The organism is Alcaligenes sp. SORT26 (assembly GCF_017377875.1).
Lineage (GTDB): Bacteria > Pseudomonadota > Gammaproteobacteria > Burkholderiales > Burkholderiaceae_B > Alcaligenes > Alcaligenes parafaecalis.
The window spans coordinates 1,431,214-1,488,884 of the sequence record NZ_CP070975.1; the positions used below are offsets into that span (position 1 = coordinate 1,431,214).

A 57,671-nucleotide genomic window follows, 5' to 3' on the forward strand; every position below is an offset into this window, starting at 1 on the left:
GCCAGTAAAAATGGCGTGCCTCAAAGCCGCAGGAACTGCAGGAATAACGATCCAGACGCTGGGTGTGTCGATGAATCAAAGAGCGCAGCAGGCTTAGATCGGCCCCTGCAATAATCTGGTCTACGCCGACGGCATCCACACCCTCGACACCCTCTTTGTTTTGCCCTTGATCCTGAAGTTCGACCTCCAGCATCTTGTCCAGACCCAACAAGGAAGGATGAGCGCGCAGGGCATCACGCGCAAACGCCCAGGCCTGCAAATGGCCTTCCTGTTCACGCAGAACACGGAACAGCACATTGAAAATATCCAGGCTGGGGTGCTGCTGATAATGGCTGCGCAACATGGCAACGCCTTCTTCAGCACGACCCAGCTTGCGGTAGCTGTCCAGCAGCTCCGTGGCGTACAGGCCCACATATTCTGGAGCACTGCTCAAAATGGAGACCAGGTAAGCACGCTCTTGCTCGCTCTGCCCTTGCATCCGGGCCACGCGAGCACGCAAACCGGCGACCCGAGCCTGAGATGCGTACATACCTTGACCAGTCCCCAGTTTGCGAATGGCATTATCAGCCTCATCCAGCGCTTTGGCGGCGCGATCAAAATCCGGCTGCTTGCCCTGCAAGGCCCCTTCGGCCTGCTCACACTGGTAATGCACCAGTTGCGGCACGGGTTCGTCGACCAAGGCGCGCAAGCGGCGCACCGCTTCAATGGCACGTGGCCAATCGTGCTCGGACTCGTAAATACGGATCAGGGCGCGCATGGCAGGAATGGCAAAACGGGTTTCGCGCACTGCCTCAAAAGCGGCCTCCGCCCGATCCAGCATGCCTGCTTTCAAAAAGTCCTGGGCGATCTGGAACTGGGCGTTTTCACGGTCAGCAACGGGCAAGTCTGCCCGCGACAACAAACTTTGGTGCACACGAATGGCACGTTCCATTTCGCCACGACGACGAAACAGGCTGCCCAGCGCAAAGTGCAGCTCGGTGGTTTCAGGGTCCAGCTTGGCCACTTCCACAAAGGCGTCAATGGCACGATCCGGCTCTTCGTTGAGCAGGAAGTTCAAACCCTTGAAGTAGGAATCCGGCAAGGTACGGGTTTCGGACATCATTTGCCGAAAGTCCACCCGCGCCGCGACCCAGCCCAAGGCAAATAGAATTGGTACAAAAACCAACCACCAGGTTTCAAAATCCACTGCTTACTCCAACGGCTTACAAAGGCGCCAAGGGGGCGACGGTCTCGGGCGCAACGGCTGCCGTATTCACGGGCGCTTGCTGCATTTGCTCCAGCCTGTCTTGCAGACGGTCCATTTCGCGACGCAAGCGGTTGACCTCGCGACGACGACGCATCACAGCACCGACCATCAGAAGCAGTCCCAACACCAAGCCTAAAATGAACGCAGCCAGCATCACGACGATCAGTGGAACGTCTTGAATAATATGCTCGGCAAAAAAGCTGACCTGCACGGGCTCCGTGTTCTTGAGTGCAAACAGCAGCACGATCACAAAAACGAGCAGACGCAATACCCAGACTAGATAGCGCATTATTAGGGCTCCAACAGTGTTTTTATAATGTCTGATTGTACGTGCAAGCGGAATTTAGCGCACACGCAAAACAGGCCCTAAAAAGGGCCTGTGTAATCAGTGTGCAAGTAGGTCTTAACCGTGACGGACTCTTGCATTGAGCTGCTCGAAGGCAGACGACTGGTCGTCTGCTTCGATTTGCTCTTGCTCAAGAAAGACAGAATCAACTCGCTCGCGCAATTCTTTACCGGCTTTGAAGTGCGGCACCTGTTTACCAGGCACCATCACTTTCTCACCCGACTTGGGATTGCGCCCTACCCGCGGCGAGCGGGTAGAGAGCGAAAAACTGCCAAACCCGCGGATTTCGATCCGTTGACCACTGGCCAAGGCCTGGGTCATTGAATCCAAAACCGTTTTCACGGCGAAATCCATGTCGCGCAGAGCCAGCTGCGGATAGCGGCTGGCCAACAGCGCGATCAGCTCAGACTTTGTCACGCTGATTAACCGTCGTCACGTTGCTGCTGGTCCAGCTTGGCACGCAGCAGAGCACCCAGGTTGGTCGTACCGGACGAAGCGCTAGCTTCGGTCAGACGGGCCATGGATTGAGCGGTTTCGGCGGTATCACGTGCCTTGATGGACAACTGAATCGAACGGGTCTTGCGATCCACGCTCAAGATCATGGTGTCGATTTCCTGACCTTCTTTCAGTGCGGTCGTAGCGTCTTCCACACGGCCCGAGGAGATCTCGGAAGCACGCAGGTAGCCTTCAACGTCCAGCGACAGCGTTACAACAGCACCCTTAGGCTCAACCGACTTGACGACGCCGTTTACCACAGCACCCTTGTCGTAGGTGGCTACGAAGTTGTTGAACGGATCGCCTTCCAGTTGCTTGATGCCCAGGGAAATGCGCTCTTTGTCGGTGTCGATACCCAGAACCACGGCGTCAACTTCGTCGCCCTTCTTGAAGTTGCGAACGGCTTCTTCGCCAGTCTCGGACCAGGACAGGTCGGACAGGTGAACCAGACCGTCGATGCCGCCAGGCAGACCAACAAACACGCCGAAGTCGGTGATGGACTTGATGCCACCGCGAACCTTGTCGCCGCGCTTGAAGTTGATGGCGAAATCTTCCCATGGGTTGGCACGGCACTGCTTCATGCCCAAGGAGATACGACGACGATCTTCGTCGATTTCCAGAACCATGACTTCGACTTCTTCACCCAAGGTCACAACCTTGCGTGGGTCGACGTTCTTGTTGGTCCAATCCATTTCGGATACGTGAACCAGGCCTTCGATACCGTCTTCCACTTCAACAAATGCACCGTAGTCGGTCAGGTTGGTAACCTTGCCGAACAAACGGGTGTTTTGTGGGTAGCGACGTGCCAGGCCGATCCATGGATCTTCGCCCAACTGTTTGACGCCCAGGGAGACACGGCTCTTTTCTTGATCGAACTTGAGAACCTTGGCTTCGATTTCCTGACCCACCTGCAGAACTTCGGATGGGTGACGAACACGGCGCCAGGCCATGTCGGTGATGTGCAGCAGACCGTCGATGCCGCCCAGATCCACGAACGCACCGTAATCGGTGATGTTCTTGACGATACCTTTGACGATAGCGCCTTCGGACAGGGTTTCCAGCAGTTTCTGACGCTCTTCGCCCATGGAGGCTTCCAGCACAGCGCGACGCGACAACACGACGTTGTTACGCTTGCGATCGAGCTTGATAACCTTGAATTCCAGGGTCTTGCCTTCGTATGGCGTGGTGTCCTTGACAGGACGCAGATCAACCAGCGAACCAGGCAAGAAGGCACGGATGCCGTTGGTCATGACAGTCAGACCGCCCTTGACCTTACCGGTGATGGTACCGTTGACCAGCTCGCCGGACTCAAGCGCTTGCTCGAGGGACAACCAGGCCGACAGACGCTTGGCGCGGTCGCGGGACAGGATGGTGTCGCCGTAGCCGTTTTCAAAGGCATCGATTGCCACGGAAACAAAGTCACCAGCTTGAACTTCCAGTTCGCCCTGATCGTTCAGGAACTCTTCCAGAGGGATCAGTGCTTCGGACTTCAGGCCAGCATTGACCAGCACGTAGTTGTGGTCAATACGCAGAACCTCGGCGGAGATAACTTCGCCGCTTTTCAGGTCTTGGTTTTTAATGCTTTCTGCAAACAAATCGGCAAAACTTTCGCCGCCCGTTGCGTCTGTGTGAAGGTTAGTGGACATTAAATCAATCCGTTAGCCAAAATGGCCATAAAAAACACACCAGGCAGAACCCGGTGGAGTGAACAAAGCCCGATCAGCACGGGATTAGGCTGTCGGGACCGCAATACCCGACCAAAGGTCGAGCACCTTATTTACAACTTCCTGGATGCTGAGCTGGGAAGAATCCACAATGTGGGCACCCTGCGCAGGCACGAGCGGGGCATGGGTTCGAGAACGATCACGTTCGTCGCGCGCACGCAAGTCCGCCAAAAGACTCGTAAGATTAGCAGAAATACCCTTTTCGCTCAACTGTTTACAGCGTCTTTGGGCTCGCACTTCGGCATCTGCCAGCAAAAATATCTTTAAAGGCGCATCCGGGAACACAACTGTGCCCATATCGCGCCCATCGCCCACCAAACCGGGTGCAACGCGAAAATCCCGCTGCCGTTGCAAAAGTGCCTCACGCACCAGCGGCAAGGCGGCTACTTGCGAAGCCAGATTGCCCACCTCTTCCTGGCGGATGGCATCGCTGACATCATCGCCATCCATGTAGATATGGGGGTAGTCAAAACGCACATTCAGGTTCTGGGCAGCGTGCTGGACCTGAGCCTCGTCCTGCACATCAACGCCATGACGCAAGCAGGACAAGGCTGTCAGGCGATACAAGGCCCCGCTATCGAGCGTATGCCAACCCAGTTTCTGCGCCACCAGCGAGGCAATGGTGCCTTTACCGGAAGCGGTCGGACCATCAATGGTAATGACGGGAATGGTTTGTTCGGTCATGCCTGCACCAATTGTTCAAAAACAGAAAAATACTCGGGGAAGGTCTTGCTGACGCAGGCGGGGTCCAGAATAGTAATCGGCACCGGGCCAAAACTGGCTAATGAAAAGCACATGGCAATGCGGTGGTCATCATAGGTCTCAATGCTGGCCGAACGCCATTGATCAGCAACAATAGGATGGACTGTCAGCCAGTCCGGGCCAGACTCCACGGTCGCACCCAGCTTGCGCAACTCGGCCTGCATGGCATCAATACGATCCGTTTCCTTGACCCGCCAGCTCGCGATATTACGCAAGGTGCAAGGACCATCGGCGAACATGGCCATGGCAGCGGCAGTCATGGCGGCATCAGGGATGTGATTGAAGTCCAGATCAAAGGCTTTCAGCTTGTCGCCCTGCGCCACACACAGGCCCGAGACGATCAGCTCATTGGCATGGCGCTCGATACGAGCCCCCATGGCCTCGGCCACATCGGCAAACTGGATATCGCCTTGCAGGCTTTCTGTTCCCACGCCCTGAATACGCAGTGGGCCACCGCCAATCGCTCCCAGCGCAATGAAGTAAGAGGCAGAGGAAGCATCGCCTTCCACCACATACAAACCGGGGCTGACATAGGCGGCATCAGCCGCTACGGTAAAACTGCTCCACCCATCCCGATCCACCTGCACGCCAAAGCGCGCCATCATGGCCAGGGTGATTTCAATATAGGGTTGGGAGATCAGCTCCCCTTCCACCTCGATGCGCAAGGGCTGTCCGGTACGGGCGGTCAATAAGGGGGCGGCCATTAACAAGGCCGTCAGGAACTGACTGGACACCGAGCCTTTTACCGAAACCCGACCTTGATCTGCCTGAGCCAACTCACCAATCGCCAAGGGCGGATAGCCTTCCGCACCCAGATACTGGACATCGGCACCCAGACTGCGCAAGGCATCTACCAGATCACCGATAGGACGCTCGTGCATACGGGTAATGCCACTCAGATTGAAGCGGCCACCCATCAGAGCCAAGGCGGCAGTCAGAGAACGAAAGGCCGTACCCGCATTACCCAAGAACAGATCCGCATCGCGATGTGCAAAGGGGGCACCGCCGTCAATCACGACCGTACCCTGCCCCAGATCCTGTACCGCCACGCCCATTTGCTGCAAAGCAGCCATCATGACACGCGTGTCATCAGAGTGCAGCAAGCCCTCCAGACGCGTTTGCCCTTGAGCCAAGGCGGCTAACAACAGGGCTCGATTGGAAATACTTTTGGACCCTGGCAAGGACAGTTGTCCGCTGGCACGACTGACGGGATTCAAAACAAGACTGTCGCTCTGGCTCATTGCAAACCACTCCTACTTGCCCAAAAACGGCGCGCCAAAGCAGCGCGCTCCAAGAATTCGTATAAAGCCTGGCCGTCCTGATTCTGCAGAGCCTGCTCTGCCTGATCCAAAGCCTGACGTACTTCCTGTAACTGACCTAATACGGCCTCGCGATTGCTCAGGAAAATATCACGCCACACCTCCGGCGAACCGGCAGCAATACGGGTGAAATCCCGAAAGCCCGTCCCCGCCAAGGCGAAGCGTTGATCCGAGTTCGCACTGGAGGCCACCTGCCACATAAAGACCGAGGATAGAAAATGCGGCACATGGCTGACCGAGGCCAGCACTTCATCGTGGGTCGCCGGGTCCATCAACATGACCCGCGCCCCGCAGGCTTCCCACACGGCAATCAAGCGTTCGCGCGCGCTGGCGCTGTTTTCTTCCAGGGGAGTCAAAATGACATTGCGGCCATCATAGAGATCGGCACGCGCCGCTTCTGGCCCTACTGTTTCCGCACCCGCAATGGGGTGGCCGGGAACAAACTGGCCGATACGATCACCCAGCGCGTCACGCGCCACACTGACCACATCCACTTTAGTGCTGCCGGCATCGCTGATCAGAGTGTCGTCGCGCAGATGGGGACGTAAAGTTTTCAGTGCCGAAGCCATTGCGCCAATAGGCGTAGCCAGCACAATCAGGTCTGCTTGTTGGGCAGCTTGTTCAAGCGTGGCGACCTCGTCGATCAGGCCCAGCTCCTGGGCGCGTCGCAGGCTTTTTAGCTGGCGACCTACACCCAGCACTTTCCCTACAGCCCCAAAGCGCTTGAGCGCCAAAGCCAAAGAGCCGCCAATCAAACCGACTCCGACGACCGCCAGCACCGGAACCAAAGGCGGCGGCGCCATAGTTTCTGATGACGCTATCATGATTAATTCCGTTCCCTCTCAGGCCGTCCATGCTTGGCGTATTGCGTGAAATATCGCTAGCAAAACCGGGATATTGATGCAGACTTTGCCTTGCTGTCGCGTGAACTCAGGCAAAAGGCCTTGAGGGGGAAAAGCGAAACCTTCCCCACTCAGGCCTTTCTTGTTTCTGATGCTTAAAAGTCGTTTACGGGGTAAGAACCCAGAATCTTGAAAAAGGCGACTTGTTTCTTCAACTCGCTCAAGGCGGCTGCCATGGCAGGCTCGTCACGATGACCGATCAGGTCAACGTAGAAATAATATTCCCACTGCCCGGTACGGGCTGGACGGGATTCCAGACGAGTCATGGACACACCATGCACCGCCAGGGGAGACAGCATGTCATAGACTGCACCGGCCCGGTTGGGCACGGCCAGAATAATGCTGGTTTTGTCATTGCCGCTAGGCAGGGACTCGACATTGCCGATGGCCAAGAAACGGGTGCGGTTATGCGGATCGTCCTGAATACCGGCTTCCACCACGCCCAGATTCCAGGCAGTGATGGCGGTATTGCCAGCAATCGCCGCCACGCTAGGATCAGAGGCCGCCAGGCGGGCCGCTTCCGCATTGCTGGAAGCCGCTTCACGCGAAAGCTGAGGGTAATGCTTTTGCAGCCAGTTCTGACACTGCGCCAAAGCTTGAGGATGGGCCATCACACGGGTGATGCCTTCCATCGTGCCGGACTGGGTCAGCAGATTGTGGTGTACGCGGATGGATCGCTCACCCAAAACGCGCAAGGGCGAGTTCAGCAGCAAATCCAGCGTGCGGTTCACAGCACCTTCAGTCGAGTTTTCGACCGGCACCATGCCGACCTCAGCCTGACCCACTTCAACGCTGCGAAAAACCTCGTCAAAGGAATCGCATTGCAGGCCATCCAGAGCATGGCCGAAATGCTCGTACGCGGCCTGCTCGGAGAAAGAGCCTTGTGGGCCCAGGTAAGCCACGCGCAACACGCTTTCCAAACCGCGGCAGGCAGAAATAATCTGACCCCAGACGGCTTCCACCGCTGCCGGAGTAAACGGGCCATCATTTTCAGACTGCAAACGACGCACAATACGTGCCTCGCGCTCGGGCTTGAGGATGACTTCCTCGGTATTGAAGTCCTGCTTGATCTTGCCTACTTCCAAAGCCGCACGAGCACGCTCGTTGAGCAGCTCCAGTATCTGGCGATCCAGCTCATCAATACGATTGCGCCAAGGGAGCAGGCGCTCAGTTAAGGTATTAGCCATTCCGTCGTTCAAAATCAGTCATGAAATCGATAAGTGCCTGCACACCCTCCAGCGGCATGGCGTTATAGATCGAAGCGCGCATACCGCCCACGCTCTTGTGCCCTTTCAGGGAGGTCAAACCTGCTGCCGTGGCCTGTTCCAGGAACAAGGCATCCAAGGACTGGTCACGCAAGAGGAACGGTACGTTCATGCGCGAGCGGTAGGCCGGGTGCACGGTATTGGTGTAGAACTCCGAGGAATCCAGATAGCCGTACAAGGCCTGCGCCTTGGCCGCATCACGCGCCTGCATTGCCGCCACACCACCTTGACGCTCCAGCCACTTGAACATCAGGCCAGCCATGTAGATCGAGTAGGTCGGCGGCGTGTTGAACATGGACTGCTGCTTTTCAATGTTGGCGTAGTTGAACGCCGACGGGCACAAGTCCATAGCGTGCCCCAGCAAGTCCTTGCGGATCATCATCAAGGCGATACCGGACATGCCTGCGTTCTTCTGCGCCCCAGCGTAAGCCACGGACACACGCGAGAAATCAATCGGGCAGGACAGGATGTTGGAGGATACGTCCGCAACCACGGGAACATCCAGCTTGGGAATATCGTTGAACTCTACGCCGCCAATCGTTTCATTGGTGCAGACATGCAGGTAAGCCGCATCCGGGCGCACATCCCATTGGGAGGGCTCGGGAAACCAGGTCCAGGGCGCCCACTCTTTGCCCTGATCCTGCCAAGCCTGACCACTGGTACCGGCGACGTGAATGTCGCCGTAGCGCTGAGCCTCTTCGCAGGACTTGACCGACCAACTGCCCGAAAGCACGTAGTCGGCCTTGCCGCTGCCATTGCGCTGAATCAGGTTCAAAGGCAGCAGGCCGTTCTGGCCCTGTGCCCCACCCTGAACAAACAGCACGGCAAAGTCGTCCGGCACAGACAGCAGGCTGCGCAAATCGGCTTCCGCCTCATCACGCACACCCATATAGTCTTTGCTACGGTGGCTCATTTCCATGATGGACATGCCAGTGCCGTGCCAATTGGTCATTTCAGCAGCGGCTTGTTCCAGCACTTCCAACGGCAGCATCGACGGGCCTGCCGAAAAATTCCATACACGCATTACTCGTTTTCCTCGCCGGAAGGGTCCGCCTGGTCTTGGGCGGAATCAGTTTGATTGTCCTGCTCAAGACTTTCTGGCGCTTGACCGTCTTCGGCCAGCTCGGCATCGACCTCGTCGTCGGTCTCTACCACGCGGTACACACCAGAGAGTTCGCTGTCGTCATCCACGCTGATCAAGGTAACGCCTTGCGTTGCACGGCCCATCTCGCGGATTTCAGCCACGCGAGTACGGACCAGCACACCGGCATTGGTGATCAGCATGATTTCGTCGGTTTCACGGACCAGCACAGCCCCCACCACCTTGCCGTTACGGGCAGAGGTCTGGATGGCAATCATGCCCTTGGTACCGCGACCGTGACGCGTGTATTCGCCAATCGGGGTACGTTTGCCGAAACCGTTCTCGGTCGCGGTCAGCACGGATTGGGTTTCGTCTTCAGCCACCAGCAAGGCGATCACGGACTGACCATCTTCAAGCGTCATGCCACGCACACCACGGGCTGCACGGCCCATTGGACGTACATCACCTTCGTCAAAGCGCACGGCCTTGCCCGCATCCGAGAACAACATGACGTCGTGCACACCATCGGTTAGCTGAGCACCGATCAGGTAGTCGCCCTCGTCCAGGCCCACGGCGATAATGCCGGCCTTGCGGGGGTTGGAGAAGTCGGACAGCGGGGTCTTTTTAACCGTACCGCGCGAGGTCGCCATGAACACGAACTGATCTTCGCTGAATTCCTTGACGGACAGCACCACGTTGATCTTCTCGCCATCTTCCAGAGGGAACATATTGACGATAGGACGGCCACGCGAGTTGCGCGAGCCTTGTGGCACTTCCCAGACCTTGAGCCAGTACACACGGCCACGGTTCGAGAAGCACAGCAGGTAATCGTGCGTGTTGGCAATGAACAGCTTGTCGATCCAGTCGTCCTCTTTCATGGCGGTGGCTTGTTTGCCACGGCCACCACGACGCTGGGCACGGTACTCGGACAGCGGCTGGCTCTTGATGTAGCCGGTATGCGAGAGCGTCACCACCATATCCATGGGGGTGATCAAGTCTTCAGTATCCAGCTCGGTAGCGTTGTGCTCGATTTGCGAGCGACGCAGATCCTTGCCTGTGGCCGAGAATTCGTCGCGCACAGCGATCAGTTCATCACCAATAATGGCGGATACACGCGACGGACTGGACAGAATGTCCAGCAAGTCAGCAATCTTGTCCATGACCTCGCGGTACTCCTGAACAATCTTGTCCTGCTCCAGGCCAGTCAAGCGCTGCAAGCGCATGTTCAGGATTTCCTGAGCCTGCACTTCGCTCAAACGGTACAGACCTTCCGAGCTCATGCCGAACTCGGAGCCCAGATCATCAGGACGGTATGCGTCGCGCCCACCCACAATGGCGCTGGTGTCAGCACGAGCCAACATCTCGCGCACCAGACCGGAATCCCAGGAACGAGCCATCAGCTCGACGCGGGCAACCGGTGGAGTAGGAGCGGCTTTGATGATTTCGATGAACTCATCAATATTGGCCAGGGCTACAGCCAGACCTTCCAGCACATGACCACGCTCGCGCGCTTTACGCAGTTGGAATACGGTACGGCGTGTCACCACTTCGCGGCGGTGGCTCAGGAAGTAATCCACCAACTGTTTCAGGTTGAGCAAACGGGGCTGGCCATCGACCAGTGCCACCATGTTCATCCCGAAGGTTTCTTGCAGTTGCGTGTTCTTGTAGAGGTTGTTCAGAACAACTTCAGGCACTTCGCCGCGCTTCAGTTCAATGACCAAACGCATGCCGTCCTTGTCGGACTCGTCGCGGATATCGGAGATACCCTCGATGCGCTTTTCGTTGACCAGCTCGGCAATACGCTCTTGCAGCGACTTCTTGTTGACCTGGTAAGGAATGGCGTCGACCACGATGGCCTGACGATTGCCCTTTTCCATGTCCTCAAAGTGCGTACTGGCGCGCATGATGACGCGACCACGACCCGTACGATAGCCTTCGCGCACACCGGACATGCCGTAAATAATGGCGCCGGTCGGAAAGTCAGGGGCCGGGATGTATTCAATCAGTTCATCAACCGTGCACTCGGGGTGGCTCAGGCAGTACAGACAGCCGTTGACCACTTCAGCCAGGTTATGCGGCGGAATATTGGTTGCCATACCCACGGCAATACCCGAGCTGCCGTTGACCAGCAGGTTAGGCAGGCGCGAGGGCAACAGGGCCGGTTCTTTTTCGCTGCCATCATAGTTAGGCACGAAATCCACGGTTTCCTGGTCGATATCGGCCAGCAACTCGTGGGCGATCTTGGCCAGACGGATTTCGGTGTAACGCATGGCAGCGGCGTTATCCCCGTCGATGGAACCAAAGTTACCTTGTCCGTCGACCAGGGTGTAGCGCATGGAAAAGTCCTGCGCCAGACGCACGATGGTGTCGTAGACGGCAGAGTCACCATGAGGGTGGTACTTACCGATCACATCACCGACGATACGAGCCGACTTCTTATAGGCACGATTCCAGTCGTTATTGAGTTCATGCATGGCGAACAAGACACGGCGATGCACGGGCTTCAAACCATCTCGCACGTCGGGAAGAGCACGGCCCACAATCACGCTCATGGCGTAATCGAGGTAGCTGCGGCGCATCTCCTCTTCAAGCGAAACGGGAAGCGTCTCCTTGGCAAAGGAATCCATAGGTCAATTCTTTATAGATATGGGTTAAGCAGTAAGCCAGCCGTAAACGGACAAGAGGAAATTCTAGCACTTTCACATAGAGGGACGCAGCGTCGGGCAACGACAAGGCGGACGATGTGCAAGTGAAACAGCAGATTCACCAAAAATCTGTCGTCCACTAATCGTATCGATCATCGATCCAGTAAGCTGCCCCACCCTCAGCCTGTTGTCTAAAACCAACAATAAAAGGAAAGAACAAGGCTAATTCCACGCATCTTCACGAATCGTTCCCCGTCCCCCTCACGCATGTGGCCGAAATGTCTTAAGATTCGACCTAACACGCATGAAACCCAGCGCAAGCAGTCTTTAATCCGTTCAAGGGATTGCTATACTGGTTCCGTTAATCAGCGGCAGGGGTTCGCTGCGGTCACTTAACAGCATCAGCTCAACGAGGAGAAATATGAACAAACCCTCCAAAATCGCACTTGTACTCGCCATTGCCGCCGCATCGGCCACCAGTGCAGTTTCCGCACAAGAGTCCGGCGAAGTTAACAACTGGCGCAATCCGTTTGGCGACGTTTGGAAAAACGGCACCAACGAACTGTGCTGGCGTAACAACTTCTGGACACCTGCTACAGGTATTCCAGGTTGTGACGGCGTGCCCGTTGCTCAAGCCCCCGAAGCTCCTGTCGTCGCTCCTACTGTCACTAAAGTGACTTTGAACGCTGACACTTTCTTCGACTTCGACAAAGCCACCATCAAGCCAGAAGGCCGCCAGGTTCTGGATCAAGTAGCTGACACTGTTCAGTCTATCGATCTGGAAACTCTGATCGCTACCGGTCACACTGACTCGATCGGCGCTGAAGCTTACAACCAGAAGCTGTCCGAGCGTCGCGCCAATGCTGTTAAAGCATACTTGGTCAACAAGGGCGTATCCGCTGACCGTATCTACACCGAAGGCAAGGGCGAAGCTCAGCCAGTGGCGTCCAACAAGACCCGCGAAGGCCGTGCCCAGAACCGTCGCGTAGAAATCGAAATCGTGGGCAACCGCAAGTAATTCTTGCCGCATCACGTATTTCTGTAGCTAAGGCTACAATTAAGGCTCCGCTTTTGCGGGGCCTTAATTTTTTTGGATGAGCCATGACTGCTTCCACCGCCACTAACGTCAATGTCGATCCTGCAGAGATCGATAAATTCAGCGCACTGGCTTCCCGCTGGTGGGACCCAGACAGCGAATTCAAACCGCTGCACGCTATCAACCCTTTGCGTCTGGACTGGATTCTGTCCTACACCGGCTCCCTGGCGGGCAAGCAGGTACTGGACGTAGGTTGTGGTGGCGGGATTTTGTCGGAAAGCCTGGCTCAAGCGGGTGCTGAAGTCACTGGCATTGATCTGGCTGAGCGCTCCTTGAAAATTGCCCGTTTGCACAGCCTGGAGTCGGGCGTGCCGGTCAAATACGAGATGGTCAGCGCCGAAGACATGGCCGATCAGCATCCTGGCCGTTTTGATGTGGTCACTTGCATGGAAATGCTGGAACACGTCCCGGACCCGGGCTCCATCATTCAAGCCTGCTCCAAACTGGTTAAACCCGGTGGCTGGGTCTTTTTCTCGACCCTGAACCGCAATCCCAAATCTTTCTTGTTTGCCATTGTCGGTGCCGAGTATCTCTTGCGCCTGATCCCCAAGGGCACGCACAGCTATGAAGGCTTCATCAAACCCAGCGAGCTGATTTCCTCAGCCCGTCGCAGTGGTCTGGATGCACTGGCTTTGAAAGGCCTGGAATACAACCCGATTACCGAGCACTATCGCCTGTCCGGCGACACCTCCGTCAACTACCTGCTGGCCAGCCGCCGCCAAAGCTAAGCCCTCATGAATAAACTGGTTCTATTCGATTTTGACGGCACTCTGGCCGACTCCGCCCCGGATCTGGCCGCTACCGCCAATCGCATGCGTCAGGCCCGTGGCCTGCCCGATCTGCCCTACGAAGCCTTGCGTCCTTACGCCTCTCATGGTGCTCGGGGCCTGATCAAGGTGGCCTTGGATATCAACACCGACCACCCCGAATACGCACAACTGCGCACGCATTTCCTGCAGGACTACAACGATCACATGACCGAGTTGACCCATTTGTTTGAAGGCGTGGCTCCCATGCTCAAACAACTGGAACAAGCAGGCTATACCTGGGGCATTGTGACCAACAAGTTGGAATATCTGGCTCTGCCACTGATTCGTCACCTGGGTCTGGAAGCGGGCTGTGCCGTCACGGTGGGCGGCGATACGACGCCTCATACCAAGCCTCACCCGGCGCCCCTGCTGCATGCGGCCCAGCAAACAGGTTTTGATCCTAAGGATTGCCTGTACGTCGGTGACGACCTGCGTGATATTCAGGCAGGCCAGGCAGCCGGTATGGCCACCATGATTGCCGCCTACGGCTATTGTGCACAAGACGATAGCCTGAGCACGTGGCAGGCTGACCTGACCGTGCACCACGCCGATGATATCTGGGAAGGCGTACAGCGCTGGGCGAACGACCAACTGTCCCGCCCTTCCCCACTGGCCTGCTAAATCGGCTTAAGGCAGCAGCTCCGACAGGCGCTGCTGCATCCACACCGCCGCCGGGGGCAAAGACTGCCCCTGCCGCCACAGCATACGCACGGGCAAAGGTGGCAACACCATCTCCTGGCAATGCAACTGCGCCAGCTTATTGCGCAAGTTTTCATACTCCGCAATATTCAGCGGCAAAATTGCCCAGCCCATACCATCAGCCACCATATCGGCAATTACATAAAAACTATCTGAGCGCCACACACTGGGGCTGACGACGGTTTGCTCCATCCCCTCGATATGAATCAGCAACTGCCTGTGCGCGGTCAACTCCTTACGGCTGACTTGATCCTGGCTGGCCAGTAGATGCGTACGCGCAACACAAATCGCCTGAGGCACGGCACCGATATAGCTTTGCGCAAACGAAGTCGTATCAGCACCCCGATCAAACTGAAAAGCCACATCCGAGCGACCATCGCTGACGTAATCCATCACCTCGGATGCCGTTCCATTCCAGATCGTCAATTCCAGAGCAGGCCAGCGTAGAGCCAGTTCTTTGAGCAGCAGACGTAGCGGCTCTTGGGGCAGGGCCTCATCCAGACTGATTTCCAATCGCGCCGACTGCCCCTGCGACAGATCCAATGCCCGGCGATTGAGCACATCCACCTGACGCAATAAAGCCTTGGCCTCCAGCAGCATGATTTCTCCCGATACTGTCAGACTCAAGCTGCGACGCGAGCGATCAAACAGCTCCAGGTTCAGGTCGGCTTCCAATAAGGCAATAGAGGTGCTGACCGCAGACTGCACCTTGCCCAGATCTTTGGCAGCCTGAGTCATGGTGCCGGTTTCCGCCACGGCCACGAAATGTCGAATACGTTCTAGTGTCCAATCCATACATCTATTTTAGAGATGCTAATTAACTTTGTCTGTTGATATTATTGATAGATCATAAGGGCTTTTCCCTACCCCTCTGGTTTTATATGCTGCACAGCTCGATTACCCATCAAGCCCAAACTCCCCCGCTGTCCTCAAGCCGTCGCTGGTTGATCCTGGCGATTGTATCGGCAGCACTCTTGTTGATCGTGGTGGACATGACGGTGCTCTATACCGCCCTGCCACGCTTGACGCATGATCTGCAAGCTTCGGCCTCGGACAAGCTGTGGATCATCAACAGCTATGCCCTGGTCGTCTCCGGACTGCTCCTGGGCATGGGTACTCTGGGTGACCGCCTGGGGCATAAACGTCTGTTTCTGTCCGGTTTGGCCCTGTTTGGGCTAGCCTCGATAGCGGCTGCCTACTCGCCCAATCCGACCGCCCTGATTGCCGCTCGCGCCTTTCTGGGCGTCGCCGCGGCCATGATGATGCCCGCCACCCTGTCGCTGATTCGCATCACTTTCCATGATGAGCGTGAACGCGCAGTCGCCTTTGGTGTGTGGGCCTCGATCGCTTCCGGTGGCGCAGCCTTCGGCCCCGTGGTGGGCGGTTTTCTGCTGGAGCATTTCTGGTGGGGCTCAGTCTTCCTGATCAACGTCCCTATCGTGCTGATTGCACTGCCTGTAGGCTGGGTGCTGGTACCACGCTCGACTCCCGATGCTTCCCGCCCCTGGGACATAAAAGGTTCTTTGCTGATTATGGTGGGGCTGGTCGCCAGCACCCTGGCCATAAAAGAAATGGGCAAGCTGCACACCAACTGGAGCCTGACGGCTGCCGCCTTGATCATTGGCATTGCCTTTCTAAGCTGGTTTGTCCGTCAGCAGAACCGCAGCCGCTTTCCCTTGCTGGACTTTGCCCTGTTCAAAGATGCGACGCTTAGCACCGCAGTCTTGTCTGCACTGACAGCCTCGGCTGCCTTGATTGGCATGGAACTGGTCTTTAGCCAACGTCTGCAACTGGTACTGGGTTTCTCGCCTCTGGAAGCGGGCCTGGCCATTATTCCTTTGCCACTGGCCGCCTTTATTGCGGGCCCCCTGGCCGGTCGCCTGCTGACGGTGATTGGCAGCAAGCACTTGCTGATTGGCTCCTTGAGTCTGGCCGGAGCCGGGATGGCCGCTTACCTGGCCTGGCATAACAGCGCACAAGGGCTACAAATCCTGGGGCTGGTGATGTTGGGCCTGGGTGTCGGCGCTGCCATGACAGCGGCCTCCAGCACCATCATGCAAAGCGTGCCGCCCTCACGGGCCGGGATGGCCGCCTCGGTAGAGGAAATGTCGTACGAGCTGGGAGGCGCCCTGGGCGTCACCATCATGGGTAGCCTGCTGTCCTTCGTGTACAGCGCCAGCTTGATCTTGCCCAAAGAGTTGGGCGAGCGCTCCCTGGCCTATGACAGCCTGGATCAAGCCTTATTGATGGCCGAAACCATGCCACAAAATTTGGCACTGAACCTTAGCGAATTGGCTCGCGATTCTTTTGACAAAGGCTATGTTGCCGTGCTGGCCAGTTGTACCGCCCTGCTACTGATGGCAGCTGTGGCAGTCTGGTATTTCCAGCGTATGACTCGCCACCCTCAGGCCCATTAATCCCGCTGTAGCAGCGCCAACTTGCCGGTCTGAGTCGCCCAGTGTTCATGATCCGGCAAGGGCGCTTTTTGCTGGCTGATTCGCTTCCAGGCCGGGTCCTCGCTCAAGGTCCGATTCAATTCCACATAGATCTGCTGCTCTGGCGTCACATCCTGATCGCTTACAATCGCTCCCACCGGACATTCCGCTACGCAAATGGAGCAATCAATACATTCGTCAGGATGGATGACCAGAAAATTCGGACCTTCAAAAAAACAGTCCATCGGGCACACCGTGACGCAATCGGTGTACTTGCACTGGATGCAAGCTTCCGTCACTACATAGGTCATGAGACAGCTACTTCAACAAATAAAGACGGGACATAGCATAACAGCCCAACATGAAAACCATGTGTTCGCTGTCGGCCATGTCCCGATTAGCTCGCCTGACCTCAGGCTTGCCCCGGACGGCTTACACCGCTGCCACGCTTAAATAGCAGGTGGCTTCACGGGCAAGAAGTGGAAAGGCTTGGAGGGTTTGAAGTGCTCCAGCACCTCGCCCATATAAACCGTGCTTTGCTCTGGTCCCAGCTCCAGCTTCATGACCTTGCCCGTTTCAGCCGAAAAATCGACCTTCTTCATATCCAGCCAGAAAGCGCCGGGCGACAGAACCGAGTCAAAGTAGTACAGGCTACGCTGATGGTCGAACACGGTACGCCAGCGGGTCGAGGAGTTGTTAGGCTGATCCGGCACGGTCATGCCGTAAGGTGTCGAGGCATTGCGAATCACGCTCAACACACTGGCCACTGCCTTGTCATCACTAAGATTGCGCGGCACCGCATTGATGTAGAAAGAAGCGCGGGCAAAACGGTCTGCCGCACGGCTCGTGCCTGGCAACATATTCAATCCGCCCACATCCTGCCAGTAGTCCTTGATGGCCAACTGCTGATCGTAGGTGGGCGAGTTCGTCATCACCTGATATTTGCGGTTGTGGTGGATGTGCTGCTTGCCATCGATGTACTCGATAATGGCGCTGTCGCCGGACGCATCCGACATGGCCATATGCAGCGTTGCCAGACGCTCCTCATCCGGCATCTTGTCTGTCAGCACGACAAAGGGGTTCTTTTCCAGCGCCTCTACCGCTTCAGCCACTGTTGCGAAATTGTCCAGTACGTACTGCCCCCACAAGGACAGACTCATGGTCTTGTCACCTTTTTTCGGGGTGGGAAACTGCGACTCGGGCAACCACAAAAGGTTGACGTTCAAGCCCTTTTCATTCGCGCCATCGGTTGATGCAATGTCATAGCCCGAGGCAATGACGCTGCCATACTTCGAGGTCCACTCCAGCGCGGTAGGACCTGTTTCACCATTCCGTTTTTCGCCACGCGGAAAAATCCAGAGATTCGTTTCGACATCCCTTTTCCAGTCCATGGAACGACCGGTAATGACCTGCCCGTTATCACCCAGAAAAACTGCTCGGGTACACGCCTGAGAGGCCGCAGGCACTAAAGCCAGCCCGACTGCGCATGCCAGCAAAGTACGACGACATTTTTTTAGCAACATCTTTCTCTCCAGAGACGGCTAGCCGCCCAATTAATCAAATAAAAAAACAGACTGTTTGCACAGTCGATACATTGGACACGGGTGTAACAAAAACAGGATTAAATCGGCTCGTCAAGCGAGGTGCCTAATTGTGGCGCAAGACCGACAAAACGGGATGCAGGAATCCCTTGTTTTGAGAATAAAAACATTTGGTAACTCATGGTCCAGCGCAATATTACTTTTCCGTTCTGATCGCTTTCACATTCGTTTTCACTACTTTTCATAAAGGCTTTATGCCAGAAATATCGACGACAAACCTAATACTGAATGAGTGCACTTATTCAATAAAAAACGGCCCATGAAGGGCCGATTTTTATTCTGCAGTTTAAAACTCCAGACATTCAAAAAAGCCTGGCAAACGCACGTAGTGATTCATTAACTCTTCAATCAGATATGTGCTGTCACGGGTTTCCAGCGCCAGCAGATTCTCCCGATAATCCTCATCTGCCAGCCCTACCGCCCAACGCCCTGGATCGACACGGGCACCGGCCAAAAGCTCGGACAACTTGGGATCTTGCAAAGCCTCCAAGGCCGTACGCAGGGCCAGCTCCTGATCCGTGAAACCAATCTGTCCATCACGATCAGCTTGTAACGCCGCTTGCACTAGGGGCAACAAATTATCAATATCTTGCTTGCTAAGGTAAAACACATGCATGACACCTTCTCCACGGTTGGTGATCGGCTGTTCCAGCATACCGAAAGAAACAAGACTGGCGCCAGTACGCCATCATTTACAGAATTAGAAAGGGGGTCCATGACAATGATGCGTCAACTCAAGCATTACCGCTGGCTATTGCTGGGACTCTTGCCGCTAGCCAGTCTGGCTCAAGCCCAAGTCAGTGCGCCAAATGCTGCCCCCTTGCCTGACACGGACACGGTCGTTTCGTCGCCTTACACCTTGCAGATCACCCCCTACGCCTGGATCACCGGCCTGTCCGGGGAGTCCTCCCCCTTCAAACGCGCACCCTCTCTGGATATTGAGAAGTCCTTTTCAGATGTGCTGCACGATCTGCGTGCGGCTGCCTTTCTAAATGTCTGGGCGCGACGCGACCGCTATGTGCTCAATGGCGACCTGCTCTACGTGAACACGCGGGAAAGTGAAGTGGTCGGTGGCCTGCCCTTGGTGGGAGCCGCAGAAGGAACAGTGGACACGCGTCTTTTCATGGCAACGCTGCAAGGGGGATACCGTGTCTATGACTCCGAACAAGCCAGCGTGGATGCACTGGCCGGTTTTTCATTTTGGGATATCCGTACCCGTGCTCACCTGAGCACAGCAGGCCGAACCCGGCACCATCAGGAAAGCTTTAGCTGGGTTGACCCCACTATCGGGCTGCGTGCCTTTTATCGCTTTACCCCTGAACTTTCCACTCAGGCCCAGGTCCATCTGGGGGGCTTTGATGTGGGCTCACGCCTCAGCTATCAAGCCACCCTGACCCTGAACTACGACCTGTCGGACAATTTCTCTGTGGCTGCCGGGTACAAGATGTTGAATGTGAACTATCGCCGCTCTGGCCATATTTTTGACACGCGCATGTCCGGGCCGGTAATCGGTCTGACCTGGCGTTACTGATCCCGCCCCAGACTCACGCCCCATCGCGTGACCCTGCTATTTTTTGGATGATTTTGTGTTTCAAGTCGCTGCCCTTGTTTTTGCCCTGTATGTCGCCTGGCGACTGATCAAACCCCTGAAGATCAAACCCTGGATCAAGTGGCTGCTCAGTGCCTTGGCTGTTGCCGCCACCTTGCATCACTACACGGTTGCCCTGTTCTGGGGCACCCGCGCCTCTCCGGAAGTTCCTGCTCAAGTCATCATGGTTCTGGGCTGGGCCTTTGGTGCCGTCTTGCTGGCGGCCTGCTTCACCTTGCTGACCGATCTGACGGGCCTGGTGATGCGCGTTCTGTACAAGCCCGCCGGACTGATTCTGCTGCGCTCTCCTGCCTTGCGGGGAGTGCTGGGTGTGGCGGCAATCAGCCTGTCGGCGCTGGGCGTCTGGCAGGCGGTGAAAGTACCCGAGATCAAATCCATTGAGGTACAGCTAAAGGGCTTGCCTGCCAGCCTGGATGGTTTCAAGCTGGTTCAACTGACAGACCTGCACGCCAGCCGTTTGCTGCAAGGCCCCTGGATTCAGGCCATCGTGGACAAGACCCAAGCCCTGAACCCTGATCTGATCGTGATTACCGGCGACCTGGTCGATGGCACCGTCGCCGCGCGCCGTAACGATGTCGCCCCTTTGCAGGCGCTCTCCGCTCCACAAGGCGTCTATGTGATTGCGGGCAATCACGAGTACTACACCCAATATCAGCCCTGGATAGAACACTTCAACAGCCTGGGCCTGCGCTTGCTGCTGAATAAGCACAGCATCATCCAACAGGGCGATGCGGCTTTTGCCTTGGCCGGTATTACGGACAAATCAGCCGCAACACATGGTCAGCCTCTGCCCGATATCGCCGCTGCGGTAGCAGGAATTCCGTCAGGCATGCCCATCATCATGCTGGCCCACCGCCCGGACACCGCCAAAGAAAGTGCCGCGGCTGGAGCAGCCTTGCAGCTTTCCGGTCATACCCACGGCGGTCATATTGTGGGCATGCACAAGATTGTGCAGATGGCCAACGACGGCTATGTGGGTGGGCTATATCAAGTAGGTGATATGAAGCTGTATGTCAGCTACGGAGCAGGCTTGTGGGCGGGCTTCCCGCTGCGTCTGGGACGCGCCTCAGAAATCACCTTGATTACCTTGCGAGCTTCCTGAAGTCCATCTCTCAAGGCCTGAACGCCCCCATCATGACACGCTGCGCAGCGCCCTTCGACACAGGCGCTGTACAGCGGCACTCTCCGGCGACTGCGCCAGCCACTGAGCACATAGATCACGCACCCACTGCGGCTGATCCTTGGCGGCATCGTTCAAATAATTGGCCACGGAATCCTGCACATACACACTGCTATCACGGTACAGAGCATCCAGAATCGGCAACATGCGTTCAGGCTCCTTTTTCAGAATAGCGATATGTGCGCACCACACTCCCCGAGGGCGCAGAGCTTCACACGCAAAGCGACGCAGATACTCCGAGTCTGAACGCGCCCACTGCTGCAAGTTCTGAATCGACACATCCAGCTCAGCCACCAAGTGCGGGCGTACCGCCATCCAGGCCCATTCACGCACACCAAAATGCGGATCATCAGCCAAGGGACGCAGTGTCTCCAGGCGCTGGGACACGCTTAATGATTCGCGCGCTCCCACCATAAAGCAGGCCCAGCCACGCACCACATCAGCCGGGTGCGCGAGGCAACTTGTCCAGGCCATCTCGCCATAGGTTTCCAGCAAGTACTCTCCTATGGCTTTCATGCGCTTGAGAATACCCAGTTCGGCCACGGTGGCGATGTGATGCACGCCCTGCTCATCCATGTCGGGGAAAACTGTTGCCACCAGCACACGCTGATCAATGGCCAAGGACTCGGTCAACGTAGCGCCCTGGATTTCCCCCTTGGACAGGGCCAGCAAAATATCAGCCGGGATGTCCGCAACCCTGGCATAAGCCTTGCGGTTTTCTGTACTCATGATGCCTGCTCTCCATGGGCGGCTTTGTTTAACAGGGCGCTTAGCTGCGTGCATTCGGTCTCGGACAAATGCTGGAACAATTGGCCTATCCACCGGGCGTGGGTTCCTACCAGCGTCTTGGCCAACTCCGCCCCCTGAGGACTGAGTTTCACCATGACGGAACGCCGGTCCGTCTCGGCTGCAAAGCGCTGCACCAAGCCCGCTTTCAGCAGCCCATCAACCAGAGTTGTGACGGTTGCTCGCGTAACGCCTGCCCGTTCAGCCAGGATGTGGGAGGGCATGCCGTCTGGTGCCTCTTCCAGCAGGAATAAAAGCACAAAACGGGCTTCGCTCAAGCCATGGGGGGCCAACAAGGCGGCGCAGTCTTTATCGATACGAGCAGACAAGGACAGAAGTTGAAAACACAGAGACATGCCCTGCACGTTGACGCCCTTCTGCTGCTCGGCATGCGAGAGCAAAGCCTGATATTTCGCTTCCAGTTTCATAGTTCGATATCAAATGATTTGATGTCGAATCTTAATATCGAACCCCATCAAAAACAAGAAAAATAAAGGGAGTCTCCTGGTAAAAATGAATGTGGGCGAATTTCGCATCATGCCAACTCAATTCACAAAGCGGAATATGCCCAGGTAGTAATGAGCCCATCAGCAAAGACAGCCGATTTTTTGACTAAAGAGTGTCGCCAAAATTCGACAATGCCAAATTTTAAGCTTGATGCTTACGAGAGAGGCTCACGCATGCGGTAAGGTATAAGGCTGGCCGGGCAACAGGCCCGCCACCGATTATCAGCAGCACACATGGAATCCGATTACCAGCATCATGAATAGCATCAAGAAATCGAGCAAATTGGCGAATGTTTTGTACGATATTCGCGGCCCCATCATGGACCGGGCCAAGCAGATGGAAGACGAGGGCCAACAACTGATCAAGCTGAATATCGGCAACTTGGCGGTATTTGGTTTCGACGCCCCGGAAGAAATTCAGCTCGACATGATCCGCAACTTGCCCAACTCCTCGGGCTACTCGGACAGCAAAGGTATTTTTGCAGCGCGTAAAGCTGTCATGCACTACACCCAGGAACAAGGGATCAAGGGCGTGACGCTGGAAGACGTGTACTTGGGTAATGGCGCATCGGAACTGATCGCCATGGCCACCAACGCCTTGCTGGACGATGGTGACGAACTGCTTTTGCCCATGCCCGACTACCCGCTCTGGACCGCAGTGACCAGCTTGTCAGGCGGCACCCCCGTGCATTATCTGTGCGATGAAGCCAATGGCTGGATTCCCGACCTGGACGATATACGCGCCAAGATCACACCACGCACCAAGGGTCTGGTCGTGATCAACCCGAATAACCCCACAGGCGTGCTCTACCCCGACTCGGTCTTGCAAGCCCTGGTCGATATTGCCCGTGAATTCAATCTGGTGCTGCTGGCTGACGAAGTCTACGACAAGGTCTTGTTCGATGACATGAAGCACACTGCCATGGGCAGCCTGTCCAACGATGTGCTGACCTTGACCTTCAACTCCCTGTCCAAGAGCTACCGCGCCTGCGGTTACCGGGCTGGCTGGTTGGTGATTTCCGGCGATAAAAAAGCCGGTGCCGATTACATCGAAGGTCTGAGCATGCTGGCCAACATGAAGCTGTGCGCCAACGTGCCCGGCCAATGGGCCATTCAGACCGCCTTGGGCGGCTATCAAAGCATCAATGACCTGGTTTGCGAAGGCGGACGCCTGCGTCGCCAACGTGATCTGGCGTACGAGCTGATCACCGCGATTCCAGGGGTAAGCTGCGTCATGCCCCACGCGGCGCTATACATGTTCCCGCGTCTGGACCCCGAGATTTACCCTATCAAGGACGACCGCCAGTTCTTCCTGCAACTGCTGGAAGCCACCCGCGTGATGCTGGTTCAGGGCACGGGCTTTAACTGGCCGCATCCAGACCACTTCCGCATGGTATTCCTGCCACACGAACCGGACCTGCGTGAAGCGATCAACCGCATGGCCAAGTTCCTGAAGGACTACCGCATCAAGCACGGTACAGAACGACCTGAATTTGCTCAGGCAACCCTGCCTGCCGTGGGTAGCGCCGAAGCCGTGTAAGCCCGCAAGCAATGGGCTGGCGACATCGCCAGGCTCTACCGCTATAAAAAAACGCCTGATGCCATCGCATCGGGCGTTTTGCTTTCCAAGCCTCTGATCCGCATTCAGGTTTTCACAGATTTCTTGTTGATCAGATTCTGGATCTCGTCCAGGAACTTCAAGGCTGGGCCGGGCAAGCGGCCAAAGCGGCGGTAATAGGTAGAAAAGCGCCGCTCCTGATTCAGGCCTTCCACCATGATTTCCTGCACCATACCGGCCTGCAATTCAGCCAAATACATGGGGCGGCCCAGCCAACTAATAAAACCGGATTGCGTAACCAGGCTTTTCAATAAGGGAATGGACAAACTGGAAACCGTGACCGTAGGTGCAGACAAGCCTTTATCCAGAAACAGGGCCATCAAACGATTGTGTGGCTCGGTATTTTTAGGCACGAAGCACCAACGCTCCTGCAGCAAATCTTCCATCGTCACTTGCGGCCTGGACAATAAAGGATGCTGCGCCCCCACCACCACCCGCATGGTTTCGCTCCATTTTTCGTCACCGGCAACGGTGCGCTCGGTTTCTATGGTTTCAGGCGCAATCAGCAAGTCCAGATGGTAGTTCTCCAACTTTTCTACCAGACCATTCCAGATCCCTTCCGTGACCTCGATCTCTATCCCCGGCCAGCGATCCAGATAGGCCGCAATCGCCGTGGGTGCAAAAATGGCTGAGGTTCCCGCTGTCACTCCAATACGCAACACCCCGGTAGCCAAACCCCGTAGGCGATTCATCTCATTGCGGGCAATTTGCTCTTCCTGACTCAGTGTTTGCGCATGTGGTGCCAAGGCCGTGCCAAATGCCGTCAAACGCATGCCTCCCGAATGACGCTCAAACAGAGGCTCCCCAACCGCCTCCTCCAGGCGCTTGATGATGCGGCTCAAGGCAGGCTGCGTCAGGTTCATTTTGTCGGCGGCTCGACCTAGGGATCCAGTCTCGACCACCGCCAAAAAAGCGCGTAGTTCATTCAAGTTGTAGACCATACCGAACTGTAATGACTTCACCCTTAAATAGCAATATTCAGGAATACCCCTCGCTCCTACACTATCGAAAAAAAGATCAATCCTTGGGGGACAACAACATGCTTGAACTAGCACATCGTCTGGCCATCACGCACTACGTATTCCTTTTTTAAAAAATGGCTTGCCTTGCGCAAGCCATCCGCTTTCATCTTCCAAACCATGAACACAGCAACCATGAAAATTTGCATTGGTGGCGGCGGAGCTATGGGCAGCCTGTTTGCGTGGCAGCTCTGGCGCTCCGGTGCCCAAGTCCATATTTATGACCCCTGGGTCGAACATGTACAGGCCATACAGGCACAGGGTCTACGGGTGGATTACGCCCAGGGCCAGGACAGAGCAATGATTTCTGCCAGTACCGACGCAGGCGAGATTGGCCCCTGTGACGTCTTGATGATTTTTGGGAAATTCCATCAGACCGAAGCCCTGATTCAGGCCTGTCAGCCTGTGCTCCGACCCGACACCCTGATCCTGACCTTGCAAAACGGCCTGGGCAATATCGAGATTCTGAAAACCGCCAACCCTCGGCATCGCCTGGCTTTTGGCCTGACCACGCTGACCAGTGAGCTACATGGCCCGGGCCATATCGAGTCCAGCTACAGCGGCATGGGCGAGACATTTTTCTGGCCCTTGGACGGACAGATCAGCAGCATCGAAACCCGCCTTGGCCACTTGCTCAGCAGCCCTATCGGCACCATGAGCCTGGACGCGCAAATTGAACTGCGTATCTGGAAAAAACTGGTGATCAATTGCTGCCTGAACACCGTCTGCGCCCTGGCCAACAGCAATGTGGCCCAGGTCGCGTCCACAGAAGGCGTCTGGCAACTGTTCGAGAACATCATCAGTGAAATCGTGACCCTGGCAGCCATGAAAAAAATCCCGCTCACCCGTGATATGGCCTTGTCGTATTTAAGCCAGGTGTGTGAGGACGCTGCGGATCACTTCCCGTCCATGGTGATGGACATACGGCGTGGCAAACGCACCGAGATCGACTGTCTGAATGGCGCCATCGTCCAGCAGCTTAAAACGCGTGGCATCCCTGCACCCTGCAATGAGACGGTGACCTCGCTCATCAATGTTTTAGAGGCGCGAGCCTGAATACCCAAAAGAAACCATAAAAAGCACTATCAGGAGGAAATAATGGCTGGAACGACTTACTCGGGCGCTGCTTGGCCAGTGCCCACCCGCATCACCTTACGAGTTGTATTTCTGTGTTTTTTAGCCATCTTGTTTGAAGGCTACGACGTCGGCGTCATGGGGGCGATCTTACCTGCCCTGGCGGCTGATAAAGCGTGGGAACTGACACCACTGGAGCTGGGCGCACTAGGCAGCTACGCCTTGCTGGGCATGTTTTTTGGCGCACTGGCCATAGGCACACTCAGTGATATGGTCGGCCGCAAGAAAATGCTGATTCTGTGTGTGGCGGGGTTCTCCCTGTCCATGGCAGGCGCAGCCTGGGCTCCCACTCCGACTGTCTTTGGCATCTTCCGCTTTTTAGGAGGGCTGGCGCTGGGTGGTGTGATTCCTGTCGCTGCGGCCTACACCATCGAGTTTTCACCCCCGCAGCGCCGTAGCCTGAACTATGGCCTGATGTACTCGGGCTACTCTTTGGGAATTTTGTCCTCGGCTCTGTTTGCCATCTGGCTACTGCCCCAGTTTGGCTGGCGAGAAGTCGTCGCCGTGGGTGCCCTGCCTATTATCTCCGTCCCCTTTTTGATCAAGTTTCTGCCTGAATCACTGGATTACTTGCAGACCAAAGGACGTCACACAGAGGCCTTGGCGCTGGCAAACAAGCTGGGCATGAACGCCCTGCCCGTCGCCAGCACTACCGAACCGGTACAAGCCAACTGGCGCAGTGTGCTACGAGCCATCTTTGGCCCCGGCTATCTGCGTGCCACCGTCTGCTTCTGGATGGCCCTGTTTTTCGGCATGATGCTGGTCTATGGCCTGAACACCTGGTTGCCGCAAATCATGCGTCAGAACGGTTTTGATCTGGGCTCCAGCCTGATGTTCCTGGTGGTATTCAGCCTGGCCTCGGCCATCGGTGGTGTATTCCTGGGTAGCCTGGCGGATCGCAGCGGCCCGCGCCGTATTGTCTTCCTGTTTTACCTGCTGGGTGGCCTGGCCATTCTGGGCCTGATGCTGGGGAATTCACTGCTGACCAACTACATTCTGGTGGCACTGGCGGGCATAGGCAGTATTTCCACATCCCTGATTCTGACCGGGTACCTGACCAACTACTACAGCCCCCATGCACGTGGTACGGCAACCGGCTGGGCCATGAGTTTTGCACGCCTGGGGGCCGTTTGTGGTCCGCTGGTAGGGGGCTATATCGGTAATCTGGGCTTGGCCGTAAGCTGGAACTTTATTGTGTTCTCGGTGGCAGGCCTGGGGGCGGCATTAATGGTAGCCGCCATTCCGGCTCGCCCTGCGGGGGAGTAGACCTATGCGTGCCCCTGCACCAGCCGATCTCACTTTTTAATCGGACTCGCTACCCGGCAAGGCTGCCAACACAGCAGCCTGCATGGTTTGCGCAAATGCCGTATCACCCACGGCACGGCTGATCATGCCTGTGCCCAGCATGGCCGCAAACAAAAGCATGACTTGTTCCTCGGACTGCTCGGCACCGGCCTGCAGCGCAACCGCCCGGAACTGCTCGAACAGGCTCTCCACCCCTTCGCTATAAATCGCAGTGGTCTGGGCACCCGAAGGCGAACTGCTGGCCAAGGATGAGAAGGCCAGAATCGGGCAGCTTTGGGTTTGGGGGCGGTGCTTGAAGTAACGCCGCATCAAGGCTTGAAAACCTTGCACCGCATCCTGCTCATAACGCTGATTGATCCGTTCCCAGGAATCAAAGGACTGCGTAAACGCAAAGCGTGACGCTTCCTCAACCAGAGCCTCTTTGGACGCGAACTGCTTGTAAAAAGCACCTGCCGTCAGGCCAGCCTCTTTCATGATGTCGCCAATAGAGACCCCTTCCACCCCCTGTTTGCGAAACAGTCGGCAAGCCGTTTCCAGCACCCGCTCTCGGTTTCGTTCGGCCTGCTCACGCGAGACTCGCCCCATTCAAAGCTCCGGACGACGAAAGGCAATCAGCTTGGCAATCAAGCGCTGACACAACTCATTATTCTGGTTCAGGGTGTGCGACTCTACCGTCACCATTCCCCTGTCCGCTTTAGAGCGCGAGGGCTGAATGTCGATGATTTTACTGAGCACATGCAAGACATCGCCCGGACGCGTTGGGCGCGGCCAATCGATCTGCCCACCGGCCCCAATAATCCCCTGACTGAACACCAGACTGTCTACCAATAGTTTCATGGTGATGGCCGCGGTATGCCAACCACTGGCCGCCAAACCTTGGAAAAACGTGTCCTTGGCCGCTTCTGCATCCAGATGAAAGGGTTGCGGATCAAACTGGCGAGCAAAGCTGACAATTTGCGCTTCATCCATCGCATGTTCCGCGCTGCGAAACTCCATTCCCAGGGCCAGATCTTCAAGATAGACAGGTGCTATAAGGCTCATCCGAATGCTCTCTAGAAAGTGTGTGAGTGCGGCTCACTGCCCGCACAAATAGATTATGTATGACAGCTATCCTGTCACAGCCATTTATCAAAAGCAAGAATAGATTATCCCCATACTCTATTTTAACAAGAGTGATCATTCGGCTTCATCGGAAAGGTAGTGGCGAATCCCCAAAGACACCGCAGCTACAAAAACCGTGAAATGCGCCTTTAATGCGACACATCCTCACAAAACCCACCCCCTTTGTTTTCCAAGCCCGCCATCCTGACTACAATTGCATCCTTGCGGTTTTTGCCGAGGCGCACGGTGTTTCATACCTGCCTTGGCACAACCAGTCCTTACCCTGCTCCGAGGCCGCAAACCCGTTCACAAAACGGCGCTTTGCATCCGCTTCAAGCATGGCTAACCCATTGATTAAGAGGAGATCCTACACCTATGTGCAAATTCATTTATGCACTCTTCTTTGGTATAGAGAGCGGCTCAAGTTCTCGATTTCGCAGCGCGATAATCTAGACTTGAGCGAAGCAAAGACCGACTGAATTACTTCACTCAGGCCTCAAGAATTATCGTCAGCTTCTATTGACGAGGATGCGCTGTACCCGCGCACCTGAAAAACTTGAGCATGTCATGAGTACATTACTAGCAGTCCACTCCCTCTCTTACGAGACCCCATCCGGCCCTTTATTCAAAGAACTGTCCCTCACTATCAAGGCCGGGGATCGAGTTGGACTTATTGGCCACAACGGTTGTGGCAAAAGCACCCTGATCAGCCTGCTTTGTGGCGAACTGACGCCCAAGGAAGGCAGTATTTCGCGATCCAACCATTGCATCCTGGCACGTGTTGAACAATACCTGTCAGCGGATCTGCACGCCTTGAGTTTGCTAAATGCCGTACTGGCTGCCCTGCCTGCAGACCAGCACAGCACGGATGCCTGGCGGGCAGAAACATTGCTATCTGAAATGGGCTTTCAGGAGCAGGACTGGCACACCCCCATTCATGCCTTGAGTGGCGGGCAATACACGCGCCTGCTGCTGGCTCGGGCCCTGATTACCCAGCCCGACCTGCTCTTGCTGGACGAACCCAGCAACCACCTGGACTTGCCATCTTTACTGTGGCTGGAAGGCTTTTTAAGCAATTGGCGTGGCAGCTTTGTGCTGGTGTCCCACGATCAGCGCCTGCTGGATCAGGTGACCAACAGCACCATTATTTTGCGTGATCGATCACTCTCTTTTTTCTCGCTACCTTGCTCAGCAGCGCGTGAGGAACTGCAAAACCGGGATGAGGCGGACTTCCGTCGTCATCAAGGCGAGCAAAGGGAAATTGATCGCATCGAACAAAGCGCAAAACGTCTGGCCATTTGGGGCCAGGTTTACGACAACGAAACCTTTGCCCGTAAAGCCCAAAGCATGGAAAAACGGCTCTCCAAGCTGCGGGACAGCCAAACCGATCTGACGGACGGCACGCCCTGGACCTTGCAACTGCATGGTCTGGACATGAAGGCAGATCGTTTGCTGGATATCGTGGATATGACCGTCAGCCCGGCAGAGAACCTGCCTGCGCTCTTTCAGGTGCAAGGCCTGCAAGTGCGCAGCGGGGATCGCATTGGTTTGGTGGGACGTAACGGCTGCGGGAAATCCTCTTTGCTGCGCCAGCTCTGGCGATACTGGCAGGCAGAGTTCGAGACCACAGCCTTGAAGTTTCACCCACAAGGCCGCGTAGGCTATTACGACCAGGATCAGCAGCTATTGGACGGCTCCAAAACCTTGCTGCATGCGCTGCAGGATTTTTCCTCCCTGCCGGATGATGTCAGAAAAATGGCGCTGATCAGTGCCGGTTTTCCGTATCTGCGGCATGCGCAGCGGGTGGATAGCTTAAGTGGAGGCGAGCGTGCTCGGCTGATGTTTATTGCCCTGTCGCTGGCCAACTATCATCTGCTGTTTCTGGATGAGCCCACCAACCACCTGGATCTGGAAGGCAAAGAAGAACTGGCAGAGGAACTGTGCGAATTCAAAGGCGGTTTTATCCTGGTCACCCACGACCGGGAGCTGCTGGAGAAAAGCTGCAATCGCTTCTGGCTGGTGGACGAGGGTTCCTTGACGGAAATGCTGGACCTGACGCAGTTATATACCTCTCTAGTCCAGACAGATCAAGCAGAGGAATCCTCCCCAGCTTCCAGCCCAGGCACATTGGGCACGAAGACAGCTATATCAGCCCCCTCCAGCGACGACAGTTTGCTGGAACAACTGATTGAGCTGGAAGGCAAACTGGAAGCGGATCTGGCACGCAAGCCCAAGCATCAAAAGCCTGGCTTGCAAGAGGTCTGGCAAGCGGAAATCCACAAGCTGCGCCAAGCCTTGAATCTGGAGTAATCCAGACCTTATGTCTTGCCTGTTCAACAGATCCGGCAAGGCATAAAAAAACAGCCCCTTGTTGTCAGTTTCAACAAGGGGCTGCCTTTATCTGTCTGGTTTTAATCCGCTAAATCCAGCACCAAAGTTTGTGACTTCAAAGGGGAACCCTCACGTAAAGGCTCGGGCTCTCCGCGGGGTACAAAGCCGTAGTTTTCATACAGCCGGACGGCTGCTTCATTCGTCAGGGTCACACCCAAACGCACACACGCTGCTTGTCTGTTTTTTGCCCATTTAACCGCGGCATCCAGCAGACCAAAACCTGCCCGCAAACCTCGCGCGGATGGTGCCACCCACATCTGATAAATATCGGCCACAGCGGGTTCCGAGGCAGACAGCTTGCACCAGACAAGACCACAAGCCTGCCCCTCTCTTTCAGCGAACAAGACGCGGTCCGTCTGCGATGCGCACGCGGCTTCAATTCGCTCCATCCAGAAACGCTCGGCATGTACAGACTCCGCAACGTAAGTGCTGCCAAAGGAGTCAGGCGAATCACGCAGCGCATTTAATCGTAGCGCTTGATAGGTACGCCATTCATACGGCTGAACGGGGCGAATAAGAATCACACCACATCCTTTATAAAGAAAATTTGAGATGCTACTTTAGACAGACCCCGCCCCCCCGTAAAGGCGGTGCAAGGACTCTTTCCTTCTAGACCAGGAGAATTCATGCTAAGTGGACTTAACCACCTGACCTTGGCCGTGACACAACTGGAACGCAGTATCACTTTCTACCAAGCAATACTGGGTTTCAAACTGGATGCCTGTTGGGCAGGCGGCGCGTACCTATCGTTAAATGATTTATGGCTCTGTCTCTCTCTGGACAGCACACGTCAAAACATGAGCACAGCGGATTACACGCATTACGCTTTTTCAACTACTGCAGCAAATTTCCCCAAGATAGTAGAACAGCTACGCCAGCAACACGTACGCGAATGGAAAAGCAATGCAAGCGAGGGCGATTCATTTTATTTTCTGGACCCCGATGGGCATCAACTTGAAATCCATGTCGGCTCGCTGGCCTCTCGTTTAGCTCAATGCCGCCTCAAGCCCTATAAAAATATGCAGTTCTTTGTCTAACACATAAAACGACCTGCTCTACGTTTTCACTTTGCTCCGATTACAAATGCTCCACGTAAACAGCCCACCTTAAAGTGGACTGTTTACGTATTCGACTGTATCCGGTACATCATGGGCATCTAACAACTGGCAGGCAGTCATGTCATAAACCCGCCATTACCTGGCTTATGGCCGTACGGCTGTCACCTCCAGCTCGACCAGCCAACCTGGGTTCACCAGAGCCTGGACCACCATGGCAGATCGCACCGGCAGATTTGGCTGGTCCTTGGTACCAAAGTACTTGGAGTAACCTGCCATGAAACCATCAAAATCCAGTTTTCCACCCTCTGGAGCAACCAGGAAAGCCTGCATCTTGATAATGTCCCCGACCGACATCCCCATGCCTTCCAACTGAGCCTTGATCTGCTCCATGATGGACTCGGTTTGCTGCTGCATGGTGCCATAAGCAGCGGCACTAGCCGCATCGGCCGACTTGTCTCGTACGGCCGGGACAGTGCCGCTTAAATAGACCGTGGTTTTACCGGCGGGCACTTCCACCGCCGTCAGAATCGGGAAATCCGAATTGGGAATAGGATGGCGCTTTACATCCTGCGCCAGCGCCGGGGCAGCCAAACTACTGATAAGTGCAGCACCAGCAAGCATCTTCACGACATTCATCGTTCTCTCCTGATTGAAGGTTCAAAAATCAAGACTTCATTAGGTTTACGCTCTTCCCTGAGTCTATTTAATTTCAGAAACCGGCTCACCGTTCAATCCGTTATCTTTTGATTCAAAAAACCTGGCTCGCTGCGCACCACAGTACAGATCACCGTTCACTGTCGGTGTGGGCTGTTCAGGCACAAAATGCAGGTGAAAATACGGTTTAGTGCAAAGGCCGCATCAAGAGCAACGCACACAAGGCCAACATGAAAACCGCAATACTGCCATCCAGCACCCGCCATGCCAGAGGCTGACGAAAAACGGGTTGTAGCAGCCGGGCACCATAGCCTAAAGCCAGGAACCAGGTCGCACTGGCGATACAGGCTCCCAAGGCAAACGCCCACTGCAATTGGCCGGGATAAGGCGTAGACAAGCTACCCAACAGCACCATCGTGTCCAAATACACATGGGGATTTAAAAGGGTGAAAGCCAAACAAGTCAGGACAATACGACGGCGCTTACGCTCGCTCCCCTGCCCTGCCAGCAAACTGCCTTTGCCCGTCCAGGCCCGTTGCGCGGCCAGCAGCCCATACCAGGCCAGAAACGCAGCACCACCAAAACGTAGCACTTGTAGCAAACCTGGCCATTCGCGCACCAGGGTGCCGATACCGGCTACCCCACACAGGATCAACACAATATCGGCCAGCGCACAGATGCCTACCACCAAGCCCACATGACTACGCTCCAGGCCCTGTCGCAACACAAATGCATTTTGCGTGCCAATGGCCATGATCAAGCCTGCACCCGTCAGAAAGCCAGTTGCGACAACGGAGAAGAACATGCCATCTACCCACGAAATTTGAAAACTGCGCTATGGTGCGGTCATTTACGGATTAAGAAAAGCTAATTATTCTTTATCAAGTTAAGAACAGCTAATCAAACAGGCAAATCATGGATCTGCTGAATCCACAGCTAAGAGCATTTACAGCCGTCCTGGAAGAAGGCAGTTTTGAAGCAGCCGCACGCACGCTCTACATCACAAGCTCGGCCGTCTCACAACGGATCAAAGCGCTGGAAGACAGATTGGGGCAAGTACTGGTTCTGCGCCAACCGCCTTGCCGCCCGACACCCGCAGGGGAGCGGCTGCTACGTCGCGTACGCCCCATGCAAGTGCTGGAAGCGGAGGCACTGGCGGACTTTCTGCCAGAAAAAAATGGGCCTCGCCGACCTATTACGATTGCAGTCAATAGCGACTCTCTGGACACCTGGTTTCTGGCTGCCTTGGCCAAACTGAGCCAGGATCACGGCTACTTGTTTGATGTGCGCGTGGACGACCAGGACCACACACTGGAGCTGATACGCAATGGTTCCGTGCTGGGAGCCGTCACCGCCGAACCCACGCCCTTGCAAGGTTGCGAGGTCCAGGACCTGGGCATCATGCGCTATCAGGCCATTGCCTCCCCGGCATTTGTCGCCCGTCACTTTTCCTTGGGAGTGAATGCCAAGACCCTGGATCACGCTCCCATGATCGTCTTTAATCGCAAGGATGAATTGCAGTGGCGTTTTATACGTCAGATCACGCCAAGAACGATGGCTCCGCCGATTCACTACTTGCCCACCTCAACCGGCTTTGTGAAGGCGGCGGCATTAGGGCTAGGCTGGTGTCTGGCCCCGGAGACCCTGGTGAATGAGGCCTTGGCGGCGAAGGAGCTAGCATTGATCGCCCCCGGTCTTTGTCTGGATGTCCCCCTGTATTGGCAGCATGCCGCGATTCGATCCAGCACCTTGAAAAACATGAGTACGGCACTACAACAGGCGGCCAGCACCTCTTTGCGTTCAGCTCAGAACTAATCCGTTTTCTCCTGCTTTTTGCTGATTTTTCAGGCTTCAACAGGCAGGCTTTGAGATACCGATGAGCACATTGCATCCGTGCCCTATCAGCTCAACTTTTTAAGCAAGCAACACGGTCAACTAGCGTCAGATTTCTTCTTCGATTTATGGGCTTGAGCCAGCTCGGCAATAATGCGCGCCAGCTTTTTAGCAGCCTTTGTCATTTGCTCCGGACTAAACGCACTCAAGCCTAAAATCAGCCCTGGCCTCCCATCACCAGCCTTGTACATGGTGGACACTGGACGCACTGCCACGCCCTCTTTCAAGGCTCGTTGAGCCACCGCCACATCATCAATATGCTCAGCCAGCCACAGCACAGAATGCATGCCCTGATCGCAGGGCTGCAAGCGTGCCAATTCGCCCGGCAGGACCGCGCTGACAATCTCAAAAAGGTGATTGCGACATTGGGTATAGATCCCGCGCATGCGTCGGATATGACGCTCCAGATGCCCCTCTGAAATAAAGCTGGCCAACACGTGCTGATCTGCACTGGGCGGGTGTCGATCCAGCAAGATACGCGCCCCGCAAAAGGCCTTGACCAACTGCGGCGGCACAATCGCATAAGCAAGGCGCAAAGACGGAAAAAGCACCTTGCTAAAGGTCCCCAGATAAATCACCCGCTCCGGGTCCAAACCCTGCAAGGAAGGAAAGGGATGACCGGAATAGCGGAACTCGCTGTCGTAATCATCCTCGACAATCCAGGCGGATTTGGCACGTGCCCAGGCCAGCAAGGCATTACGTCGCGCCATGCTCATGGGCATACCTAAAGGGTATTGATGCGAGGGAGTCACAAAGGCCACTCGCGCATCCGCTTTCACGCGTATCCCCGCCTCTACATCCAGGCCCTCCTCATCCACGGGGACACGAACCATACGATCCGGTGCACCTACCGTATTCAAAATAGCGGTGATACCCGGATAAGCCGGATTCTCTACCCAGGCAAAATCCTCTCGGCCCATCAAGATCAGGCAAGCCAGAAACAGGCCTTGCTGAGTGCCTGTCGTCACAATCACCTGTTCTGCTTCGCAACGGACCGAGCGGGAGCGTCTTACATACTCCGCAATGGCTTCCCGTAACGGCAAAGCACCTTGCGGATCTCCATAACCTCCCGGCGCCCCCAGACCATGAGATCGCAGGCGATTCCCCAAACGTCGCCACACCGGTCCAGGCGAAGCAGCGCCAAGCGGAATCGACACGGCAAAAGGCACAGGGGGCAGCGGCTCAAATTGTGCGGCCACGGCATTGAATGGCTCGGCAGAGGGTGGCGACGGTTGGGTGGCAAGGGCCACGTTGCGGTGTTTGGTGGACCGAGCTTCAGAGCTGCTCAGTGCATGAGCAATGTACGTGCCTACGCCCGGAGAAGACTCCAGAAAACCTTCAGCAATCAGTTGCTCGAACGCCTCCACCACCGTTCCCCGCGCAACCCCCAGCGAACTGGCCAAGGCGCGGGTAGAGGGCAAGGCATCACCCGCTTTAAGTGCACCACCTTTAATCGCCTCACGCAGTTTCTGAGCCAATTGCCGCCCTAAAGAACCGGCACTGCGGTCCAGCTCGCCAAGGGATGGAATCTTCGGGTTAAGGGCCGTTCGGGACATGCTTGTGGTCCATAAAAATAGCGGCAAACTGGTACAAGTCAGTAAACCAGAATAGACCAATAATAGACACATCGAAGCTGAACCCCAAGCCCTTCAAAGAGAACGATGTATATTCCCGCCCACTTCAATGAATCCAGACCTGAGCAACTGCACGAGCTGATCGCCCAACATCCTTTGGGCATTCTGATTGCCCATGGCAAAAGCGGCTTGAGCGCCAATCACCTGCCCTTCATGCTGCACCCCAAAGAGGGCGAGCAAGGCGTCTTGCACTGCCACGTCGCCAGAAATAATCCCGTCTGGCAGGACATCGACAATGGGGATGAAGTGATGGTGATTTTTCGGGCCGGGGACGCCTATATCTCCCCACAATGGTTTCCGAGCAAGCACGAAACCCACAAGCAGGTTCCGTCCTGGAACTACATCGTGGCCCACGCCTATGGACGGGTGACGATACGCGATGAGGAGCGCTATGTTCGCGGTGCCGTGGCACGGTTGACTCGCATCCACGAAGCCAGTCAGCCTGTGCCCTGGAAAATGACGGATGGGCCCAAAGACTATATCGATGCCATGCTCAAAGCCATTGTCGGGATTGAAATTGAAATCACGCGACTAATTGGCAAGACCAAACTGAGTCAGAATAAAGAGGCTCGGGATGTGGAGGCGGCATCAGCAGCGTTAATCAGCCAAGGTGATCATTTCATTGGCAATGCGATGCAGACGGCGGCAGCAGACAAACGGGCACAAGAAGCCGAGAAATAAACAAGGTGACGGGCCCGCGGCAAGGCATCAGCCCTGCCCGATCTGACTATCCCCTTCTTGCTACTTATAATGTGACATCGTGCACCGAGACACCCTCCCCCTTCTCCGGTGCATCACAAGGTCAAGAATATGAGAAGTGATAGTCGGCTCTCCCGCATGCTGCATGTTTTGCTGCACATGGCCAGGCACGATCAGCCATTTACCTCCGAGCAAATCGCCACCATGCTCAGCACCAATCCCGTGGTCGTCCGACGCACCATGGCGGGCTTGCGCAAGGCAGGCTACGTGCGCTCCGAAAAAGGCCACGGGGGCGGCTGGACACTAAGCTGTGATCTAAAAGAAGTCACGCTGCTGGACATACACAAAGCGGTTGGGGGACCGCACATCTTCTTTATCGGCCACGAGAACGAGAACCTAAGCTGCGGTGTCGCCAAAGTGGTCAACGCCGCCTTGGGCGATGTGCTCAAGGAAGCGGAGGCCCTGGTCATGCAAAGGCTGGAAGCCATTCCCTTGGCAGAGCTGCTGGCCGAGTTTGAGCAACTCCATGAGGCAGAAAGGCGTTACGCCGTGCTGAACACAGCGCAACACACCTAGAGAATGTCGCTCAGGCGGCGGCCTCGGCCACCGCCTTGCGCACAGCTTCACGTGCCCCTACCCGCTCCAGATAGGCACTGAGTTTGGGGAATTGGCTCATATCAACCGAATCGCCTTCCAGCCAGCCACCGACGGTATACAGGTACGCATCGGCCACGCTGAACTGCTCGCCCAGCACCCAGGGACCGGTAATCAGGGATTCCAGATACGCCGCACAAGCCCTCATGTTTTGCGGCACCTTGGCCCGCATGGCCTCTTCCGCAGCAGGATCATCTGCCCAACGGGAACCACGACGCTTGTGCGCGTGAGCCACATGCACGGTGGATGCCAGATAGCTGTGCAGCTCCTGCATACGGGCGAACGCAAAAGGGTCATTCAAAGGAGCCAGCTTGGCAGCCGGAAAGCTCTGGGCCACAAAAGCCAGCAAAGCCGGGGTTTCCGTCAAAGCACCCTGCTCTGTCACCAGCGCCGGAACACGCCCCTTGGGATTGACGCACAGAAACTCCGGGCTTTGCTGTTGATTCGCACCAAAATCCAGCTTGACCACATCAAAGTCAGCCCCTGCTTCATGCAGTGCAATATGAGTTGCAAGCGCGCAGGTTCCTGGCGCGGAATAGAACACCCAACGAGACATGTCGATCTCCTTTTGTCCATAAAACGAAGGGATCATTATGACGCTGAAGTGGTGTTGGGCAAGCAAAAAACAAAAAACCCAACAGCCGTTAAGCTGTTGGGTTTCTTGGGATTTCTTGGTGGAGTCGGGGGGAATTGAACCCCCGTCCGCAAGCCGTCCACAGACAGTTCTACATGTGTAGTCAATTAATTTTAAGTTTTAACCTTGGACTGTGCCAATTGACAGGCCTTTCCTTGGCGATCCACTAAGTTTTAGAACCGGACTACGTGGCACAGGCCGATTCGATTCTTTGTAAATAACACTGCTGTAGGTTGCCCTACCTAACCCAAAGACAAATTAGTGCAGTGGCCCAGCCTTAAGCGGCTAGAGCGAAACGCTCGTCGTTGGCGTTTATAGTTTTCCAGTGGATTTACGAGCGTACTGGTGCTCGACACGCCCTGTGCTGCTTCTTGACCCACGTCGAAGCCATGTCGACCCCATGTGGATTAGCAACCATATCACACTGGCTACAAAATGTATAGCTCGTGGTGCTAGAATAACCCTCTTCCGCGCTCTGGCTGAGTCCTCGCCAGAGCGTTTTTTCACGTACTTCACACCTACCCTTTTGTCTGGAGTCGCTTTTCATGGCCCATCCCGCCAATCAAGCCAGAGGCCCATTAGGCTTTATCCTGCATGGCAGTCTTGTTACTCAAATTGTGATCGGTTTGATCGCCGGTATTTTGCTGGGGCGCTTTGCTCCTGATGCCGCACACTCGATCGCCCTGCTTGGTCAATTGTTTGTCTCTGCCTTGAAGTCGGTAGCGCCGATTCTGGTGTTTGTGCTGGTGATGTCTTCCATTGCCAATCAGAAAGCCCAGTCCTCCAGCCGCATGGGTCCGATTTTGCTCTTGTATGTTCTGGGCACCTTCCTGGCCGCGCTGATTGCCGTGATCGCCAGCTTTGCCTTCCCGGTCAAGCTCAAGCTGGATCTGGCCGACGCCACCCTGAACCCACCCGGCAATATCGTTGAGGTGTTGCTGGATCTGCTGACCAGCATTGTCGTCAACCCGGTTGATGCCTTGCTCAACGCCAATTACATGGGCATTTTGGCCTGGGCTATTGCTCTGGGCCTGGCGCTGAAACACGGCTCGCAAGGTTCGCGTGACCTGCTGACCGATATGGCCAATGCCGTCTCCTCTCTGGTGCGTCTGGTCATTCGCTTTGCGCCACTGGGGATTTTTGGTCTGGTCGCGGTCACCATTGCTGAGTCCGGCTTTGACGCACTGCACCAATACGGCTTGTTGCTGCTCGTACTGGTAGGCTGCATGCTGGTGGTAGCCTTGGTCATCAATCCCTTGATTGTGTTCGCCAAGCTGCGTCGCAACCCTTACCCGCTGGTATTCACCTGCCTGCGTGAAAGCGGTATCACAGCCTTCTTCACCCGCAGTTCGGCTGCCAACATCCCTGTGAACATGGCTTTGTGCGAACGTCTGGGCCTGCATAAAGACACCTACTCTGTTTCTATTCCGCTGGGTGCCACGATCAATATGGCCGGTGCTGCTGTCACGATTACCGTGCTGACGCTCGCTGCAGTGCATACACTGGAAATCCCCGCTGACCTACCTACCGCTCTGCTACTGAGCCTGGTTGCTACGATTGCTGCATGCGGTGCATCTGGCGTTGCAGGTGGCTCTTTGCTGCTGATTCCACTAGCATGCAATATGTTCGGTATCTCCAACGATATTGCCATGCAGGTTGTTGGCGTAGGCTTTGTCATTGGGGTGGTGCAAGACTCGGTAGAAACAGCCTTGAACTCCTCAACCGATGTGCTGTTCACCGCTGCGGCAACACTCGAACCAGGCCGTGCCTGATTTGATACCTTGACGCACAAGGGGCCAGCCATTCAGGCTGGCCTTTTTTGTATATAGTCCAAGCCAAACCCGATCGCATCAGCCCAGACAGCAGCCATACTGTAGCGTGCTGGCTCCGCCAGATGCTCCTGCAGCCTAGCCTTTATCAAGGAATCTTCGTGGATTTAGCCAGCCTTTCTCTGTATATCATTGCCGTGTCGGCCGTCACTATCATGCCGGGCCCCACCATGCTGCTTGCCTTGAACAATGGCGCACGTGGCGGCAAGCGAATTGCGGCCTGTGGTATTGCAGGTGCCGCACTCTCGGACCTGATTCTGATCGCCGCCGTGGGCTGTGGACTGGGGGCGCTACTGCTGGCTTCCGAACAGCTTTTTAGCGTGGTGAAATGGATTGGTGCAGCCTATCTGCTGTATCTGGCCTATGGGCTCTGGAATGCTCCGGTCAGCGCTATCCAGACAGAAACCTCTACAGAAAAAGTCCTGTCTGGCCGGGCCGCCTTTCTGCGCTCCTTGCTGGTCGCCTTGTCCAACCCAAAAGGCCTGCTGTTCTTCTCTGCCTTTCTGCCGCAGTTCATCCGCCCGGAAGACGCGATTGCCAGCCAGTACATTACATTGGCGCTGATTACCGCCTTTATTGATATTGCCCTGATGACGGTCTACGCCATAGGGGGCCATCACGCCATGCGACTGCTGTCGGGCCAGGCCATGCGCTGGCTGAACCGGGGCTGCGCAGGCATGCTTGCAGGCCTGGGTATTGCGCTAAGCCTGTATCGACGCAGCAACTCCAACTAAGCCTGATTGTTTGCTCACCAAGGAGCCAATATGAAGCGTATCTATTTAGCGGGCCCTGACGTTTTCTTCAGCGATGCCACCGAGCGCGCCAAGCTGCACAAGCAATTGGTACGGGACTTTGGCTTCAAGCCCTTGCATCCCGTTGACCAGGAAGAGATCGAGGCCTCCTCCATCTACCATCACAATATTCGCCTGCTGGACCAAGCTGATGCTGTCGTAGCCAACATCACCCCTTTTAGAGGGGCAGAAATTGATACCGGCACCGCCTTTGAAATTGGCTATGCCGTGGCCCTGGGTTTACCTGTTTTCACCTACCGCTCCACGGCGGACACCGTACTGGATACGGTGCGCGAACACTACAGCCCCGTCGTGCTGGACCCCGCCAGCCAGCTCTGGCGCGATCGCAATGGGGCTCTGATTGAAGATTTTGGCTTGCCTTCCAATTTGATGGTGGCGATCAGCACGGAGTTTGTACACGGCTCTTTTACAGATGCCCTGATTGCGGTGCAAGATTATTTCAAAGCCATAAGCTGATTCGTTCATCAGAAAAACTCTGCTTATTAATCAAGAAGAAGGAATCAAACAGGGCTGAAATTAAACGGATTTAGACGGAATTAAACGCCCTGCGCACTCAGGTATCATGTGGCCTTGAAATCTTCGACCAGGCAATACAAGCCGCAACCTTGGCTCTATAGCAGCACCCGCTTTCCTTGATTGAAAAAAACAGGGCAACGCCCCGCACCATGCCAGACATCAGCAACATTTCCTTTTTTGACCGTGTACGCGCCATCCTCAGCGACCTCCCCGCCTCCGAGCGACGTCTGGCTCAATTCACGCTGGAGTTTTCAGGTGATCTATCCAGCTACAACGCGTCGGAACTGGCCAGCCTGGCGCACGTCTCCAATGCCACCGTCACACGTCTGATTCGCCGTCTGGAATACGTGAACTACGAAGCCGCACGCAAACAGATTCGTACTGAACGAAAAGACGACTCCCTCACCACGATCACACAGCCGCTTTCCCCCGGTGAAACGGCCCTGAACACGCATCTGCAAGAAAGCTATAGCAAGCTGGGCAATACCTACCGACACCTGTCGCACTCCGTTTTGCTTGATGCCAGCCAGGCCATTAGCCACGCGCGCCAGATTTGGCTGGTGGGTTTGCAGGCAAACTACTTCCTGGCGGGGCATTTTTACTGGCATTTATCCCGATTCATGCCCGGCGTAAGGCTGATCCCCGGAGCAGGCCAAACCGTCTCGGAGTACCTGGCCGACATCAATAGCCAGGATGTCATCCTGATTTTTGATTTGCTCCCCCGACATGCTCAGATGCCGGAGCTGATCCGTCTTCTGGAAAGCCGCTGTGCGGATATTGTGCATATCACGGACCAGGACTACAAAGAGCGGCCCAAAACGCGCTGGCCTCTGCCCTGCCAGCCAGGGCTTGAGCAGCAGCCTGATAATGCGGCGGCCGTTGCCAGCGTGTCTCATCTGCTCTTGTCTGAAGTTCTGAAGGTCAGCGGCGTCACTCACCGGGACAAGCCAGCACAGGAACTTGCCACGGCCGAAGCGCTTTTTTAATACCGTCCAGAGCATAAAAAAGGCACCGCCTCCCCCCTCATCTACGACCAAAGTCGCCTGTCAGGAAAAGTTGATTCGTTCTATACATGCTGTACATAGAGCGCCCCCAAGCGCCCACTCTTTGTACATGCACTGTGTTCAGAGAGCCTCGATGCTAAGAATCATCAACCCTATAAGGAGACATAACGATGAGCTCAGCCAACACTGTCGTCACGGCAGTAACCCAGCACCCCGCCTATCAAGAGTTGCTCAGAAAACGTAACCGCATGAGCCTGATCTTCTTTGGCTTAACCGTCATTGTTTACGCAGGCTTTATCTTGACGCTGGCCTTTGACCCCGAGCTCTTTAGCCGCCCCGTGGGGTCCATGACCATGACCATTGGGGTGCTTAGCGCCGCCATTGTGCTTATCAGTGCCGTTGTTCTCGTTTCCACGTTCGTCTACATCTCCAACAAGGTTTATGACCCCTTGCTGGCTCAAATCATGAAGGACGTGACATGAAGAAACTACTTCTGAGCCTGGGCCTGTTTGGCATGGCCAGCGGCAATGCCATGGCGGCCTCATCCGGCCAGGCCAATACCTCTGCCATCGTCATGTTCCTGATCTTTATTGCCGGGACCATGGTCATCACCTGGTGGGCTGCTCGCCGCACACGCACCACATCGGACTTTTATACGGCTGGTGGCGGTTTGACCGGCTTTCAAAACGGCCTGGCGATTGCCGGAGACTATCTGTCTGCCGCCTCCTTCCTGGGGATTGCGGGCATGGTGTACGTCAGTGGTTTTGACGGCATGATTTACGCCATCGGCTTCATGTTCGGCTGGCCGGTTGTGATGTTCCTGATTGCCGAGCGCCTGCGCAATCTGGGCCGCTACAACTTTGCCGATGTGACCTCATTTCGCCTGTCCCAGAACCCCATGCGGATTCTGGCGGCCAGCGCCTCCCTGCTGATCATTGCCCTGTATCTGATCGCGCAAATGGTCGGCGCAGGCAAGCTGATCGTGCTGCTGTTTGGTCTGGACTACAACGTGGCCGTGGTGATTGTGGGTTCCTTGATGATGATTTACGTCACCTTTGGCGGCATGACAGCCACCACCTGGGTGCAAATCATCAAGGCCGTACTGATGCTGTTCGGTGCCACACTGATGACGATTCTGGTTCTGGCTGCGTTCTACTGGGATGTGGACAGCATGCTGGCCGCCGCCGTGGAAACACACCCTACCGGACACGCCATTCTTGAACCCGGCGCTGCCGTCAGCAGCAACCCGCTGAACGTACTGTCCCTGGGTATTGCACTGGCCTTCGGTACCGCAGGTCTGCCCCATATCCTGATGCGTTTCTTCACCGTGGCCGATGCCAAGGAAGCCCGCAAATCGGTTATCTACGCCAGCAGCTTTATTGGCTACTTCTACCTGCTGACCTTCATCATCGGTTTCGGTGCCATCGCCTTGCTGGTCAAGCATCCCGAGTACTTCCAGACTGGCCCGGATGGCTCCTTCAACATGCTGACCAACCTGATTGGTGGCACCAATATGGTGGCGGTGCACCTGGCCAATGCAGTAGGCGGCAATCTCTTGCTGGGCTTCCTGGCAGCAGTCACCTTCGCCACCATTGTGGCCGTGGTCGCAGGTTTGGCTCTGGCTGGTGCCGCAGCCATTTCGCATGACTTGTACGCCAACGTCATAGCCAAAGGACGCGCAACCGAAAAAGACCAGATGCGCATCTCGCGTATCTCCACGGTGGTTCTGGGTGTACTGGCGATTTTGCTGGGCATTATTTTTGAGAACCAGAACGTCGCCTTCATGGTGGGCCTGGCCTTTGCCATTGCAGCCAGTGCCAACTTCCCGGTCCTGGTGCTGTCGATTGCCTGGCGTGGCTGCACCACGCGTGGTGCCACCATTGGCGGCTTCCTGGGCTTGGTCACCGCCACGGTGTGGGTGGTCTTGAGCAGCACGGTATGGGTGGATGTATTCGGTTTTGCTGAGCCCATCACCCCCTTCCCTAACCCTGGCATCCTGTCCATCCCGCTAGCTTTCTTCTCGATCTGGCTGTTCTCGACCCTGGATAACAGCGCCCGCGCTACCCAGGAACGCGAAGCCTTCGAGGCTCTGACCGTACGCAGTCAAACCGGCATTGGTGCGGCCAGCGCCAGCGCTCACTAAAGCTTTTACGCTGATTTGATCAGCATGCAGGAACAGAAAACAGGGCATTTCGGTGCCCTGTTTTTACTGATGTGCAGCTCATCCAGGCAGGCACCATTACAGAAACTTGGACATGGCATAATCCCCTCATGAATGAACTGCTCATTGCTGACGATCACCCGCTATTTCGTGAAGCGTTACGAGGAGTCGTAGCCAGCCTGTTTCCCGGCACGGCCATCTACGAAGCGGATCGTATCTCCAATTTATATCCACTGGTCGACGACCATCCTGACGCCGATCTGCTCCTGCTGGATCTGGATATTCCGGGGGCTATTGGTTTCAGTGCGCTAGTCCATTTGCGCGCGACCTACCCCTCCCTGCCCATCATTCTGGTCACCGCCCATGAAGAGGCCCGTTTCATGCGCCGCGCCATGGATCACGGCGCCATGGGTTTCATCCCCAAATCCATTGATGCACAAACACTGGGTGTGGCCTTGCAAGTGGTTCTGGATGGCGGCACCTGGCTGCCGGACATCGGCTCCTCCGCCCCCGGCATCAGTCTGGACGAACGCGAAGTGGCCGCGAAACTGCGCGAGCTGACGCCCCAGCAGTTTCGCGTGCTGCAAATGCTCAGCACCGGGCAACTGAACAAGCAGATTGCCTATGATCTGAATGTCTCAGAGGCCACCATCAAGGCGCACATGACGGCCATCCTGCGCAAGCTGGGAGCTTCCAATCGTACCCAGGCCGTCTTGATGGCCAGTCATCTTGGCCTGAACCAGGATGAAGCCCAGGACACTAATACGTTTTAATTTGCGCAGTCAAGAAAGCTCGCAGCGAAGCGGGCTTTACCGGCTTGGTCAGCACCAGATAACCGTATTGGCGGGCAGCGGCTTTCAGTTCATCACTTCCGTCCGCCGTTAATAAAGCACCTTGTGCGTGGGGCAAATGCAGGCGCAATAATTGCAGTGCCTGCAAGCCGTCCAGACGATCATGCAAGTGATAGTCCACCAACAAGACATCTGGGTTCAGCTCGATTTTCTCCAAAGCACTATCCACTGTATTCGCGGTAATAATCTGTGCCCCCCAACGGCCCAGCAATACCTCCATGCCCGCAAGAATATCCAGATCATTATCCAGGCACAGTACCCGCAAACTTTTCAAAGCCAAGCCATCGGCAGGTTGGCTGGACTCATTGCTTGGGTGACTGCTGGCCTCACAAGCCTGACTCAAGGGCACACGAATCGAAAACATGCTGCCGCGCCCCACTTCTGATCGTACATCCAAGGTATGGCCCAGCAGGACGGCAATCCGCTGGCAAATCGACAAGCCCAGACCCAGGCCACGGCCATCCCAATCAAAAGCCTGCTCGTAGCGATGAAATTCCGCATAAATCTGCTGAATGTGATGAGGCGGTATACCTTGGCCGGAGTCCCAGACCTGAAACTCCAGCTCCTCGCCCCGAACCCGCACACCGAACACTACCCGCCCTTCCTGGGTATAGCGCAAAGCATTGGCCAGAAAGTTCTGCAGCACCCGCCGCAGCAAACGATGATCGCTATACACCCGCAGCGGGCGGGCATGTATCCGCAACTGAATGCCGCGCCGTGCCGCCATGGGAGCATATTGATCCGCCAAATGCTGCAACAGGTGCTGGACATTGATCACGCCCAGATCCGGCTTCAAGGCACCAGCATCCAGCCGGGAAATATCCAGCAGGCCTTCCAGCAATTCCTCCGCCGTACGCAAAGAGGTATCGACCCGTTCAGCCAGATTGGGCATTTCCACAAGATCATGGGTATCGCGCAAGGCCGAGGCAAACAGGCGTGCCGCGTTAATCGGTTGCAGCACGTCATGGCTGACCGCAGTCAGGAAACGGGTACGGGACTCCTGCGCTTTTTCCGCCTCCTGCGTGCGCACCGCAACGCGCTGCTCCAGACTGTCGTTCATCTCACGCAACTCGCGCTCCACACGCTTGTATTGTGTGATGTCGCTATAGCTGGTGACGTAGCCACCGCCCGGCAAAGGCCGCCCCCGCAACTCGACCACCTGCTTGTCATTCAACATGCGCTGGGTAACATAGGAAGAGCCTTCGCGCATGAACTGAATACGACGTTCGATAGCCTGCTCCACCCCTATGCTTTCCACGCCATCAACCTTGCCCCGCTCCGCATTAAAACGGATCAGGTCCGCCACAGATCGGCCTACATACAACATGCTGGGCGGGTAATCGAATAGCTGTTGGTAGCGTTGATTCCAGGCGACCAGACGCATATCTGCGTCCACCACACTGACGCCCTGATCAATATTTTCCAGCGTAGCCAGCAAAATATCCCGGTTGAAACGCAGCTCCTGACCCGCCTCATCCAGCACGGCCATAATGGCCGCTACCTCCATGCCCGAACCACGCAAGGCACTGGTCAAGACCAAACGAGCGGACGCTGCTCCCACTGCGGCCGCCAGCAAGAGCTCGGTGAAATGCACCCAGGCACTGTCAGCCTTCAAACCCGGTTCCAGCGATTGCTTGAGCTGTCGGGCCTGCGTCTCAAACGCACGCCGCGCCATCTTCTTGCCAACAATACGCTCGGCCAGCAGCAGCAAATCCTGTACCGACAAATCCCCATACGCATGTCGTGCCGCCAGGGTCTGACGTTCCGCATACGGATTCAGAAACGGCTCGGCACGCAAGCGCTCCCCCAGCCCCGGACGTCTGCGCCAGGACACCCACAGAAAGGCGCTGATATTGCACAACAAGGACCAGAACGTGCCATGCGTCAGCGGGTCCCAACCCTCCAGCCCGAAGAGCTGATAAGGGCGCAACCAGGACAGCCCCAAGGGCCCCTGATGCAACCAGTCATCTGCCAGCAAACCGACCTCGGTCAGCGTTGGCAGGAGCAAGGTATAAACCCAGATCGCAAAGCCCAATAAAAGACCGGCCTCCACCCCTTGCCGACTGGCACCGCGCCAATACAAACCACCGATCAAGCCTGGTCCAAACTGAGCAACTGCCACAAAGGCCATCAAGCCATAGGCCGCCAAGGTCGTGTCACTGCCACTGAGCATGTAATAACCGTAAGCCACTCCGGCCAGCACCATGATGGCGACACGACGTATCCATAGCACCGTAGAGGCCACAGTGCTCTGTTGGTACTGGGCCCAGCCCCGGCGCAGCAACAAGGGCATGACCAGATCGTTACTGACCATGGTGGAAAGCGCCACGCTGGTCACAATGACCATACCCGTCGCCGCAGAAAAGCCGCCGATATACACCATCAAGGCCAGTCCCACCTGGTTTTGCGACAAGGGCAATGCCAGCACAAAGCTATCCGGTGCCACGCCCTCGGCCCCAGTGCCAAACAGGCTGACACCCGCTGCTGCAATGGGTAAAACCATGACACTGACCAGCAGCAGATACGCCCCAAATAGCCAACGTGCCCGGCGAATATCAACCACGTCACCACACTCGACAATAGCCACATGGAACTGGCGAGGCAAACAAATAATGGCGGCAAAGGCCAGCAAGGTCTGCCCCACAAACCCCACCGGCGGGCTGCTCTCGAACAGGGTACTGACGGCCCCCACCATATTAAGTTCAGCCTTTCCGAACCAGCGAACGGCGAACAGACCGACAGCCACCAACGCCACCAGTTTCACCACGGACTCAAAGGCCACCGCCAACATCAGACCCGGCCTGTGCTCGGTAGCATCCACTTGGCGCGTGCCAAACAGAATGGAAAACAAGGCCATCAGAATGGCCACATACAGGGCCGGATCCCCCAGGAAACTGGCATGAAATTCCGTGCCAGCCAGCACACTCAAGCTCAAGGCCACGGCCTTGTACTGCAAGGCCAGATACGGCACCGCTGCCACCACAGCGATCCCGGCCACCATCGCCGCCAAACGCTGCGAGCGTCCATAACGGCTGGCCATGAAGTCAGCAATGGAAACCGTATTCTGGGATTGGGCCACCAGGGCAAGCCGTTCAATTATCCGCCAGCCAAACAGCAGCATCAAAAACGGGCCTAAATAAATCGGCAAAAAACCAATGCCATAGCGTACAGCCGAGCCGACCGCCCCGTAAAACGTCCAGGACGAACAGTACACAGCCAAGGCCAGGCTGTAGACCGTGGGTCGCAACCAGGGGCGCTGGGTATACAAGGGATTCCTGTCCCCGAACCAGGCAATCGCGAACAAAATTGCGGCGTAAATCAAAGAAGCCAACACCACCCAAGCTGGCGTCATCTGCACTGTCTCCTACTTTGGTATAACGCGATGATTTTTCTCGCGATTGTGAGTAATACTAAGACAGTTCCTGCGGGATCTGGACTTGGAAAACTAGGGCTTATCACCTATACCCAATTTGAATTTCAGGACGGATCTCTTGGGGCAAGCAGCACACGCAGCATCATGGGCTACGGTGAAGATCACCTCACCACCCAACAGGCCCGAAACAATGTCTGCATCCCTGTCGTCATGCCGTATCAAACGACCGCAGCAAAACAAGGCGCAGGCGGTATTCAAGCCAGCGCTGCGTCACCTGTTCGGACAAGGATTTCTCGTCTGACATCACAAGAAGAAATAGAGCGTTTCAAACCCAGGGACTAGGGCCCCGGTCTGGAACTCATCTATCACTCGCAAACGGAAACGCCCCGACAAAAAAACTATCTTTCATCGTCATGCGGGGCAAATTAAAGGAGGCAATATGAACCACTCAACATTGAACTTTGATCGCTACCCACAGCAACCGCACGGTGGAACGCTGGTCAATCAGGTCGTCCCGGAAGATCGCGTCAAGGACGAGATTGAGCGTGCGCGCTCCCTGCCCAGCATCCGCGTGGATCTGGAAGCCGTCATCACTATCGAGATGATTGCGACCGGGGTGCTCTCCCCCAACAAAGGCTTCATGAACGAGGCCGACTACAACTCCGTGCTCAAAGAGGGTCGTTTGAGTAATGGTGTGGTGTGGCCTGTGCCTTTGAGCTTCGCCCCGATTGGCGATCGCAACCGCGACATTATTAAAGGACTTTCGGTCGGCTCCGAGGTGGCGCTGACCAACAGCCAGAACGAGCCGGTGGCCATCCTGAGCATCGAGGACATCTTCTCCTACGACAAGGAGCAGCGCGCCCAGCAATTGTTTGGCACTACGGACAGAAACCACCCCGGCGTGGACTCCATTTACCGCCGCATGGGCGATGTGTCCCTGGGTGGTACGTTGCACCTGCTGCAGCGTGTGGACTGGGGCCCGTTCGAGAAGCTGCGTCGCGAACCCAAAGACACCTGGCGTCTGTTCTACGAAGAAAAGAAATTCAATTCCGTAGCAGGCTTTATCACCGGCGCAAACCCGCTGCACCGGGGCCATGAGTACATACACCGCAATGCGCTGGAAGGCATTGATGGCCTGTTCCTGCAGCCACTGGTGGAGATGGCCAAGCGTGAATACGTGCGCCATGAATTCCGCATGATGGCCTACAGGAACGTGCTGGATACCTACTACCCCAAAGAGCGAGCCATCTTGTCGCCGCTGCGTGTCACCTATATTTTTGCTGGCCCGCGCGAAACCATTTTGCATGCCCTGATCATGAAGAACTACGGGTGTACCCATGCCCTGATTGGACGGGATCATGCCGGGATTGGCAGCTACTACGACAAGTACGCCAGCCACAGCATTTTCGATCAGTTCAGCCCCAAGGAAATGGGCATTGATGTGCGCCTGTTCCACGAAGTGTTTTACTGCACGCGCTGCGCCTGCCATGCCACTTCCGAGACCTGCCCGCACGATGATCGCTTCAGGCTGACCATCTCCGGCACCGGCATTCGCGAGATGCTGCGCCACGGCATCATGCCGCCCAAGGAGATTTGCCGCCCCGAATCCATTTTGCCCGCCATGCAAGGCGTGCAACCCAAAGGACTGTGCGAGGAGGGCGAAGCTATCCAGCCCGTCAGCAAGGTTATCCAGAGCATGTTCCCCTACTACACTCAGTACACCCGTCTGGGCGGGGCCAAGCGTAGCGAACCGCTGGACCCGTCTCAGCTAACCGTACGCGATCTGGAAATTGCCAGTCACGACGTCCGGCACCATGCGGGAGATATTTATAACGGGGTGTACACCGAGTACAGCGCCGTGGTGGACCACAACCGCAGCATGCAAGCCTCCTGGATTGAGGATGCCCGTGCAGCCTTGCGCTTCCAGCAAGAACGCCTGATCAGCGATCTGGAAGAAAAACAGCAGCAAGCACCTGAAGAAGCCTCGGACGAGTTCATGTATCAGGACAAGCAAGAGGTCGTGCGGGAGCTGCATTCTGCGCGCAGCTTGCTGGACGATATTCCGGCGGTGATTTCTGCCAAGCAACTGACCACACGTACCTGGAACGTCCTGCCCTACCAGCGCTATCGTGGGGCGGATAAGGAATAAGGCGGTATCTTGCTGCACCGTCCTGCTCGGATTGAAATCGAGCAGGACGGCTTGGAAAAACTTGGGCAATTAACCGTTCAAGATCAAGCATCAAGGCGTGCTGGGAGTCACCAACCACGCCCCGCCTGACTGTTCACTACAGTGACCGCTAATGCCGCAACGAGCAGCGCCAGCACACTCCACGGAAAGGCGGACACGCTAAAAGTTTCGAGCAGAATGCCGCCTACGATTCCGCCACCGGCAATGGCGATATTCCAGACCGTCACCATCATGGATTGCGCCACATCGGTGGCTTCCCCTGCTGCCTTGGCCAAAGCCGTTTGAAAGAGAGTTGCCGAGCCGCCAAAAGCTAGCCCCCAGATGGCGACAGACAAGTAGACCGCAGCCGGTACGGTGCCAACAAGGCCAAGTGCCAATGCGGCAAGCGCGAACAAGGTCGTGCTGATCAGCACCAGTTCACGCAAGCAGCGGTCGATCAACACACCCACAACCCAGATGCCCAGTAGCGCGGCTACGCCAAAAACCAGCAGTACGAGATCGGTCCGATCCGCGATACCGGCTGGAACGAGAAAGGGCGCAATGTAGGTGTAGAGGATGTTATGGGCCAGCACATAGAATAGAGTGACGAACAGAATCGGCCGAATACCCGGTAGAGTAAAAACCATCCTGAGCGCGAACCCCTTTCCGCGTGCTTGCCCAGGAAAGTCCGGCACCTTGGCGATCACCCAGAACACGAGAATCACGGTCAGCAAACTCATAAGGCCAAAAGTCGCGCGCCAGCCGTAGGCCACACCCAGAAATGTACCCGCTGGAATACCGAGAGAAAGCGCAATCGGCGTGCCCGCCATGGCAACCGCAATAGCGCGCCCCTTCAAGTGTGCGGGCACCAAGCGCGCTGCATAGCCAGCCACCAGGGCCCAAAGCAGCCCTGCAAATACACCCGCGAAAAAGCGAGCGACAAGTGTGACGGTGTAGCTGTCAGAGACGGCGGTCACCATATTGACCAAGGCGAAGCCGCTGATGGCGATCAGCAGCAATGGCCTGCGCCGCCAACGCTGCGTGACCACCGTCAATGGAATTGCGGCAAGCAGTGAGCCAATCGCATAAATGGTGACGAGTTGGCCGACTAATGCCTCCGATACCGTCAGGCTTTGCGCCATCAAAGGCAGCAGGCCAGCAGGCAAGGCTTCGGTCAGGATCGTGATGAAGGCTGCCATCGCCAAGGCCAGCAAGGCAGGCAGCGGCAGACGATCCTGATTGTTCACAAGAGTCTCATTGTCTTCCTGCGAGCAGGCTGATCTGTTCATAGCGGTCGAACTCATTGTCCAGACTCCAAAGCAGCATAGACGGCATCACGCAAATCGGTGACGAAGCGGCCAGACATCCCTTCGTACAAGGTGTTGGAGAAGGCGACCACAGTAAGCCTTTGCGCCCGGTCGACAAACCATGAATGACCGTAGGCTCCGCCCCAGCGCCAGGTTCCATTGGACTCGGGCGATGCAGCCAGTGTCCGGTCGCGCAGGACCGAGAAGCCCAGCCCAAAACCGAACCCCGGTGCATCCGGCAGTTCGTCGCCATTCGTCTGATCCCGCTCCATTTCCGCGACCATTTCGCTGGGCAGCAGGCCGCCGCCCCCTTGGCGCAAGGCCTCCAGCAAGCGCAAGAAGTCACCTGCCGTACCCGCCATGCCCGCTCCCCCCGAAGGAAATGCCTGCGGATCGAAGATGCGCGCAGGACTGAAAGGGATACCCACCGCCCCCTCAAAGGGCGAGACCGTTTCGCCTTCTTGCAGTAGATGCGGCTGAGGTGTGCCATTTACATAGGCAGTCGCCACGCCTTGCGCATCCCGCGCGATAAAACCGGTATCCGCCATGCGCAGCGGACCCGTCACAAGCTGGCCCACGGCCACATCCAAAGGCGCGCCATACACCTGCTCGATCAAGGCACCCAGCACGTCGATTGCCAGGGAGTAGCCCCAGGCCGTTCCTGGCTCGTACAGCAGCGGCACAGTGGCGATGCGACGCAGATTCTCTCCCAGACTGATACCCGACACATCCATACCGTCCGACACACCAGCCCGTGCATAAGGACCCTGCGCATCAGTCTCCAGGAAGCGATAGCCCAATCCGGCCGTATGGCTGAGTAGTTGCCGAACCGTGATCTGCGCAGGACGACCGTCAGCCAAACTCGGCCGGAATTCAGGCAGCCAAGAGTGAATGCTGTCATCAAGCCCCAGGCGCCCTTGCGCCACCAGTACCAGTGCAGCGGTGGAGACAATGGGCTTGCTCACGGAGGCCAGGCGAAAGACCGTATCCACCGTCATCGCACGACGACTTTCATGATCGGCCCAGCCATAAGCCTGGTGATGGATCAGCTTGTCATCCTGGGCCACCAGCACGACCGTGCCAACCAGGCGACCTTGGTCCAGTGCCTGTTGAACAAGGGTCTGCACACTGGTGGAAAGATGCGCTGACGGGACGCTGGCGCCTGGCGTAATTACGGAAGTCATCACGGGTAATTCCTTTCATCAATGGAGCGAACTGCCATGATAGAAAGCCTGAAATTAAAGAAAAAGTCAGGTAGAGTTCCGTTTTAAGCGGAACTTTATGTCCGTAATCGAGGTGTGATGATGGACAGTCTCAACAGCTTCACGGTGTTCGTTCAAGTGGCTGAAGTACGCAGCTTTGTTGCGGCTGGTCGGCTGCTGGGCGTGTCAGCATCCGCTGTCGGCAAGAGCGTAGCGCGGCTAGAGGAAAAGCTGGGTGTGCGCCTGTTCCACCGCAGCACTCGCAGTGTCACGCTGACAGCCGAAGGCACACTGTTCCTGCAACGCAGCCGTCGCATCCTTGCCGAAATCGAGGCAGCAGAGCAGGAACTGTCACAAGCGACCACGACGCCACGTGGCCGTTTGCGGGTCAGCTTGCCGCTAGTCAGCTCACTGGTGCTGCCCGTCCTCGGCGACTTCATGCGCGAGTACCCCGAGATTGAGCTGGATCTGGATTTCACCGACAGGCTGGTCGATGTAATTGAGGAAGGCTTCGATGCCGTGATCAGAACAGGGGACCCCACTGACTCGCGCCTCTCCGCCCGTCGGCTTGGCTCCTTCCGTTCGCTACTGGTCGCTTCACCCGACTATCTGGCGCGGCAAGGGATACCCAAAGTACCTGCTGATCTGCTGAATCACACCTGCCTGCACTACCGCTTTCCCAACAGCGGCAAGCTGGAGCCATGGGCCTTGCGCCGCGCGACCGATGAGCCCGAACTGACGCTACCCAGCTCGATGATCTGCAACAACATCGAGACGCGCGTGTGCTTTGCCTTGCAGGGCCTGGGCATTGCCTACCTGCCGGAATTCTCGGTCAGGGAGCCTCTGGCAGATGGGCGACTGCAAGCCGTTCTGGCCGACTATGCAGAACGCACTGGCGTTTTCCACATCCTCTGGCCCGCCAGCAAACATCCTTCACCCAAGGTCAGGGCCTTCATCGACTTCCTGTACGCCCGTGTATTTCCGGCTTCTCAGGACAAGCCACAAGCCAAATCCCGCCGCAAGGACAGCCGATAGAGGATTGGTCGATCCGCCCCGCTGCCCACACCCCCAACTGCCGCGCAAGTTGCGCACCGTTGCGATGAACTTCTGCCTCAATGAGGGCTTTCGACACTCGCACAGGCTTCGATTGACCTCGTCTCAACAATGGATAATCCGCTGTATAAAACTTCGATTGAGCGCTGAACGGAGCCATACAGACACCAGCGCGAAACAAAAAAGCCCCTGATCTTGTTGCGATCAGGGGCTTTTTTTATTGCAGGACGGACATCCAGCCCCGCCCTCTATGCCGACGAGCTGCTTAGCAAATCTCGGCCAGACTTGCCTCATTCACAGGCATCAGGCGGCGGTAGAAGGTAGGCAAGGCAAACAAGGCGCCATGCAAGTCCGCGTTATAGAACTGCAAGGACTCCTGATTCTGGCCGCTCATGCGCTGATCCAGACGTTCCTGGATTTGCTCTGCCGAACATGCACGCGGGTTCAGATCGTCAGAGGCAATCGCCAGACCCCAGTAAGAGCCGTACAGCGGAATATGCAGGCCGTAACCATGCACTTGCGCAAAGACTTCAGCCAAGGATTCGCTCAGCTTCTGAACTTGCTGGCTTTCATGGAACGGCGAACCCAGGTGCAGCACCAGGGCTCCACCACTTGCCAAGGCACGTTTGCAGGACTCGAAGAAAGCCGTGGTGTACAAAGGACCGGCAGGCGTTTCAGGGTCCGTCAGATCCAGATAAATCAGATCAAACTGTTCCTGTGTATTGGCCAGGAATTTTGCCCCATCTTCAATCTGAATGTGCACGCGCGGGTTATCAAACGCGCCCTTATGAATGGACTGCAAGTGCTCGCGGGCCACTTCAATCACTTCACCATCCAGCTCAACCAGAGACACGTGCTCCAGGCTTGGGTATTTCAGCAGTTCTTCCAGCGCGCCGCCATCACCACCGCCCACAATCAGGGCACGGCGTGGATTGGGGTGAGCCAGGGCCGCCGGGTGAATCAGGCCTTCGTGGTAGAAGAACTCTTCGGCCTCGGAGGTCATCATGCAACCATCCAGACGCAAGGTCTTGCCCAGCGTTTCGGAGCGCAGCAACTCCAGACGCTGAAAAGCGGTTTGACGCTCCAGCAAGCGCTCGGTAAAGCGGAAGCCGTACAGGGCGTCTTGGTTCAGGTTTTCCGTCAGCAGTTCGCCAGCATGGGCCGGGCCGTCGGCCTCGCCACGCCACAAACGATTACGTTGAGCCTGGCCGGGTTTGAAAGCCTGCTCAATTCCGTTGATCAGGCGGGTTGCCTTGCCGGAGTTGTCCTGCATGAAGTTGCAGACATACACGTCCAGCGTCACGCCATTGCGTTCTGGCCAGGTATGGATAGCCAAATGAGACTCGGCCAGCAACAGAACACCGGTGACACCACCGGGCTGCCCTTCAAATTCGGGAAATGCCTGCCATTCTTCACCAACAATGGTCAGCCCTGCATCGATAGTCTGCTGGCGGCAAAAATCAGCCAGTTTCTGGGCATCGATCAGCAGCTCTGGGCTGCATGCACATTGGTAAAGGTCTGCGGTCAAGTGCAAGCCTTGCATAATCGTGTGCTCCTTTAACGGATTTGCGTCCCCTACCAACGAGATGACCGCAACATAAAAACTTCAAAGCGAGGTGCACCTGAAATGGCGATCACCTCGCTTCACGAAAAGAGCGCAAATTGTACCTTATATCAAACTTAAATATATGAAAATAACCCTATTTTAGAGAAGATTAAGGTATATACGACGCGGAAGGCAGCAGAACCAATTCCATGACCAAATGCGCGCCCGGCCCCGGATGCTCCTTGAAGTAGACCCGCCCCCCGTGGTGCTGCACAATCGATCGCACAATAGACAGGCCCAAACCACTGCCCTGCACCTGCTGACCGGGAAGGCGGAAGAACTTGTCAAACACCTTCTCTTTATAGAGGGGCTCAATACCCGGCCCCTGATCCAGAACCTCGATACAGGCCCAACCGGCTTGGCCGGGCTGCAAACGCAAGGTTACCAGGGTGTCCGGCGCAGAATACTTCAGGGCATTTTCCAGCGTATTACGCAGAGCCACTAATAAAGGAACAATATCCACCTTGGCCCACAAACCATGTTCGGGCAAATCCAGGCGAATGCGGTGACGCTGCTCGCTGAAGGCACGCAGGCTCAGGCGCAGCACGGCACGCAAATCCGACTCGCGCCATTCTTGTGTTCCCGCTCCCTCGTACTCCATGCGATTCAAGCGCGTCAAATCGTCCAGCAGGACATCTACGCCACGGACTTTTTCATGTAATTGGGTGTAAATCTTACTGGCCCAGGCTGAAGGGGTCGCCTCCAGTTGCAGCAACTCGATATAGCCGCTGATGGCGGCCAGTGGGGAGCGTATTTCATGGGCCGCTACGGCAAAACAGTCGGCGCGCTCGCGTTCCTGTTGCATTTTTGCGCTGACATCGCGAATCATCAGCAAGGTGGCGGTGTCTGACTCGGAGGCGGCATAGGCATGAAATTCCAGGGCGCGAGCCTGCTCCCCTTCGCCATCCCGGTGCATGCAGTAAAAGGGATTTTTCGCGCGGTGAATAACCTGGCTAATTCCAGGCAGCAAATACGCTAAATCCGCCTTTATTCCTTTTTCCAGATTCTGGAAAAAATCGATTAAATCATCGCTGCCATTGGCTAATTCCGGTATATCCAGCAAGCGGCGCATGGCCCGATTACAGCCTTCAATTCGCCCACAGGAATCGAACATGACAATGGCATCGGGCAAAGCATCCAGCATTTGCTCAAAACGATGCGCTTTTTCATAAGCCTGCCCCGGCCATTTGGGCACGCTGGTTCGTTCAAACAAACGTTGCCCGATCAAAAAACTGGTAAATAGTGTGAGCAACAAGCCAATCCCCTATTTTCGTCCCAAAACAAGCACTGCGCCTGCCTCAGTGCGGTTTCAATCTCCATGCGACAAAAAGCCAGTCCAGCGGATAAACCAAGCATTTTTCTTGATGGGATTACTGACATGCCAATGCCATTGCATCAGCCTGGGTGAAAAAAAGTTAAGCGCCTAATAAATGAATTTCATAACAATTAAGCGGGAAAATGGGAAAGGTATCAGTACGTTTTAAAAGTTT

Annotated in this window: 53 protein-coding genes and 1 other RNA gene (1 of these 54 running past the window's edge); 24 read left to right on the forward strand and 30 right to left on the reverse strand. The window is 56.0% G+C overall.

What is annotated here, in order from left to right:
• The 10 genes from lapB to gyrA all read right to left on the reverse strand — a co-directional run.
• Nucleotides 1-1,186, reverse strand: partial view of a lipopolysaccharide assembly protein LapB gene (gene lapB, locus JYG33_RS06655; RefSeq protein ID WP_207875207.1) — the 5' portion only. 62 nt of this gene lie to the left of the window's left edge; the window shows 1,186 of its 1,248 coding nt (coding positions 1-1,186); the start codon lies at nt 1,184-1,186; the stop codon falls past the left edge of the window.
• 16 nt (nt 1,187-1,202) lie between these two features.
• A complete protein-coding gene (locus tag JYG33_RS06660) occupies nt 1,203-1,535 on the reverse strand; it encodes a lipopolysaccharide assembly protein LapA domain-containing protein (RefSeq protein WP_207875208.1) in 333 nt (110 codons plus the stop codon).
• 114 nt (nt 1,536-1,649) lie between these two features.
• Nucleotides 1,650-2,009, reverse strand: coding sequence for an integration host factor subunit beta (locus JYG33_RS06665; RefSeq protein WP_026482971.1), 360 nt, complete (start codon nt 2,007-2,009; stop codon nt 1,650-1,652).
• Between the two features lie 5 nt (nt 2,010-2,014).
• Nucleotides 2,015-3,733: a 30S ribosomal protein S1 gene (rpsA, locus tag JYG33_RS06670; RefSeq protein ID WP_207875209.1), complete on the reverse strand. Its 1,719-nt coding sequence runs from the start codon at nt 3,731-3,733 to the stop codon at nt 2,015-2,017.
• Between the two features lie 84 nt (nt 3,734-3,817).
• Nucleotides 3,818-4,495, reverse strand: a complete 678-nt coding sequence (gene cmk, locus JYG33_RS06675; RefSeq protein WP_207875210.1) for a (d)CMP kinase — start codon at nt 4,493-4,495, stop codon at nt 3,818-3,820.
• A complete protein-coding gene (aroA, locus tag JYG33_RS06680) occupies nt 4,492-5,814 on the reverse strand; it encodes a 3-phosphoshikimate 1-carboxyvinyltransferase (protein WP_207875211.1) in 1,323 nt (440 codons plus the stop codon). The genes cmk and aroA overlap by 4 nt, the downstream gene beginning before the upstream one ends.
• Entirely contained in the window at nt 5,811-6,695 is an 885-nt protein-coding gene (locus JYG33_RS06685; protein WP_207875761.1) for a prephenate dehydrogenase/arogenate dehydrogenase family protein, read from the reverse strand. Before JYG33_RS06685 ends, aroA begins: the two co-directional genes overlap by 4 nt.
• A gap of 194 nt (nt 6,696-6,889) precedes the next feature.
• Entirely contained in the window at nt 6,890-7,981 is a 1,092-nt protein-coding gene (gene pheA / locus JYG33_RS06690) for a prephenate dehydratase (RefSeq protein WP_207875212.1), read from the reverse strand.
• Complete coding sequence (serC, locus tag JYG33_RS06695; protein WP_207875213.1) at nt 7,974-9,083, reverse strand: 3-phosphoserine/phosphohydroxythreonine transaminase; 1,110 nt, start codon at nt 9,081-9,083, stop codon at nt 7,974-7,976. The genes pheA and serC overlap by 8 nt, the downstream gene beginning before the upstream one ends.
• Complete coding sequence (gene gyrA, locus JYG33_RS06700; RefSeq protein ID WP_207875214.1) at nt 9,083-11,767, reverse strand: DNA gyrase subunit A; 2,685 nt, start codon at nt 11,765-11,767, stop codon at nt 9,083-9,085. The genes serC and gyrA overlap by 1 nt, the downstream gene beginning before the upstream one ends.
• A 439-nt stretch (nt 11,768-12,206) precedes the next feature.
• Here gyrA and ompA point away from each other — a divergent pair, with 439 nt between their 5' ends.
• From ompA to gph, 3 genes are all read left to right on the forward strand, one after another.
• Nucleotides 12,207-12,803, forward strand: coding sequence for an outer membrane protein OmpA (ompA, locus tag JYG33_RS06705; RefSeq protein ID WP_207875215.1), 597 nt, complete (start codon nt 12,207-12,209; stop codon nt 12,801-12,803).
• Between the two features lie 83 nt (nt 12,804-12,886).
• Nucleotides 12,887-13,609, forward strand: coding sequence for a bifunctional 2-polyprenyl-6-hydroxyphenol methylase/3-demethylubiquinol 3-O-methyltransferase UbiG (gene ubiG / locus JYG33_RS06710; protein WP_207875216.1), 723 nt, complete (start codon nt 12,887-12,889; stop codon nt 13,607-13,609).
• 6 nt (nt 13,610-13,615) lie between these two features.
• The gene (gene gph, locus JYG33_RS06715; RefSeq protein ID WP_207875217.1) at nt 13,616-14,311 is read left to right on the forward strand and encodes a phosphoglycolate phosphatase; all 696 of its coding nucleotides are present in this window, start codon (nt 13,616-13,618) and stop codon (nt 14,309-14,311) included.
• A gap of 6 nt (nt 14,312-14,317) precedes the next feature.
• Here the strand turns inward: gph and JYG33_RS06720 are convergent, their stop codons facing one another.
• Entirely contained in the window at nt 14,318-15,184 is an 867-nt protein-coding gene (locus JYG33_RS06720) for a LysR family transcriptional regulator (protein ID WP_207875218.1), read from the reverse strand.
• An 86-nt stretch (nt 15,185-15,270) separates the two neighbouring features.
• Here JYG33_RS06720 and JYG33_RS06725 point away from each other — a divergent pair, with 86 nt between their 5' ends.
• A complete protein-coding gene (locus JYG33_RS06725; RefSeq protein ID WP_279382249.1) occupies nt 15,271-16,806 on the forward strand; it encodes an MFS transporter in 1,536 nt (511 codons plus the stop codon).
• Here JYG33_RS06725 and fdxA read toward each other — a convergent pair.
• The 3 genes from fdxA to JYG33_RS06740 form a co-directional block, all read right to left on the reverse strand.
• Nucleotides 16,803-17,135: a ferredoxin FdxA gene (gene fdxA / locus JYG33_RS06730; RefSeq protein ID WP_207875219.1), complete on the reverse strand. Its 333-nt coding sequence runs from the start codon at nt 17,133-17,135 to the stop codon at nt 16,803-16,805. The genes JYG33_RS06725 and fdxA overlap by 4 nt on opposite strands.
• Before the next feature lie 138 nt (nt 17,136-17,273).
• On the reverse strand, nt 17,274-18,347 hold the full coding sequence (locus JYG33_RS06735) for a linear amide C-N hydrolase (protein ID WP_207875220.1): 1,074 nt from the start codon (nt 18,345-18,347) through the stop codon (nt 17,274-17,276).
• 364 nt (nt 18,348-18,711) lie between these two features.
• The gene (locus tag JYG33_RS06740) at nt 18,712-19,041 is read right to left on the reverse strand and encodes a hypothetical protein (RefSeq protein ID WP_207875221.1); all 330 of its coding nucleotides are present in this window, start codon (nt 19,039-19,041) and stop codon (nt 18,712-18,714) included.
• 99 nt (nt 19,042-19,140) lie between these two features.
• Between JYG33_RS06740 and JYG33_RS06745 the strand changes: the two genes are divergently transcribed.
• Together JYG33_RS06745 and JYG33_RS06750 are read left to right on the forward strand one after the other, a co-directional pair.
• On the forward strand, nt 19,141-19,956 hold the full coding sequence (locus JYG33_RS06745) for a hypothetical protein (protein WP_243430290.1): 816 nt from the start codon (nt 19,141-19,143) through the stop codon (nt 19,954-19,956).
• 55 nt (nt 19,957-20,011) lie between these two features.
• A complete protein-coding gene (locus tag JYG33_RS06750; protein ID WP_207875222.1) occupies nt 20,012-21,136 on the forward strand; it encodes a metallophosphoesterase in 1,125 nt (374 codons plus the stop codon).
• Nucleotides 21,137-21,166: 30 nt separating this feature from the next.
• Here JYG33_RS06750 and JYG33_RS06755 read toward each other — a convergent pair whose 3' ends face one another.
• Both JYG33_RS06755 and JYG33_RS06760 read right to left on the reverse strand, forming a co-directional pair.
• Nucleotides 21,167-21,943 (reverse strand): HEAT repeat domain-containing protein, encoded by a 777-nt coding sequence (locus tag JYG33_RS06755; protein WP_207875223.1) that lies wholly within the window; start codon nt 21,941-21,943, stop codon nt 21,167-21,169.
• Nucleotides 21,940-22,428, reverse strand: coding sequence for a MarR family transcriptional regulator (locus tag JYG33_RS06760; protein ID WP_207875224.1), 489 nt, complete (start codon nt 22,426-22,428; stop codon nt 21,940-21,942). The genes JYG33_RS06755 and JYG33_RS06760 overlap by 4 nt, the downstream gene beginning before the upstream one ends.
• A gap of 334 nt (nt 22,429-22,762) precedes the next feature.
• Here JYG33_RS06760 and JYG33_RS06765 point away from each other — a divergent pair, with 334 nt between their 5' ends.
• Nucleotides 22,763-24,046, forward strand: a complete 1,284-nt coding sequence (locus JYG33_RS06765; RefSeq protein ID WP_207875225.1) for a pyridoxal phosphate-dependent aminotransferase — start codon at nt 22,763-22,765, stop codon at nt 24,044-24,046.
• A 104-nt stretch (nt 24,047-24,150) separates the two neighbouring features.
• Here JYG33_RS06765 and JYG33_RS06770 read toward each other — a convergent pair whose 3' ends face one another.
• Nucleotides 24,151-25,086, reverse strand: a complete 936-nt coding sequence (locus JYG33_RS06770) for a LysR family transcriptional regulator (RefSeq protein ID WP_207875226.1) — start codon at nt 25,084-25,086, stop codon at nt 24,151-24,153.
• A 192-nt stretch (nt 25,087-25,278) separates the two neighbouring features.
• On the opposite strand from JYG33_RS06770, the gene JYG33_RS06775 reads away from it, so the two are divergent.
• Nucleotides 25,279-26,199, forward strand: coding sequence for a 2-dehydropantoate 2-reductase (locus JYG33_RS06775; protein WP_207875227.1), 921 nt, complete (start codon nt 25,279-25,281; stop codon nt 26,197-26,199).
• A gap of 42 nt (nt 26,200-26,241) precedes the next feature.
• A complete protein-coding gene (locus JYG33_RS06780; protein ID WP_207875228.1) occupies nt 26,242-27,543 on the forward strand; it encodes an MFS transporter in 1,302 nt (433 codons plus the stop codon).
• A gap of 36 nt (nt 27,544-27,579) precedes the next feature.
• On the opposite strand, the gene JYG33_RS06785 is transcribed toward JYG33_RS06780, so the two are convergent.
• Together JYG33_RS06785 and JYG33_RS06790 are read right to left on the reverse strand one after the other, a co-directional pair.
• Nucleotides 27,580-28,167, reverse strand: a complete 588-nt coding sequence (locus tag JYG33_RS06785; protein WP_207875229.1) for a TetR/AcrR family transcriptional regulator — start codon at nt 28,165-28,167, stop codon at nt 27,580-27,582.
• A complete protein-coding gene (locus JYG33_RS06790; protein ID WP_207875230.1) occupies nt 28,168-28,623 on the reverse strand; it encodes a MaoC family dehydratase in 456 nt (151 codons plus the stop codon).
• Nucleotides 28,624-29,250: 627 nt separating this feature from the next.
• On the opposite strand from JYG33_RS06790, the gene JYG33_RS06795 reads away from it, so the two are divergent.
• Nucleotides 29,251-30,993, forward strand: a complete 1,743-nt coding sequence (locus tag JYG33_RS06795) for an ABC-F family ATP-binding cassette domain-containing protein (protein ID WP_207875231.1) — start codon at nt 29,251-29,253, stop codon at nt 30,991-30,993.
• A 101-nt stretch (nt 30,994-31,094) separates the two neighbouring features.
• On the opposite strand, the gene JYG33_RS06800 is transcribed toward JYG33_RS06795, so the two are convergent.
• Nucleotides 31,095-31,598: a GNAT family N-acetyltransferase gene (locus tag JYG33_RS06800; RefSeq protein WP_207875232.1), complete on the reverse strand. Its 504-nt coding sequence runs from the start codon at nt 31,596-31,598 to the stop codon at nt 31,095-31,097.
• A gap of 102 nt (nt 31,599-31,700) precedes the next feature.
• Here JYG33_RS06800 and fos point away from each other — a divergent pair, with 102 nt between their 5' ends.
• Nucleotides 31,701-32,111 (forward strand): fosfomycin resistance glutathione transferase, encoded by a 411-nt coding sequence (gene fos / locus JYG33_RS06805; protein WP_207875233.1) that lies wholly within the window; start codon nt 31,701-31,703, stop codon nt 32,109-32,111.
• Nucleotides 32,112-32,276: 165 nt separating this feature from the next.
• Here fos and JYG33_RS06810 read toward each other — a convergent pair whose 3' ends face one another.
• Together JYG33_RS06810 and JYG33_RS06815 are read right to left on the reverse strand one after the other, a co-directional pair.
• The gene (locus JYG33_RS06810) at nt 32,277-32,768 is read right to left on the reverse strand and encodes a RidA family protein (RefSeq protein WP_207875234.1); all 492 of its coding nucleotides are present in this window, start codon (nt 32,766-32,768) and stop codon (nt 32,277-32,279) included.
• A 205-nt stretch (nt 32,769-32,973) separates the two neighbouring features.
• Nucleotides 32,974-33,591 (reverse strand): LysE/ArgO family amino acid transporter, encoded by a 618-nt coding sequence (locus tag JYG33_RS06815; protein WP_207875235.1) that lies wholly within the window; start codon nt 33,589-33,591, stop codon nt 32,974-32,976.
• Nucleotides 33,592-33,701: 110 nt separating this feature from the next.
• On the opposite strand from JYG33_RS06815, the gene JYG33_RS06820 reads away from it, so the two are divergent.
• Nucleotides 33,702-34,601, forward strand: coding sequence for a LysR family transcriptional regulator ArgP (locus JYG33_RS06820; protein WP_207875236.1), 900 nt, complete (start codon nt 33,702-33,704; stop codon nt 34,599-34,601).
• Between the two features lie 116 nt (nt 34,602-34,717).
• On the opposite strand, the gene JYG33_RS06825 is transcribed toward JYG33_RS06820, so the two are convergent.
• Entirely contained in the window at nt 34,718-36,235 is a 1,518-nt protein-coding gene (locus tag JYG33_RS06825; protein ID WP_207875237.1) for a PLP-dependent aminotransferase family protein, read from the reverse strand.
• A gap of 105 nt (nt 36,236-36,340) precedes the next feature.
• Here JYG33_RS06825 and JYG33_RS06830 point away from each other — a divergent pair, with 105 nt between their 5' ends.
• Nucleotides 36,341-36,994 (forward strand): FMN-binding negative transcriptional regulator, encoded by a 654-nt coding sequence (locus JYG33_RS06830; protein ID WP_207875239.1) that lies wholly within the window; start codon nt 36,341-36,343, stop codon nt 36,992-36,994.
• Between the two features lie 129 nt (nt 36,995-37,123).
• Nucleotides 37,124-37,588, forward strand: coding sequence for an Rrf2 family transcriptional regulator (locus JYG33_RS06835; RefSeq protein WP_207875241.1), 465 nt, complete (start codon nt 37,124-37,126; stop codon nt 37,586-37,588).
• A 10-nt stretch (nt 37,589-37,598) separates the two neighbouring features.
• On the opposite strand, the gene JYG33_RS06840 is transcribed toward JYG33_RS06835, so the two are convergent.
• Nucleotides 37,599-38,222: a glutathione S-transferase gene (locus tag JYG33_RS06840; protein ID WP_207875243.1), complete on the reverse strand. Its 624-nt coding sequence runs from the start codon at nt 38,220-38,222 to the stop codon at nt 37,599-37,601.
• 116 nt (nt 38,223-38,338) lie between these two features.
• Nucleotides 38,339-38,700, reverse strand: a transfer-messenger RNA (tmRNA) gene (ssrA, locus tag JYG33_RS06845).
• Between the two features lie 145 nt (nt 38,701-38,845).
• Between ssrA and sstT the strand changes: the two genes are divergently transcribed.
• The 7 genes from sstT (at nt 38,846) to JYG33_RS06880 (ending at nt 45,395) form a co-directional block, all read left to right on the forward strand.
• Nucleotides 38,846-40,072, forward strand: a complete 1,227-nt coding sequence (sstT, locus tag JYG33_RS06850) for a serine/threonine transporter SstT (protein ID WP_207875244.1) — start codon at nt 38,846-38,848, stop codon at nt 40,070-40,072.
• A 158-nt stretch (nt 40,073-40,230) separates the two neighbouring features.
• On the forward strand, nt 40,231-40,863 hold the full coding sequence (locus JYG33_RS06855; RefSeq protein ID WP_207875246.1) for a LysE family translocator: 633 nt from the start codon (nt 40,231-40,233) through the stop codon (nt 40,861-40,863).
• A gap of 30 nt (nt 40,864-40,893) precedes the next feature.
• On the forward strand, nt 40,894-41,397 hold the full coding sequence (locus JYG33_RS06860; protein ID WP_207875247.1) for a nucleoside 2-deoxyribosyltransferase: 504 nt from the start codon (nt 40,894-40,896) through the stop codon (nt 41,395-41,397).
• Nucleotides 41,398-41,606: 209 nt separating this feature from the next.
• Entirely contained in the window at nt 41,607-42,443 is an 837-nt protein-coding gene (locus JYG33_RS06865; protein WP_207875248.1) for a MurR/RpiR family transcriptional regulator, read from the forward strand.
• 188 nt (nt 42,444-42,631) lie between these two features.
• Entirely contained in the window at nt 42,632-42,943 is a 312-nt protein-coding gene (locus JYG33_RS06870; RefSeq protein ID WP_207875249.1) for a DUF485 domain-containing protein, read from the forward strand.
• Entirely contained in the window at nt 42,940-44,604 is a 1,665-nt protein-coding gene (locus JYG33_RS06875) for a cation acetate symporter (RefSeq protein WP_035272637.1), read from the forward strand. The genes JYG33_RS06870 and JYG33_RS06875 overlap by 4 nt, the downstream gene beginning before the upstream one ends.
• Before the next feature lie 128 nt (nt 44,605-44,732).
• Nucleotides 44,733-45,395, forward strand: a complete 663-nt coding sequence (locus JYG33_RS06880) for a response regulator transcription factor (RefSeq protein ID WP_207875250.1) — start codon at nt 44,733-44,735, stop codon at nt 45,393-45,395.
• On the opposite strand, the gene JYG33_RS06885 is transcribed toward JYG33_RS06880, so the two are convergent.
• Nucleotides 45,382-48,825, reverse strand: coding sequence for a PAS domain-containing hybrid sensor histidine kinase/response regulator (locus JYG33_RS06885; protein ID WP_207875252.1), 3,444 nt, complete (start codon nt 48,823-48,825; stop codon nt 45,382-45,384). The two genes, JYG33_RS06880 and JYG33_RS06885, sit on opposite strands and share 14 nt — an antisense overlap.
• 30 nt (nt 48,826-48,855) lie before the next feature.
• Here JYG33_RS06885 and JYG33_RS06890 point away from each other — a divergent pair, with 30 nt between their 5' ends.
• Nucleotides 48,856-49,188 (forward strand): hypothetical protein, encoded by a 333-nt coding sequence (locus tag JYG33_RS06890; RefSeq protein ID WP_207875254.1) that lies wholly within the window; start codon nt 48,856-48,858, stop codon nt 49,186-49,188.
• Between the two features lie 97 nt (nt 49,189-49,285).
• Complete coding sequence (locus JYG33_RS06895) at nt 49,286-50,995, forward strand: sulfate adenylyltransferase (protein WP_207875255.1); 1,710 nt, start codon at nt 49,286-49,288, stop codon at nt 50,993-50,995.
• Nucleotides 50,996-51,102: 107 nt separating this feature from the next.
• Here the strand turns inward: JYG33_RS06895 and JYG33_RS06900 are convergent, their stop codons facing one another.
• Both JYG33_RS06900 and JYG33_RS06905 read right to left on the reverse strand, forming a co-directional pair.
• Complete coding sequence (locus JYG33_RS06900) at nt 51,103-52,302, reverse strand: MFS transporter (protein WP_207875764.1); 1,200 nt, start codon at nt 52,300-52,302, stop codon at nt 51,103-51,105.
• Nucleotides 52,303-52,313: 11 nt separating this feature from the next.
• The gene (locus tag JYG33_RS06905; RefSeq protein WP_207875765.1) at nt 52,314-53,504 is read right to left on the reverse strand and encodes a serine hydrolase domain-containing protein; all 1,191 of its coding nucleotides are present in this window, start codon (nt 53,502-53,504) and stop codon (nt 52,314-52,316) included.
• A 120-nt stretch (nt 53,505-53,624) separates the two neighbouring features.
• On the opposite strand from JYG33_RS06905, the gene JYG33_RS06910 reads away from it, so the two are divergent.
• Nucleotides 53,625-54,557 (forward strand): LysR family transcriptional regulator, encoded by a 933-nt coding sequence (locus JYG33_RS06910; RefSeq protein ID WP_207875766.1) that lies wholly within the window; start codon nt 53,625-53,627, stop codon nt 54,555-54,557.
• A gap of 283 nt (nt 54,558-54,840) precedes the next feature.
• Here the strand turns inward: JYG33_RS06910 and speE are convergent, their stop codons facing one another.
• On the reverse strand, nt 54,841-56,118 hold the full coding sequence (gene speE, locus JYG33_RS06915; RefSeq protein WP_207875256.1) for a polyamine aminopropyltransferase: 1,278 nt from the start codon (nt 56,116-56,118) through the stop codon (nt 54,841-54,843).
• Between the two features lie 172 nt (nt 56,119-56,290).
• Entirely contained in the window at nt 56,291-57,394 is a 1,104-nt protein-coding gene (locus tag JYG33_RS06920; RefSeq protein ID WP_243430291.1) for an ATP-binding protein, read from the reverse strand.
• Nucleotides 57,395-57,671 lie beyond the last annotated feature (277 nt).

What these genes read in the sequence shown, in the direction of transcription:
- JYG33_RS06735 (WP_207875220.1), bottom strand. Translation starts at nt 18,347, where the DNA reads ATGTTGCTAAAAAAATGTCGTCGTACTTTGCTGGCATGCGCAGTCGGG.
- cmk (WP_207875210.1), bottom strand. Translation starts at nt 4,495, where the DNA reads ATGACCGAACAAACCATTCCCGTCATTACCATTGATGGTCCGACCGCT.
- JYG33_RS06880 (WP_207875250.1), top strand. Translation starts at nt 44,733, where the DNA reads ATGAATGAACTGCTCATTGCTGACGATCACCCGCTATTTCGTGAAGCG.
- JYG33_RS06900 (WP_207875764.1), bottom strand. Translation starts at nt 52,302, where the DNA reads ATGAACAGATCAGCCTGCTCGCAGGAAGACAATGAGACTCTTGTGAAC.
- JYG33_RS06860 (WP_207875247.1), top strand. Translation starts at nt 40,894, where the DNA reads ATGAAGCGTATCTATTTAGCGGGCCCTGACGTTTTCTTCAGCGATGCC.
- JYG33_RS06835 (WP_207875241.1), top strand. Translation starts at nt 37,124, where the DNA reads ATGAGAAGTGATAGTCGGCTCTCCCGCATGCTGCATGTTTTGCTGCAC.
- gph (WP_207875217.1), top strand. Translation starts at nt 13,616, where the DNA reads ATGAATAAACTGGTTCTATTCGATTTTGACGGCACTCTGGCCGACTCC.
- JYG33_RS06765 (WP_207875225.1), top strand. Translation starts at nt 22,763, where the DNA reads ATGAATAGCATCAAGAAATCGAGCAAATTGGCGAATGTTTTGTACGAT.
- JYG33_RS06865 (WP_207875248.1), top strand. Translation starts at nt 41,607, where the DNA reads ATGCCAGACATCAGCAACATTTCCTTTTTTGACCGTGTACGCGCCATC.
- speE (WP_207875256.1), bottom strand. Translation starts at nt 56,118, where the DNA reads ATGCAAGGCTTGCACTTGACCGCAGACCTTTACCAATGTGCATGCAGC.
- JYG33_RS06660 (WP_207875208.1), bottom strand. Translation starts at nt 1,535, where the DNA reads ATGCGCTATCTAGTCTGGGTATTGCGTCTGCTCGTTTTTGTGATCGTG.
- gyrA (WP_207875214.1), bottom strand. Translation starts at nt 11,767, where the DNA reads ATGGATTCCTTTGCCAAGGAGACGCTTCCCGTTTCGCTTGAAGAGGAG.
- JYG33_RS06740 (WP_207875221.1), bottom strand. Translation starts at nt 19,041, where the DNA reads ATGCATGTGTTTTACCTTAGCAAGCAAGATATTGATAATTTGTTGCCC.
- JYG33_RS06895 (WP_207875255.1), top strand. Translation starts at nt 49,286, where the DNA reads ATGAACCACTCAACATTGAACTTTGATCGCTACCCACAGCAACCGCAC.
- JYG33_RS06870 (WP_207875249.1), top strand. Translation starts at nt 42,632, where the DNA reads ATGAGCTCAGCCAACACTGTCGTCACGGCAGTAACCCAGCACCCCGCC.
- JYG33_RS06795 (WP_207875231.1), top strand. Translation starts at nt 29,251, where the DNA reads ATGAGTACATTACTAGCAGTCCACTCCCTCTCTTACGAGACCCCATCC.
- ubiG (WP_207875216.1), top strand. Translation starts at nt 12,887, where the DNA reads ATGACTGCTTCCACCGCCACTAACGTCAATGTCGATCCTGCAGAGATC.
- JYG33_RS06890 (WP_207875254.1), top strand. Translation starts at nt 48,856, where the DNA reads ATGATTTTTCTCGCGATTGTGAGTAATACTAAGACAGTTCCTGCGGGA.
- JYG33_RS06820 (WP_207875236.1), top strand. Translation starts at nt 33,702, where the DNA reads ATGGATCTGCTGAATCCACAGCTAAGAGCATTTACAGCCGTCCTGGAA.
- JYG33_RS06790 (WP_207875230.1), bottom strand. Translation starts at nt 28,623, where the DNA reads ATGAGCCTTATAGCACCTGTCTATCTTGAAGATCTGGCCCTGGGAATG.
- JYG33_RS06685 (WP_207875761.1), bottom strand. Translation starts at nt 6,695, where the DNA reads ATGGCGCCGCCGCCTTTGGTTCCGGTGCTGGCGGTCGTCGGAGTCGGT.
- JYG33_RS06885 (WP_207875252.1), bottom strand. Translation starts at nt 48,825, where the DNA reads ATGACGCCAGCTTGGGTGGTGTTGGCTTCTTTGATTTACGCCGCAATT.
- JYG33_RS06780 (WP_207875228.1), top strand. Translation starts at nt 26,242, where the DNA reads ATGGCTGGAACGACTTACTCGGGCGCTGCTTGGCCAGTGCCCACCCGC.
- JYG33_RS06905 (WP_207875765.1), bottom strand. Translation starts at nt 53,504, where the DNA reads ATGACTTCCGTAATTACGCCAGGCGCCAGCGTCCCGTCAGCGCATCTT.
- JYG33_RS06725 (WP_279382249.1), top strand. Translation starts at nt 15,271, where the DNA reads ATGCTGCACAGCTCGATTACCCATCAAGCCCAAACTCCCCCGCTGTCC.
- JYG33_RS06875 (WP_035272637.1), top strand. Translation starts at nt 42,940, where the DNA reads ATGAAGAAACTACTTCTGAGCCTGGGCCTGTTTGGCATGGCCAGCGGC.
- JYG33_RS06810 (WP_207875234.1), bottom strand. Translation starts at nt 32,768, where the DNA reads ATGAATGTCGTGAAGATGCTTGCTGGTGCTGCACTTATCAGTAGTTTG.
- rpsA (WP_207875209.1), bottom strand. Translation starts at nt 3,733, where the DNA reads ATGTCCACTAACCTTCACACAGACGCAACGGGCGGCGAAAGTTTTGCC.
- JYG33_RS06815 (WP_207875235.1), bottom strand. Translation starts at nt 33,591, where the DNA reads ATGTTCTTCTCCGTTGTCGCAACTGGCTTTCTGACGGGTGCAGGCTTG.
- JYG33_RS06830 (WP_207875239.1), top strand. Translation starts at nt 36,341, where the DNA reads ATGTATATTCCCGCCCACTTCAATGAATCCAGACCTGAGCAACTGCAC.
- JYG33_RS06910 (WP_207875766.1), top strand. Translation starts at nt 53,625, where the DNA reads ATGGACAGTCTCAACAGCTTCACGGTGTTCGTTCAAGTGGCTGAAGTA.
- JYG33_RS06720 (WP_207875218.1), bottom strand. Translation starts at nt 15,184, where the DNA reads ATGGATTGGACACTAGAACGTATTCGACATTTCGTGGCCGTGGCGGAA.
- JYG33_RS06840 (WP_207875243.1), bottom strand. Translation starts at nt 38,222, where the DNA reads ATGTCTCGTTGGGTGTTCTATTCCGCGCCAGGAACCTGCGCGCTTGCA.
- sstT (WP_207875244.1), top strand. Translation starts at nt 38,846, where the DNA reads ATGGCCCATCCCGCCAATCAAGCCAGAGGCCCATTAGGCTTTATCCTG.
- JYG33_RS06785 (WP_207875229.1), bottom strand. Translation starts at nt 28,167, where the DNA reads ATGGGGCGAGTCTCGCGTGAGCAGGCCGAACGAAACCGAGAGCGGGTG.
- fdxA (WP_207875219.1), bottom strand. Translation starts at nt 17,135, where the DNA reads ATGACCTATGTAGTGACGGAAGCTTGCATCCAGTGCAAGTACACCGAT.
- JYG33_RS06775 (WP_207875227.1), top strand. Translation starts at nt 25,279, where the DNA reads ATGAAAATTTGCATTGGTGGCGGCGGAGCTATGGGCAGCCTGTTTGCG.
- JYG33_RS06745 (WP_243430290.1), top strand. Translation starts at nt 19,141, where the DNA reads ATGACAATGATGCGTCAACTCAAGCATTACCGCTGGCTATTGCTGGGA.
- JYG33_RS06825 (WP_207875237.1), bottom strand. Translation starts at nt 36,235, where the DNA reads ATGTCCCGAACGGCCCTTAACCCGAAGATTCCATCCCTTGGCGAGCTG.
- aroA (WP_207875211.1), bottom strand. Translation starts at nt 5,814, where the DNA reads ATGAGCCAGAGCGACAGTCTTGTTTTGAATCCCGTCAGTCGTGCCAGC.
- serC (WP_207875213.1), bottom strand. Translation starts at nt 9,083, where the DNA reads ATGCGTGTATGGAATTTTTCGGCAGGCCCGTCGATGCTGCCGTTGGAA.
- JYG33_RS06755 (WP_207875223.1), bottom strand. Translation starts at nt 21,943, where the DNA reads ATGAGTACAGAAAACCGCAAGGCTTATGCCAGGGTTGCGGACATCCCG.
- pheA (WP_207875212.1), bottom strand. Translation starts at nt 7,981, where the DNA reads ATGGCTAATACCTTAACTGAGCGCCTGCTCCCTTGGCGCAATCGTATT.
- ompA (WP_207875215.1), top strand. Translation starts at nt 12,207, where the DNA reads ATGAACAAACCCTCCAAAATCGCACTTGTACTCGCCATTGCCGCCGCA.
- JYG33_RS06760 (WP_207875224.1), bottom strand. Translation starts at nt 22,428, where the DNA reads ATGAAACTGGAAGCGAAATATCAGGCTTTGCTCTCGCATGCCGAGCAG.
- fos (WP_207875233.1), top strand. Translation starts at nt 31,701, where the DNA reads ATGCTAAGTGGACTTAACCACCTGACCTTGGCCGTGACACAACTGGAA.